At 41.2% G+C, this 57,671-nt stretch carries 34 protein-coding genes (2 of these 34 running past the window's edge); 32 read left to right on the top strand and 2 right to left on the bottom strand.

The window, feature by feature from the left end:
* The 32 genes from rhaT to VXM68_RS02600 all read left to right on the top strand — a co-directional run.
* Positions 1-967, top strand: partial view of an L-rhamnose/proton symporter RhaT gene (gene rhaT, locus VXM68_RS02755; RefSeq protein ID WP_367210382.1) — the 3' portion only. Its footprint begins 110 nt before the window's first position; only the last 967 of its 1,077 coding nucleotides appear in the window; its start codon lies beyond the left edge, outside the window; its stop codon occupies positions 965-967.
* Between the two features lie 18 nt (positions 968-985).
* A complete protein-coding gene (locus VXM68_RS02750) occupies positions 986-3,094 on the top strand; it encodes a bifunctional aldolase/short-chain dehydrogenase (RefSeq protein WP_367210381.1) in 2,109 nt (702 codons plus the stop codon).
* Between the two features lie 84 nt (positions 3,095-3,178).
* Entirely contained in the window at positions 3,179-4,453 is a 1,275-nt protein-coding gene (locus VXM68_RS02745) for a TIM barrel protein (protein ID WP_367210380.1), read from the top strand.
* A gap of 13 nt (positions 4,454-4,466) precedes the next feature.
* Positions 4,467-5,837: an FGGY-family carbohydrate kinase gene (locus VXM68_RS02740; RefSeq protein WP_367210379.1), complete on the top strand. Its 1,371-nt coding sequence runs from the start codon at positions 4,467-4,469 to the stop codon at positions 5,835-5,837.
* Positions 5,838-6,077: 240 nt separating this feature from the next.
* The gene (locus VXM68_RS02735) at positions 6,078-7,382 is read left to right on the top strand and encodes a rhamnogalacturonan acetylesterase (protein ID WP_367210378.1); all 1,305 of its coding nucleotides are present in this window, start codon (positions 6,078-6,080) and stop codon (positions 7,380-7,382) included.
* 136 nt (positions 7,383-7,518) lie between these two features.
* Positions 7,519-8,073 carry a hypothetical protein gene (locus VXM68_RS02730; protein WP_367210377.1) on the top strand — a complete coding sequence of 185 codons (555 nt, stop codon included), beginning with the start codon at positions 7,519-7,521 and terminating at the stop codon, positions 8,071-8,073.
* On the top strand, positions 8,070-10,046 hold the full coding sequence (locus VXM68_RS02725) for an alpha-L-arabinofuranosidase C-terminal domain-containing protein (RefSeq protein WP_367210376.1): 1,977 nt from the start codon (positions 8,070-8,072) through the stop codon (positions 10,044-10,046). Before VXM68_RS02730 ends, VXM68_RS02725 begins: the two co-directional genes overlap by 4 nt.
* Positions 10,047-10,123: 77 nt before the next feature.
* Complete coding sequence (locus tag VXM68_RS02720; RefSeq protein WP_367210375.1) at positions 10,124-11,065, top strand: glycoside hydrolase family 43 protein; 942 nt, start codon at positions 10,124-10,126, stop codon at positions 11,063-11,065.
* A gap of 438 nt (positions 11,066-11,503) precedes the next feature.
* A complete protein-coding gene (locus VXM68_RS02715) occupies positions 11,504-14,293 on the top strand; it encodes a glycoside hydrolase family 2 protein (RefSeq protein ID WP_367210374.1) in 2,790 nt (929 codons plus the stop codon).
* 703 nt (positions 14,294-14,996) lie between these two features.
* Entirely contained in the window at positions 14,997-16,322 is a 1,326-nt protein-coding gene (locus VXM68_RS02710) for a glycoside hydrolase family 28 protein (RefSeq protein ID WP_367210373.1), read from the top strand.
* A gap of 41 nt (positions 16,323-16,363) precedes the next feature.
* A complete protein-coding gene (locus VXM68_RS02705) occupies positions 16,364-18,211 on the top strand; it encodes a rhamnogalacturonan lyase (protein ID WP_367210372.1) in 1,848 nt (615 codons plus the stop codon).
* Positions 18,212-18,269: 58 nt separating this feature from the next.
* Positions 18,270-19,040: a rhamnogalacturonan acetylesterase gene (locus VXM68_RS02700; protein WP_367210371.1), complete on the top strand. Its 771-nt coding sequence runs from the start codon at positions 18,270-18,272 to the stop codon at positions 19,038-19,040.
* Between the two features lie 8 nt (positions 19,041-19,048).
* Positions 19,049-19,828: a rhamnogalacturonan acetylesterase gene (locus tag VXM68_RS02695; RefSeq protein ID WP_367210370.1), complete on the top strand. Its 780-nt coding sequence runs from the start codon at positions 19,049-19,051 to the stop codon at positions 19,826-19,828.
* Position 19,829: 1 nt separating this feature from the next.
* Positions 19,830-20,420 (top strand): sulfatase-like hydrolase/transferase, encoded by a 591-nt coding sequence (locus VXM68_RS02690; RefSeq protein ID WP_367210369.1) that lies wholly within the window; start codon positions 19,830-19,832, stop codon positions 20,418-20,420.
* Between the two features lie 42 nt (positions 20,421-20,462).
* Positions 20,463-20,708: a hypothetical protein gene (locus VXM68_RS02685; RefSeq protein ID WP_367210368.1), complete on the top strand. Its 246-nt coding sequence runs from the start codon at positions 20,463-20,465 to the stop codon at positions 20,706-20,708.
* Between the two features lie 114 nt (positions 20,709-20,822).
* The gene (locus tag VXM68_RS02680) at positions 20,823-21,977 is read left to right on the top strand and encodes a glycoside hydrolase family 88 protein (RefSeq protein ID WP_367210367.1); all 1,155 of its coding nucleotides are present in this window, start codon (positions 20,823-20,825) and stop codon (positions 21,975-21,977) included.
* A 73-nt stretch (positions 21,978-22,050) separates the two neighbouring features.
* Positions 22,051-22,362 (top strand): L-rhamnose mutarotase, encoded by a 312-nt coding sequence (gene rhaM / locus VXM68_RS02675; protein ID WP_367210366.1) that lies wholly within the window; start codon positions 22,051-22,053, stop codon positions 22,360-22,362.
* Positions 22,363-22,374: 12 nt separating this feature from the next.
* Positions 22,375-25,116, top strand: a complete 2,742-nt coding sequence (locus VXM68_RS02670) for a glycosyl hydrolase (RefSeq protein ID WP_367210365.1) — start codon at positions 22,375-22,377, stop codon at positions 25,114-25,116.
* A 341-nt stretch (positions 25,117-25,457) separates the two neighbouring features.
* On the top strand, positions 25,458-28,586 hold the full coding sequence (locus tag VXM68_RS02665; protein WP_367210364.1) for a SusC/RagA family TonB-linked outer membrane protein: 3,129 nt from the start codon (positions 25,458-25,460) through the stop codon (positions 28,584-28,586).
* 27 nt (positions 28,587-28,613) lie between these two features.
* Entirely contained in the window at positions 28,614-30,692 is a 2,079-nt protein-coding gene (locus tag VXM68_RS02660; RefSeq protein ID WP_367210363.1) for a RagB/SusD family nutrient uptake outer membrane protein, read from the top strand.
* A 296-nt stretch (positions 30,693-30,988) separates the two neighbouring features.
* On the top strand, positions 30,989-32,389 hold the full coding sequence (locus tag VXM68_RS02655; RefSeq protein ID WP_367210362.1) for a glycoside hydrolase family 28 protein: 1,401 nt from the start codon (positions 30,989-30,991) through the stop codon (positions 32,387-32,389).
* Positions 32,390-32,497: 108 nt separating this feature from the next.
* Positions 32,498-36,085: a DUF4450 domain-containing protein gene (locus tag VXM68_RS02650; protein ID WP_367210361.1), complete on the top strand. Its 3,588-nt coding sequence runs from the start codon at positions 32,498-32,500 to the stop codon at positions 36,083-36,085.
* 161 nt (positions 36,086-36,246) lie between these two features.
* Positions 36,247-38,271 (top strand): hypothetical protein, encoded by a 2,025-nt coding sequence (locus tag VXM68_RS02645; RefSeq protein ID WP_367210360.1) that lies wholly within the window; start codon positions 36,247-36,249, stop codon positions 38,269-38,271.
* A 208-nt stretch (positions 38,272-38,479) separates the two neighbouring features.
* Complete coding sequence (locus VXM68_RS02640; protein ID WP_367210359.1) at positions 38,480-38,773, top strand: hypothetical protein; 294 nt, start codon at positions 38,480-38,482, stop codon at positions 38,771-38,773.
* A gap of 66 nt (positions 38,774-38,839) precedes the next feature.
* The gene (locus tag VXM68_RS02635; protein ID WP_367210358.1) at positions 38,840-41,038 is read left to right on the top strand and encodes a fasciclin domain-containing protein; all 2,199 of its coding nucleotides are present in this window, start codon (positions 38,840-38,842) and stop codon (positions 41,036-41,038) included.
* A gap of 44 nt (positions 41,039-41,082) precedes the next feature.
* The gene (locus tag VXM68_RS02630; protein ID WP_367210357.1) at positions 41,083-44,322 is read left to right on the top strand and encodes a SusC/RagA family TonB-linked outer membrane protein; all 3,240 of its coding nucleotides are present in this window, start codon (positions 41,083-41,085) and stop codon (positions 44,320-44,322) included.
* Positions 44,323-44,333: 11 nt separating this feature from the next.
* Positions 44,334-45,800 carry a RagB/SusD family nutrient uptake outer membrane protein gene (locus VXM68_RS02625; RefSeq protein WP_367210356.1) on the top strand — a complete coding sequence of 489 codons (1,467 nt, stop codon included), beginning with the start codon at positions 44,334-44,336 and terminating at the stop codon, positions 45,798-45,800.
* A gap of 7 nt (positions 45,801-45,807) precedes the next feature.
* A complete protein-coding gene (locus VXM68_RS02620) occupies positions 45,808-47,421 on the top strand; it encodes a fasciclin domain-containing protein (RefSeq protein ID WP_367210355.1) in 1,614 nt (537 codons plus the stop codon).
* Positions 47,422-47,451: 30 nt separating this feature from the next.
* On the top strand, positions 47,452-49,017 hold the full coding sequence (locus VXM68_RS02615) for a fasciclin domain-containing protein (RefSeq protein ID WP_367210354.1): 1,566 nt from the start codon (positions 47,452-47,454) through the stop codon (positions 49,015-49,017).
* Between the two features lie 4 nt (positions 49,018-49,021).
* Positions 49,022-52,138 carry a SusC/RagA family TonB-linked outer membrane protein gene (locus VXM68_RS02610; RefSeq protein WP_294185442.1) on the top strand — a complete coding sequence of 1,039 codons (3,117 nt, stop codon included), beginning with the start codon at positions 49,022-49,024 and terminating at the stop codon, positions 52,136-52,138.
* A 5-nt stretch (positions 52,139-52,143) separates the two neighbouring features.
* Positions 52,144-53,772: a RagB/SusD family nutrient uptake outer membrane protein gene (locus VXM68_RS02605; protein WP_367210353.1), complete on the top strand. Its 1,629-nt coding sequence runs from the start codon at positions 52,144-52,146 to the stop codon at positions 53,770-53,772.
* 209 nt (positions 53,773-53,981) lie between these two features.
* Positions 53,982-55,019 (top strand): GntR family transcriptional regulator, encoded by a 1,038-nt coding sequence (locus VXM68_RS02600; protein WP_367210352.1) that lies wholly within the window; start codon positions 53,982-53,984, stop codon positions 55,017-55,019.
* 191 nt (positions 55,020-55,210) lie between these two features.
* Here VXM68_RS02600 and VXM68_RS02595 read toward each other — a convergent pair whose 3' ends face one another.
* A complete protein-coding gene (locus VXM68_RS02595) occupies positions 55,211-55,783 on the bottom strand; it encodes a DUF4136 domain-containing protein (RefSeq protein ID WP_367210351.1) in 573 nt (190 codons plus the stop codon).
* A gap of 335 nt (positions 55,784-56,118) precedes the next feature.
* Positions 56,119-57,671, bottom strand: partial view of an NAD+ synthase gene (locus VXM68_RS02590; RefSeq protein ID WP_367210350.1) — the 3' portion only. The gene runs 91 nt beyond the window's last position; 1,553 of the gene's 1,644 nt are visible here — the last part of the coding sequence; the start codon falls outside the window, past its right edge; the stop codon is at positions 56,119-56,121.

The following is a 57,671-nucleotide window of genomic DNA, read 5'->3' as shown; positions in this document are numbered from 1 at the left end:
TCTAGGCGGACTTTTTTCGTGGATTATTGTTCCGCCCATAGCGGCAATGTTGACGATACCCAATTTTATTGAGATTATTAAAAGTGCGAATAACACGATATTAGGTTACACATTTTTGTTTGGTTTGCTTTGGGGCATCGGCGGTTTAACTTATGGTCTTGGTGTACGCTATCTTGGAGTATCTTTGGGTAGCAGTATTATTTTGGGCCTGAGTATGGTGTTTGGTTCTTTAATGCCCAGCATTTATTATTTTTTTAATAAAGCAGAAGGCAAGCATGGCATAGATTATTTTTTTACAACCCAATCCGGTATTTGTATTCTCCTTGGTCTTTTAGTCTGTGTGCTTGGTGTATATCTATGTGGTAAGGCAGGTGTTTCTAAAGAGAAACATATAACCTCCCTATCCACAGCGAGCAAATCCGATTATAATTTTGGTTTAGGAATTGTAGTAGCTATTGTTTCAGGGATACTAAGTGCTTGTTTCAATTTCGGTATTGAAGCCGGAAAACCTATGGCCGATGTGGCAAATACATTATGGAAGTCTGTTAATCCAAACCAAGGCGAATTTCTTTACCAGAATAATGTCACCTACATTGTGATACTTTGGGGCGGGTTTACAACAAACTTCCTATGGTGCCTTTATTTGTTGATTAAAAACAAAACGTTTTCGGACTATACGAAATCAAAAGCACCGATAGGAAAGAATTTCCTTTTATGTGCTTTAGCAGGAACCACCTGGTATTTACAGTTTTTCTTTTACGGTATGGGAGAAAGCCGTCTTGGAAACGGCGCTAGCTCTTGGATCCTACACATGGCCTTTATCATTCTTATTTCCAATGCATGGGGCGTAGTGCTCAAGGAATGGAAAGGTGTCGATCGTTCGACGTATCGTTCAATCATAGGAGGAATTCTAACCATTATCATCTCTATTTGCATTGTAGGGTTTGCGAAGACATTAGAAAATTAATATTTAAATATAGAAGCAGTGAAAACGTACAAACATGTCAATTATTTATGGGACGATGAGAAAGCTCAGGCACTAAGGGGTGATGAAGTAGCTTTGTTATTATATCGTTCAAATATTCTAGGTGCAGATTTAAGAATCACAAATTATGGTGGCGGGAATACATCTTGTAAAGTAGTGGAAAAAGATCCCTTGACGGGAGAAGAAGTAGAGGTGATGTGGATTAAAGGGTCTGGTGGAGATATCGGAACGTTGAAAAAGTCAGGTCTTGCAGCGCTTTATTTACAACGTCTTCGCAATTTGGAAAATGTCTATCGTGGTCTTGAACATGAAGATGAAATGGTTGAGTTATTTAACCATTGTATCTACGATTTAGCATCAAAAGCACCTTCTATCGATACACCTTTACATGGGTTTCTGCCGTTTAAACATATAGATCACCTCCATCCAGACGCTGCAATTGCGATTGCAGCGGCGAAAGATGGAAAGAAAATAACCCAAGAATTGTTTAATGGAACGATAGGATGGGTGGAGTGGCAACGCCCAGGGTTTGACTTAGGTTTGCAGTTGCGTGCATGTTTAGAAGAAAACCCAGGTATCCGCGGTATTATGTTGGGCTCACATGGCTTATTTACTTGGGGAGATACGGCTTATGACTGTTATATCAATTCCTTGGACGTCATCGAAGCTTGTGCGGAATATCTTGAGCAAAACTATGGTAAAAAAGCGCCTGTATTCGGGGGGCAGCAAGTAACTAGTCTCAACAAGGAAGAAAGAAATGCACAAGCAGCCAAGCTCGCTCCTGTTTTAAGAGGTTTTTGTTCCAGTGAGCGCCACATGATCGGGCATTTTACAGATGATGAGCGCGTATTGGAATTTATCAATTCAAATGATTTAGAACGTTTGGCTCCGCTTGGTACCAGCTGTCCGGATCACTTTTTAAGAACGAAAATTCAGCCATTGGTATTGAATTTGGATAAATCACAAGATTTAGACAACGTGGAGGAGTTAAAAGCAAATTTAACGCCCTTATTTGACGAATACCGTGAGATGTACGCGCAATATTATGAAAGCTGCAAACATGAAAATAGCCCGGCAGTGCGGGATAAAAATCCGGTAATTGTTCTCTACCCTGGAGTAGGAATGTTCGCATTTGCGAAAGACAAACAGACAGCACGCGTAGCAGCAGAGTTCTATACCAATGCAATCAATGTTATGAAAGGAGCAGAAGCAGTGAGTGAGTACACCGCTTTGCCCCGTCAGGAAGCATTCGATATTGAATATTGGTTATTGGAAGAAGCCAAGCTTCAGCGTATGCCAAAGCCAAAAGCTCTGTCAGGGAAAATTGCTTTGGTCACTGGAAGTGGGGGTGGTATCGGTAAAGCGATTGCAAAAAAGATGGCACAAGAGGGGGCTGTTATCGTGTTAAATGATATCAACACAGAACGTTTGGAGTCAAGCAAAGCCGAGTTTGTAGCCGAGTTTGGAAAAGATGCAGTCATCGCTACGAGCCTCGACGTAACCAATGCGAATTCGATCAAAGATGCTTTGAAAGATGCTACGCTAGCATTTGGTGGTATTGATATTGTGGTCAACAACGCCGGATTATCGATTTCGAAAACAATCGAAGATCATACGGAGAACGATTGGGACTTGTTATATAATGTACTGGTAAAAGGTCAATTCCTTGTTACTCAAGGAGTGACTTCATTATTAAAAGGCCAAGCAATCGGCGGTGATATCATCAATATCGTCAGTAAAAATGCCTTGGTCAGTGGTCCAAACAATACAGGATACGGAAGTGCAAAAGCGGCACAATTGCATTTAAGCCGTTTATGTGCAGCAGAATTAGGTCCGGCAGGCGTACGCGTGAACGTGGTTAACCCGGACGCCGTTATTTCAGACAGTAATATCTGGGCCGGCGGATGGGCCGAAGGTCGTGCTAAGGCTTATGGTATCACGGTAGCCGAATTGCCAGCCTATTATGCAAAGCGAACTTTATTGAATCAGATCATTCTTCCGGAGGATATTGCGAACGCTTGTTTCGCCTTTGTGGGCGGACTGTTGAGCAAGTCTACTGGAAATGTGTTAAACGTTGACGGAGGCGTTGCAATGGCGTTTGTACGCTAATTTTTATATCTTTAGGTGTCGTGTTTAGAAAGGGAAAAATTAAGGCGACACCTAAAGAATTTTTAGACGATAACCAATAATATTATGATTCTTGATAAACAAATTATAGATCAGCACAATAACCAATTAGCGGAGAAACATACACGAGCTTTTGACTACGTATCGGCAAATATTTCAGACACAGCGGAAATCTTGGACAAACTCCAGAAATTTCAAATTGCCATCCCAAGCTGGGCATTAGGAACAGGTGGTACTCGATTTGGACGGTTTTCCGGAGCGGGTGAGCCCGGAACGTTGGAACAAAAGTTAGAGGATGTAGGCTTATTACACGCGCTCAACAAATCAAGCGGTGCTATTTCCTTACATATACCTTGGGATATCCCTTCGGATGCAGAAAAAATCAAATCATTGGCATCTAAACTCGGCATTGCATTTGACGCGGTGAATTCCAATACATTTCAAGATCAATCAGGTCAGGAGCATAGTTATAAATTTGGTTCATTACATCATGTCGATCCAAGCGTTCGTCAGCAAGCAGTAGATCATAACATCGAAGTTATCAATTATGGTAAAGCGGTCGGTTCTAAAGCCTTAACAGTTTGGTTGGCTGACGGATCATCTTTCCCAGGACAATTGAATTTTAGAGAGGCTTTTCAAAATACCTTATCAAGCCTACAAGAAATATATAAACATCTACCCGAAGACTGGAAACTTTTTGTTGAGTACAAAGCATTTGAACCCCATTTCTACTCCATGACGATTGGCGATTGGGGGCAATCTCTGCTGTTGGCCAATAAGTTAGGTCCCAAAGCATATACACTGGTTGATTTGGGACACCATCTGCCAAATGCAAACATTGAACAAATTGTCTCTTTATTGTTGATGGAAGGCAAATTAGGTGGATTCCATTTTAATGATAGTAAGTATGCAGATGATGACCTGACAGCAGGTAGTATCAAGCCATATCAACTGTTCTTGATCTTTAATGAACTGATCGATGGTATGGATGTGAAAGGTATTGATCATGCCAGCGGATTGGGCTGGATGATTGATGCCTCGCATAATCTGAAAGATCCACTGGTAGACCTTTTACAGTCAGTGGAGGCCATTAAGATTGCTTATGCTCAAGCATTGTTGGTCGATCGAAAGGCATTGAAACAGGCGCAGCAAGCAAACGATATCGTGAAGGCACAGGAAATCCTGCAGGATGCATTCCGTACCGATGTCAGACCGCTTGTTGCAGAAGCAAGACGTAGAAGTGGAGCGGCGCTGAATCCCGTTCAATTATTTAATGAAGAAAATTTACGGGCCAAACTTATCGAAGAACGCGGAAAGAACTCCGTCGCTACCGGTTTGTAACGAGGGAAAAGGAATGAGGGGAAAACCAATACCAGTAGTCGCCATATTCGACGTTGGAAAGACCAACAAAAAGTTATTTCTCTTTAATGAGCAGTATCAGATTGTTTTCGAAAGGTCTGCCCGTTTTTTAGAAACTACTGATGAAGATGGTGATAGTTGCGAAAACCTGGAGAGTTTACGTTTGTCCGTTTTCGATTCCTTGCACGAGGTATTTCGAAAAGGCGAGTTTGAAATTAAAGCGATTAATTTTACGTCCTATGGCGCAAGTTTCGTCTATATTGATAAAGATGGTCGGCCTTTAACGCCACTATATAACTATTTGAAAGAATATCCAAAGAAATTGTTGGATTCTTTTTATGCACAGTATGGCGGAAAAGATACCTTAGCGTTGGAAACCTCGTCTCCGAGTTTGGGAAGTCTAAATTCTGGATTGCAGATCTATCGTATATTTAAATTAAAGCCGGCAATATATAAGGAGGTGAAATGGGCATTGCATCTTCCGCAATACCTGAGTTATTTGATTTCAGGCCAAGCATATTCTGATATGACAAGTATAGGCTGTCATACCGCACTTTGGGATTTTAACCAAAATAATTACCATCAGTGGGTGCTTGATACAGGCATTATTCAAAAAATGGCACCTATTGTGCAGGGTGACCAATTGTTCAGGGCAACATTTCCTGGCAGTGGTTATCTTGTAGGTAGTGGGCTGCATGATAGTTCTTCAGCTCTCATCCCATACTTGTTGAATTTTCATGAACCTTTTGTGTTGATTTCAACGGGTACCTGGTGCATTTCATTCAACCCATTTAACGAACAACCGTTGACTAAAGAAGAGCTGCATGAAGACTGCTTACAATATATGACTTACACCGGTAAACCAGTTAAAGCATCACGCCTATTTGCGGGTTATGAACATGAAGAACAAGTCAAACGTATTGCAAATTTCTTTCAGGTTTCAACGGGCAAGTTCAAGCAAATTGGGCTGCAATGGAATATTATAGAAAAATATCAAGCGTTAGATATATCGGATGAGCTGTCGGCTTTTTCATCCATTGATTTGAGCCATTTTAATGATTATACCGAAGCTTATCATGTTTTTATGATGCATTTGGTAAAAGCACAGATCAAAGCAACCTCTTTGGTGTTACAGAACAACGGTGTTCAACGCATATTCGTTGATGGCGGATTTAGTAAAAATATAATATACATGACGCTATTGGCCCAAGCTTTTCCAAATAGTGAGGTTTTTGGAGCGTCAATGGCACAGGCTACGGCACTAGGAGCTGCCTTGGTCATTCATGAGCATTGGAATACGCAGGCTATGCCAAATGACATGATCGAGTTGCGCTATTTTAGGGCCAAACAGCAAACGCATATATAAAAGGTAGTTTGTGCAAATAAGAATCTAGTTTTTTTTTATTGGTTATCGTGAAAGGTCAGGCACTTTGTTGTCTGGCCTACTTTTTATTTTCTAGCGTATGAACAAATAACCAGTAAGAGTTTCTCGCCACTTTAACAATATTAAAAGGGGATTCCAAACGGGGAGTAAAGTCCTGAACAGATGGCGAGCAGGAAGAACTGGGGAAATTAAATTTGAGATTCCAAATTATAAAATTTAAAGATGAAGAAAGTTGCAACGGTTGTTTTTTTTGTGCTGTTCTGTCAGGTATTGTTCGCCGAACATATTGTGAAGGAATTTAGCTTTGGTGATACTAAAAAACAGCGGGCTGTAATTGCGCTGAAGCAAGCCCTCCCGTATACGGAGGCCAAAGGGTATGGCTTTGAGTTTTTTACAGAAAAAAATGTAAGAATCGATCGAAAGAGTAAACATCTTTTTAGCGATAAACCATTCTACTTTTCTGTGAAAGTTCCTGAAGGGAATTACAAAATTACGATTAGTTACGATGGCTTAAGCGATAAACCCTACCAGAGCACGGTGCGGTCAGAATCGCGTCGGTTACAAATAGAAAATCAGGAAGTAGTGCCAAATAAATGCGTACAGAAAACGTTCATCGTACATCTTAAAGATCCCAAGATTTCATCAGGCGGAAGGGTGGAATTGAAGAAGCCCCGGGAGCAGCAAAAGTTAGACTGGGATGATAAGTTAACTTTGGAGTTTCAGCAAACGAATTGTATTTCGGCTATTCGCATTGAAGCGATGAGCAATGTCACAACGGTCTTTTTAGCAGGAAATTCTACGGTCGTGAATCAAGAAGATGAGCCATGGGCTTCTTGGGGACAGATGATTCCCCGCTTTTTTGATGCAGGCGTTGCTATTGCTAATCATGCCGAATCTGGGTTAGCATTAAGTTCGTTTTTATCCTCAAGAAGATTGGATAAAATTTTATCTGTAGCCAAAAATGGAGATTATCTATTTATCGAATTTGGGCACAATGATCAAAAGCAAAAGGGAGAAGCTGCTGGAGCATATAAAGGTTACAGTGAACGATTGCGTTATTTTGTCAATGAATTTAGAGCAAAGGGTGGTATTCCCGTTATTCTCACTTCGACAGCACGACGTTTATTTGATCAACAGGGAAATTTAGTTCATACTTTAGGAGACTTTCCAGATGCTGCACGTAAAGTTGCGGCAGAACTTCAAGTCCCTTTGATCGACCTTAATAACAAGACCAGTATATTTTATGAAGCATTGGGCGTTGAAGGTTCCAAGAAAGCATTTGTTCACTATCCCGCTTCTACTTTCCCAAATCAGGAAAATGCATTGGCTGATAATACCCATTTTAACCCGTATGGTGCTTATGAGATTGCAAAAATGGTATTAATGGGAATTAAAGAAAATAAGCTTGTTATTTCCGGTAATATGGTAGATTTTAACGGGTTTGATCCATACCACCCCGATGATTTTAAGACTTGGTATTGGCCTCCAAGTTTGATCAATAGTGTTTTAAAGCCGGATGGCAATTAGTTTTGTACTGATCTTCTTTAGCGAGAATTGAATGGGATCATAACATATCGATGACTCTTCATTATTTTGAATATGAAGCTTGTTTTTTATAAATGTAATATTTACATTTATAATTATTTCTGATTAATTATAACCAATGGAACGAGCTATTTTCACATTAAGAGCCTGCTCTTTTTTTCTTGCAAAAGCAATTTGTTTTTTTTGTCTGTTTTGGATTTTCAGTACACCCGCATATGCCTATAGCAGCACGATTTCTGAACCGGATTCAGCCTATCTCTTTGCTTATGCAAAACATAAGAATGCTGGTAGAGAAGGGTTATTATATGCCTGGAGTTTGGACGGAAAACAATGGAACGCTATTGGAACAGAACTTGCATTTGTGAAATCAGATTATGGACGTTGGGGATCAGAAAAACGGATGATAAATCCGGTGTTGTTTCCTCGAAATGGCGGGGGGTGGTCTTGTGCGTGGCAATTAAGTCCTGAAAATAATGGGCCATATGCCTATACTTTTACAACTGATTTTTTTAATTGGGGCAGGCAAGACTATTATGTCGAATTAAATGATTTGGATAAATCAATGGTTTCGCTTGTAAAAAACAGTTTGTTGGACCGTGAGATTATTTCCATTAATGGCGAAAGTTTACGTGGAACGAAGCTGAAAGTTACATGGTCTGTAATTAAGAATTGATTAAACACTATGATCTTGCTCTGCTTAAGCAAAAGCAATGGTCCGAACGAAGTGTTGACGATGATGTACGCTTTGCAGGCTTAAAACCCTTGGATGTTAAGTTAACCCCAAAGATCGGACAAAGCAAGTCCATCAGCGATATGTTGGTAGGTGTATTTTTTGAAGATATTAATTATGCAGCAGACGGAGGTCTCTATGCGGAATTGATTCAAAATAGAGATTTTGAATATAAATTGAGCGATAAACAAGGGCATGACAAAAATTGGAACGAGAAAACAGCTTGGAGTATGGATGGATCGGGACAATTTCATATCGACAGTATCAATCCCATTCATCCCAATAATAAGCATTATGCGAGGTTACAAGGCGCGGGTATACTAAGAAATATAGGCTACGATGGGATTGCTCTGCATAAAAACGAACGCTATGATCTTTCATTTTTTGGACGGGGCACTGCGGGTAAAGGGCGTCAACTAAAAATCCGGATAAGTACACAAGATGGAAAGATCCTTGATGAAAAATCCCTTGTTGTTGACAGCAAAAACTGGAAAAAATATCAATTGGTATTGACAGCCAATGCGACCTGTAAGGATGCCGTATTGGAATTTGTATTTACAGATCGACAACAATTGGATTTGGACCTGATTTCCTTATTCCCTCAAAACACCTTCAAAGGACGTAAAAATGGATTACGTAAAGATTTAGCCGAGGCTATTGCAGCTTTGAATCCACGTTTTGTTCGTTTTCCGGGAGGCTGTTTAGCACATGGCGATGGTATCGACAATATCTACCATTGGTCCAATACTGTAGGACCTTTAGAAAGCCGTGTGCCACAACGCAATATGTGGGGATATCACCAAACTGTTGGTTTAGGATATTATGAGTATTTTCAATTTTGTGAAGATATAGGTGCCTATGCTGTCCCGGTAGTGGCGGCTGGGGTACCCTGTCAAAATTCAGGCGCTCACGGTCATCCATTGGGCGGGCAACAATGTGGTATTCCAATGGAAGATATGGATGACTATATCCAGGAAGTGCTCAATCTGATCGAATGGGCCAATGGGGATAAAAATAGCACCTGGGGAAAGGTACGTGCAGCAGCTGGACATCCAGAACCATTTCATCTCAAATATATTGGCGTGGGTAACGAAGATTTAATATCGAATGTTTTTGAGGAGCGTTTTACGATGATTTACAATGCTATCCGTGAAAAATATCCCGATATACAGGTTATTGGAACGGCGGGGCCATTTTTTGAGGGAACCGACTATGTTGAGGGCTGGAAAATTGCCGATAAATTAAGCGTACCTATTATGGACGAACACTATTACCAGACACCCGGATGGTTTATTCATAATCAAGATTTCTACGATAAATACGATCGGAATAAAGCGCAGGTTTATTTGGGCGAATATGCCGCTCATATCGAAGGACGTGCAAGTACCTTGGAAGTGGCATTAGCCGAAGCCGCATATCTCACTGCATTGGAAAGAAATGGTGATATCGTTAAGATGGCTTCCTATGCACCGCTGTTAGCCAAAGATGGCTATACACAATGGCGCCCCGATCTTATTTATTTCAACAATACCGATGTGAATTTAACGCCATCCTATTATGTACAGCAATTATTCGGTCGTAATAATGGAACGGAATATGTTCCTGTGGAAGCCAGCTATTCTAATACTGCCGTTGAGGTACAGAAGCGCGTGGCATTTTCTATTGTTAAGGATCCTAAAGATCAATCAATCATTATAAAAATGGTCAATGTTTTGCCTGTTGCCGTCAACATGGAATTGGAACTAGCTAAATTCAACCTAGAAACTGAGCCTGCTGTTGTTGCGCAGCTCACAGGAGAGTTGAAGAGTACAACAGCGAAGCCCGAACAAAAGAGCGTGCCAGTGGAAAAGCTTAAAAACCAGCAATTGCCACCTTATTCGTTAACCATCATTCGAATTCCATCGCGTGCAAAATAGCCCAATTCAACTCCTATGAAACCGCTAGTTGTGCAGAAAAGTATATGTTAGTTTTTATTCATCTCTATTTGGCAAAAATGAAAAAACAATTTCTAGTTACCCTATTCGTTCTTTTAACTTACCTGGTTAAGGCGCAATCTCCCGTATACCTTTTTTCGTATTTTGTAGATAATGGCACTGATGGATTACATCTAGCTTATAGTTTGGATGGTTTGAAATGGGAACCATTGAATCAGGGAAAACCTTTCTTAACACCAACAGTAGGAAAAGATAGACTGATGCGCGACCCCAGTATTTGTCAGGGGCCCGATGGGACCTTTCATCTGGTATGGACAACAGGTTGGTGGGACAAAATTATCGGATATTCTTCCTCCAAAGACCTTAAGCAGTGGACCCAACAAAAAGCAATACCAGTCATGGGAGATGAACCAGATGCAAAAAATGCATGGGCTCCCGAACTTTTTTACGACAACGCGACGAAAGAATATTATATCATTTGGGCCACGACAATTCCTGGTCGCCACAAAGAGGTACCGACTAGTGCTAGTGAAAAAGGATTAAACCACCGGATGTATAGCGTTACGACGAAAGATTTTAAAACTTTTTCAAAAACTAAGTTATTTTTTGATCCCGAATTTAGTGTGATCGACGCGGCCATTATACAACAAGCCAATAAGGAATATATGATGGTGCTGAAAAACGAAAACTCTAATCCGCCGGAGAAAAACATCCGAATCACGGCAACAAAGAATTTAGCCAAAGGATTTCCAACTACTGTCTCTAAACCAATCACAGGCGATTATTGGGCGGAGGGGCCTGCTCCGCTGCAAGTAGGGGAGTATATATATGTATATTTCGATAAATACCGCGATCATAAATATGGTGCTGTTCGTAGTAAAGATGGTATCAACTGGGAAGATGTCTCGGATCTGGTGAGCTTTCCTAAAGGCGTTCGTCATGGAACAGCTTTTACGGTAAATCCAACCGTTTTATCCAATCTATTAGCATTGAAAAGATAGTTGAGAATAACAGTTGTCATCTTAATTATAGCGATATTAATAAAAAAGGTTTTCAAACGGGGAGAATGAAAACCTTTAAAATAACCAATTAATCCTAAATATATGATGAAAAATATCATGCTTTGCTATTGGCTTTCCCTTTATTTATCCCATCTCATCTACATCATAACATACGTACAGGCCAATTAAATTGATAAACTACCGATTCAATACAGCAAGTTTACGTAAACCAAATGAACTTGTCATCCTGTGCTGTACTGTTCCAAAAGTATGGGGTTAGATCTGAAACCATTCAGGTAAGTTCAGGACACTGGTGCGTCTTGAATTTTTTATTTTAGGAGTTTGCTAACCCAAATGAATAAACCGATGCTTAAAATTCGAATTGTCTTCTTTGCTTTGCTATACGTTATGATAGTACATAGTGCCTCAGCACAAACGATGAAGCAAATACACTATCTCTCAGGAACGGACAATGTTCATACGGTCAATTGGGACTTCTGGGTAACTGGGGGACGTAAGGCTGGAAAATGGGATAAGATTGCGGTTCCCAGTCATTGGGAACAACAGGGATTTGGGGCTTATAACTATGGTCGGGACTATGTGACTTATGGCAAGAACTTCATTTTTCACGATGAGAAAGGTTTGTACCGGCATCAATTTACTGTTCCAAAAAACTGGAAAGGTAAAAAAATATACCTTGTGTTTGAAGGTTCGATGACCGATACCGAAGTTAAGATCAACGGTAAGCTAGCTGGAGATATCCACCAAGGTGCTTTCTATCAGTTTAAGTACGATGTCACCGACAAGATCAGCTTTGACAAGCCCAATATATTAGAAGCGACTGTATCAAAAATGTCTTCTGACAAATCTGTTAACAATGCGGAGCGCCTTGCAGATTATTGGATTTTAGGCGGTATTTATAGACCTGTATACCTCGAGGCGACACCACAAGAGCATATCAGTTGGATAGCTATCGACGCCAAAGCAGATGGAACTTTTCGAAGCAACGTGCATTTAGAAAGTTTGTCTAAAGCCAAAAATCTACAGGTGGAGATCAAAGATCTGAAGGGCAACGTGATCGCAAATCAGAAGTTCCCGATTATGGCGAAAGATTCGGTAAAATTGATCGAAATGAAAGTGGAAAAGCCGTTGTTGTGGACAGCGGAGACGCCAAACTTGTATCAGGTCACGTACACCCTATGGTATGGGAAGAATAAAGGATATCAATCTCAAGATCGTTTTGGTTTTAGAACGATCGAAGTTCGCGAAGGAGATGGTATCTATGTCAATGGTGTAAAAGTGAAGATGAAAGGTGTCAATCGTCATGTATGGTGGCCCGAAACTGGACGATCTGTAAACGCAGAATTGGATCTGAATGATGTTAAACTGATCAAAGAAATGAACATGAATGCGGTACGCTGTTCGCATTATCCGCCAGATAGATCGTTTTTGGCCTATTGCGATTCATTGGGCTTATATGTTTTGGATGAATTGGCTGGCTGGCAAAAAGCATACAGTACCGTTGTGGGTAAAAAGTTGGTGCGAGAAATGGTTATTCGAGATGCTAACCACCCTTCCATTATACTTTGGAGCAACGGCAATGAAGGCGGGCATAACAAAGAACTTGTTGATGAGTATAAAAAATATGATCTTTCGGCAAGAACGGTAATTCATGCACATCATAGACCTGGGAACGCCATCAATGGAATCGATTGCAACCATTATGAAGACTTTTATTCAACAAAAAAAATTCTGGAAGGGCCAAACATTTACATGCCGACTGAATTTCTCCATGCACAGGACGATGGCGGCGCCGCAGCAGGATTAGCGGATATATGGGAGTTGCACTGGAATGCCAAATTAGGTGCAGGCGGATTTATTTGGGATTTTGCAGATGAAGGTATTGTGCGTACAGATTTCAATAATGCGATTGATGTCAACCGCGTAAATGCCCCCGATGGAATCCTTGGGCCACATCGCGAAAAAGAGGGAAGTTTCTATGCTATTCGGGAAATCTATTCACCTGTGCATATTACGATGAAGAAATTACCTGCCGACTTCAATGGAACTATTCCGGTGGAAAATCGTTATCACTTTACCGACCTAAAAGATTGCAGGTTTGTGGGTAAATTGATTACTTATAAACAACCCTATGCCGAAGAAGCAGGGGTGGACTCGGTGTTGAATCTAAAGATAAATAGCCCTGTATTGGCGCCGACTCAAAAAGGAAACGTGCAGTTGAATTTACCGAGCAATTGGAAACAATATGATGCGCTAATATTGATGGCAATTGACCCACATGGGGAGGAAATTTATACTTGGACATGGCGTATCAAATCCAATCTGGTTCTTACAGCTGAAATTCTACCTTTAAAATCTTCTACCGATGTTGAAGCGAAAGAGGACAGTGTGAATTATATCCTTAAGGCAAATGGAATAACAGCTTTTATCTCCAAAAAAACAGGATTATTGGTTGATCTGGCCAATGATTATAGCATGAAATTAGCTTTTAATAATGGCCCGGTGCTTATTGATGGACAGTCGGAGCTGAAAAGTGCTAAACGTTGGCAAGATGGAAAAAATGAAGTTGTTGAGTTTATGTTTGATGGCAATCTAAGTTTTATCCGTTGGACGATGCGGCCAGACGGCTGGTTGAAACTTGATTATGCTTACGATATGGAAAAAACGGTGCCTTATGCCGGAGTAAGCTTCAACTTTCCTGAAAACTATATTATTGGGGCCAAATGGCTCGGTAATGGCCCTTATCGTGTATGGAAGAATAGGATGCACGGTGTTACCCTAAATACATGGGAAAAAATGTACAATGATGGAAAAGCCGGTATTGGTCCATGGGCATTTCCTGAATTTAAAGGCTACTTCTCCGATGTTAGCTGGGTACAATTCAATACCGTGCAAGGCAAGTTTTTGGTCGCAACAGATCAGGAAGATTTATTTGTGCGACTGTTCGAGTTTTACGGAATTTCCGGCCCTAAAGGATATCCGCAATTGCCGTCTGGAGATATTTCTTTTTTAGATGCTATTCCTCCTATTGGAATAAAACTGGCATTGGGAATTAATGGAAATGCTGCCGTGAATGGACCCGCGGGTGAGCTTAATCAAATGGATAAAAGGATTAACCGGACACTCTATTTTTACTTTGGAACCCCAAAAGGCGAAAAAGAAAATACACAATTTGTGATGCCGAAGGTTAATGTGTTGACAGATTAAAAGAATAATGCATAAAAAAGGTGTACCCCTAATAGTATGTATTCTTTTCAATAATGCTTATTTAGGTTTCTTGACCCCAAAAAGGTTGTACTTTATTCACTTTTATCGCTATTCGTGTAGGAAAAATCATTGGCGTATTTATTTTGAATAGCAGTTGATGTTGTTTTTTTAAGATGTTCATCCTTCAATTGTACGGTCTGAATTGGAAGTTCGGGATTGCCATTGATCTTCTAATTTTACCAAGCAAGACAGTACAAGGTGGTTTGGATATACTTTCTTAAGGATAAGGTATTACCAAATCCATACCATCTCCTAACTGCAAGCGGATTGTTAAAAAGGTGAAAGCATAGTGAATCGACCTTTAAAGGTGGACTCAACGTGGACTCACTGTGCACTCAACGTGGTTGCAGTTAGGAGTTGGTAATAAGTTGGTATGGAGTTGAGGATTCTATAACAAATATATTACGAATGGCGTTGAATCCCTGTTTTTAACCTTATTATACATGAAAACGAGCACTTTCTGACTGTATTGTCTGGTTTGTTCAGGATACTACAGGATGGCTCTTGTTAAAAATGTTGATACTTTTAAAACGAGCTACTTATTAAGCATTCTTAAATACGCTAATCAATTCGAAGTCATTGTCTACATTTTTTAATTAAGCTGTAGACAAGCGTGGAAACAAGACTTAAAATAAAACTAAATATGATGAAAAAATTCTTTCGATTTTTACTCCTGCTTACATCAATTGCGATCTTGTCCAATGCACATGCGCAAGGCAAGTTTCCGGACGGAACAGCAATCTCAAAATGGTTTGAGACTGTAAAATCGACTGAGATCGAAACGCTCGGAAAGAAATTTATCGTCACAGATTTTGGTGTTGCGTCAGATAGCACCATCGTGCAAACTGCCAAAATTCAACAGGTTATTGATAAGGCCTATACCAGCGGTGGAGGTGTAGTCATAGTGCCTAAAGGTGTCTACCTGAGTGGATCCTTATTTTTTAAACCTAATACACATTTACACCTTGAAGAAGGAGCTGTACTGAAAGGAAGCGATGATATTGCGGATTTTGCGCTAGCGGAGACTAGGATGGAAGGGCAAACAGTGAAGTATTTTTTGGCGCTTGTCAATGCAGACCAGGTGGATGGATTTACAATTTCGGGTAAAGGTACACTCGATGGAAACGGGTTACGCTACTGGCGATCCTTCTGGCTTAGGAGACAGTTTAATCCACAATGCACAAATATGGACGAGATGCGTCCACGTTTACTTTATGTGTCCAACAGCAAGGATGTACAGGTTTCCGGCATTCGCTTGATCAATTCACCTTTTTGGACCTCACATTATTATAAATGTGAAAATCTCAAATTGATCGGTTTGCACATTTCGGCACCAAAGGAACCTGTGAAAGCACCTAGTTCAGATGCGATTGATTTGGATGTCTGCCGCAATGTATTGATTAAAGATTGTTACTTATCCGTTAATGATGACGCCATTGCATTAAAAGGTGGTAAAGGGCCAAAGTCTGATAAAGATCCTAACAATGGCCCCAATTCAAATATTATTATTGAGAACTGTTTCTTTGGTTTTTGTCATAGTGCACTGACTTGTGGTAGTGAATCTATTCATAGTTACAATGTGATTTTTAGGAACAATACCTTAGATAAAGCACGTAAGCTACTGCAATTAAAAATGCGCCCCGATACACCTCAGGAATATGAAAACATTCTGATCGAAAATATTAAGGGAAATGTCAATAGTATGTTGTTTATCAAACCTTGGACTCAGTTTTTTGATTTGAAAGGCGAGAAAGATATCAAAATGTCTTATGCAAAAAATATTGTTTTGCGCAATATTGACCTAGATTGCGACATCGTATTTGATGTACTCAACTCGGAGCAATATGTACTGTCAGATTTTACATTTCAAAATCTGCATGTCCGCGCCGCCAAAAATCCCGTGATTCATAAGGAATATGTTAAAAACTTTGTCCTGAATCAGGTGACTGTTAACAGTAAAAAGCAATAATAATATGTACCAGGATATTGCTGTGGCTTAGACCTTGAATTATGAAGACAAAACTTGTTCTTTTGACTGTGGCGCTGATCGGTTCCCTATCCGTCTCAGGTCAACGTAAAATGGAGTTTTTGGATCGGGGGATGGTGGCTGTAAAAACGACGGATAACGCTGTTTTTTTAAGCTGGCGTTTGCTTGGTACTGACGATTTTGATACAGCCTTCGCAATTTATAGAAAGGAAAGGAATGGTCAGCTGAAAAAACTGAACCCTTCACCTTTAGTGAAGGGAACTAACTTCGTGGACGATCATGTCGATTTGGATCAAGATGTTACCTACATTTTGAATATAGTAACCGGAAGTAAAGAAAAAGAAGTTGCTAAATTGACCTTATCGAAAGATCAAAAAGTACAGCAATACTTAAATATTCCCTTACGTACTCCCAAAGGATACACTCCGGGTGATATTTCTGTAGGTGATTTGGATGGAGACGGGAGTTACGAACTGATTGTTCATCAGACGGGTGTTGGACATGACAATGCACACAATGGGATTACTTCGGAACCTATTTTTCAGGCATATAAACTAGATGGTACTTTTCTCTGGGAAATCAATTTGGGTAAAAATATCCGGGAAGGAGTACATTATACCCAATTTATGGTATACGACCTCGATAGTGACGGACGTGCGGAGCTAGTCTGTAAAACGGCCGACGGTACGAAAGATGGACTGGGAAATGTCATTGGTGATGCCCAAGCCGATTGGCGTGATACCGTATTAAATTCGCGGACAGTTGGTCGCATATTGAAAGGACCTGAATATTTAACCGTATTTGATGGATTGACGGGCAAAGCGCTGAGCACGGTAGATTATCAACCAGAACGTGGAGCGCTAAGTTCATGGGGAGATACAAATGCTAATCGAAGCGATCGATTTTTAGCTTGTGTAGCCTATTTGGATGGTGTACATCCAAGTGTCGTGATGACGCGGGGATATTATGAACGGACAGCTCTGGCAGCGTGGGATTTTAAAGATAAAAAATTAGTGAACCGCTGGGTATTTGATAGCAAAGTTCGTAAAGATCCTTATTCCGGACAGGGATATCATAACCTTACGGTCGCGGATGTTGACCAGGATGGCAAAGATGAAATTGTGTTTGGTTCGATGGTTATTGATGATAATGGCAGAGGTCTATACAGTACAGGACTGGGACATGGCGATGCGCTGCATGTTGGCGACTTAGATCCTGATAGACCCGGCCTGGAGATCTTTGGAATCCATGAACTGAAAGGAGGGCGGAAAGGGACCGGCGTGGCTTTGTTGGATGCCAAAACGGGGGCAATATTGTTTAAAAGTGCAATAGACCAAGATATTCCCCGCGGTGTTGCTGCAAATATAGATCCCGATCATAAAGGGGCGTATCTGTGGTGGCTGGGATCTAGAGATATGTACGATACCAAAGGTAATCGTGTAGGGACGGCGCCGAGATCGACCAATTTTTTGATTTGGTGGGATGCTGATTTGAGCCGGGAACTTTTAAACAGTAACTATATTGAAAAATATAAAAATGGGAAAATAGAACGAATCTTTACGGCGATTGGAGCATCATCGATCAATGGAACTAAAAGTACACCTAACCTGAGCGCGGATATCTTTGGCGATTGGCGTGAAGAATTGATCCTCCGTGCAGATGACAACCAAAGCCTACGTATTTATACAACAACGATCCCTACAACGCAAAGGGCGTATACGTTGATGCATGATCCACAGTATCGCTTGAGTATAGCATGGCAGAATGTAGGTTATAATCAACCCCCACATACTGGTTATTACCTTGGTGTAGGTATGGATCGTCCAGTTAGCCCAAATATACAATTGGTAAAGCCTGCCCGCACAAAATAGAAATTTAGAAGTGTACGATTAGAACTGTCTGATTTAAAAGAAATAGATAAGTTAACAAATGAAGCATACAATAAAATGGATAGGGATGGCGCTAACAGCCGTTCTTTTGATATCTTTTGCAAAACAGCAAGATAGACCTACGATTTATCTTATCGGTGATTCGACCGTTAGGAACAGCAATAAGGAATATTGGGGCTGGGGTACCCTGCTTCCTGAATTATTGGATACGACAAGAATCCGTGTAGACAATCATGCGATGGCGGGGCGTAGTACACGAACATTTGTCAAAGAAGGAAGATGGGCAAAAGTTGATTCTTTGTTCAAGCCGGGAGATTTTTTATTGATTCAGTTTGGCCACAACGAAGGCAGTAAGCCCGATACCAGCAAACAAGGCTATCGGGGTGTGCTGCGGGGCATTGGCAAGGACTCCGTTGTGCTGGATTGGGGAAATGGAACGAAGGAGGCCGTGTATACTTACGGTGAAAACCTGCGCCGTTTTGTGATTGAAGCAAAGAAAAAGGGGGTAAGACCAATTTTGTTATCCATGATTCCGCGCAACCAATGGGATAATCAAGGTAAGGTGAAACGGGCCGACAACGACTTTGGCTTGTGGGCTAGGCAGATTGCAGAAGAACAGGGCATTCCTTTTTTGGATCTGAATAGTATTACCGCAGATAAGTATGATCAGCTTGGTGCTGAACGGGTAAAATCCAATTATTTTCCAGGTGACCATACGCATACGAATAAAGCTGGAGCAAGAGAAAATGCATTGTCTGTAATCGAAGGATTTCGGAGAATTAAAAGCCAATTGGTACAATACATTAAATAAAAACGAAGATGAAATTGAAATTGTTGCCTTGGGCTGCGGTCCTTTTCGCTGTAATCAGTATGTCTTTTTTGGAAAAACAGCATAAACCGACCTTATTTATTATTGGTGATTCCACCGTAAAAAACGGACAGGGAAATGGGGCCAATGGACAGTGGGGCTGGGGAAGTTTGATCGGTCAGTATTTTAAATTAGATAAAATCAATGTCAAGAATCGTGCTTTGGGGGGAACAAGTACACGGACATTTTATAACAATCCAAAACTTTGGCAGAGGATACTGGATAGCATACAGCCGGGCGATTTTGTGCTTATGCAATTTGGACATAATGATTCAAGTCCTATTGTGGATACGTTACGTGCTCGTGGAACGATAAAAGGAAATGGCGACGATTACCAAGAAGTGTATAATCCATTGCTGAAACAGCATGAAGTAGTCTATAGCTATGGTTTTTACTTACGTCGATTTGTGAAAAACATTCAAGATAAAGGAGCGGTCGCGATTATCGGTTCACCCATTCCACGCAATGCTTGGGATGGAAATCAAGTTCGTAAATCGGATTATGCAATATGGGCTGAGGAAGCTGCCCGGCAGAGTGGTGCTTTCTTTATCCCATTGCAGGATCTCGTGATTGCCCAGTATGAAACATTGGGAAAAAAGAAAGTAGAAACGGAATTTTTTGATCCTAAAGATGCGACCCATACAATTAAAGCCGGTGCTTTGCTGAATGCTAAACTCGTTGCTGAGCAATTGAAAAAGCAAACCAAAATCGGATTAAAGAAATTTATGTAGTATGAAGAAATTTACCTTTCCTCTGGCGATCTTTTTTCTGTTGACCCTATTTAAAGTGCATGCACAGCAACGGCCCAATATTGTGTTGATTCTGGCCGATGATATGGGCTATGCTGATTTGGGTTGCTTTGGTTCTGAAATTCAGACTCCAAATCTGGATAAAATGGCAAAGGAAGGGATTAAGATGACTAATTTTTATAATGCTTCGCGTTGTTGTCCATCACGTGCTTCTCTATTGACCGGATTGTATCCGCATCAGGCAGGTGTGGGCGATATGATGAACAAGCGTCCTTTTCCTGCCTATCAGGGCTATTTAAATAGAAACTCGGTCACATTGGCCGAACTATTGAAAAGCGCAGGTTATGGAATCGAAGGCGCTGCAGTGAGCAGTACGCCTTTCAAAAAGTTCAAGCATTGGGAGTTTGAGGGTGGCAATGCAAACAGTTTTATCGCTTATGGGCCCAAGTTTCTGCCGCAAGGAAAACAGTTTGATAGGCCAGCCCATTTGATCGATATCATGCCAACCTTAGCACAATGGTCGGGAGCAAACTATCCTAAAAATTATGCCGGTAATACGATTAAACCGATGTAAGGGGCCTCCTTGCTTCCGCTATGGAATGAACAACAGGAGGATATGGATCGGGAAATTTGTTTTGAGCACGAGGGTAACAAAGCTGTGCGCAAAGGAAAATGGAAATTGGTCTCTTCCTATCCTGAAAATAGGTGGTATTTATATGATATAGAAAATGATAGAAGTGAAACAGTAGACTTATCAGCCTCTTTTCCGAAAATATACCGAGAAATGGTTGAGATCTATGAAAACTGGGCGCCAAGGGTTGGTGTGATACCCTACGAGCAGCTCGCTCAAAAACCTTCATGATTTCGCAGACACCAACAGCAATGAAAGCAAAAGAAGGTTCTCTCTAGCCAATAAGATCAGACACTTCCAGAAAAAAAAGGAATTCCCGTTATGAATAATTATATAAAGAAAAACATGAAAATATTTAATACGTATACAGCCACTTTGATGATTGCGTTTTTCCTTTCAGCATGTTCATCGACGAAGAAAGTTGTCGAACAGAAGCAGGAATTAGCCGCTGTAGATGTACTTCAGTCGTTGCAGCTGACCAATCGTTATTTCATGAACAAATGGACAGACACCGGTAAACCGATCTATACCAACCGTTGGCGGCCGAGCAATATCTGGACCCGAGCCGTTTATTACGAAGGGCTCATGGCACTTTATCAGATTGATAAAAATAACGAATACTACAATTATGCTGTGGATTGGGGAAATAAACATGACTGGGGTATGCGCAACGGTTTGGAAACTCGAAATGCCGATGACCAAGCTTGTGGGCAGACCTATCTGGATCTCTATGAAATTGAAGCGAAGCCTGAGCGTATCCAAAAGATTAAAGCTAATATAGATTACATTATCAAATCTGGAAAAGTAGACGATTGGACCTGGATTGATGCCATACAAATGGCCATGCCAATTTATGCTAAACTGGGGGTAATGACGAAGGATCAAACTTACTTTGATTACATGTATAAAATGTATCATCATTCAAAAACGCGAGAAGGTGGAGGCCTCTATAATAAGGCCGATAAACTTTGGTGGCGCGATAAGGATTTTGTTCCTCCTTACAAGGAGCCGAATGGTGAGGATTGCTATTGGTCACGTGGCAATGGATGGGTTGTGGCAGCTTTGGTTAGGGTACTCTCTTTGATTCCGGAGAACGAAGCACATCGTGCCGAGTACATGTCGGATTATAAAGCTATGATGGAAGCACTTGTTCCTATTCAAAGACCGGATGGATTCTGGAATGTCAGTCTACACGATCCGACTAATTTTGGTGGGCGTGAAACTTCAGGCACTGCACTGTTTGTCTATGGTATGGCCTGGGGCATCAATAATGGTTTCCTAGATGCTAAAATATATCGACCTGTTGTAGAAAAGGCGTGGAAAGCAATGACAGCAGAAGCGGTACACCCTTCTGGTTTTTTGGGCTATTTACAAGGAACGGGAAAGGAACCTAAGGATGGTCAGCCGGTCAGTTTTTCAAGTCAACCGGATTTTGAAGATTATGGGCTGGGATGTTTTTTGTTGGGGGGTACAGAGGTTTATAAAATGTTGTCCAGATAAGTACCCGCATCCATCAGGTATTGGCCAGTTAAGAAAATTTGTCGATCATAAAATAGTTGAAGACTGAAAAGAAATGGAGAAAATAGCATTTAAAATGAAATTGAAACCGGGAATGTCTGCGGAATATAAGCGGAGACATGACGCGATCTGGCCAGAATTGATAACCTTATTACGCGAAAATGGGGTGTCTGATTATTCCATTTTTTTGGATGAGGAGACAGACACTCTATTTGCTGTTCAATATTTAGCAGGACATTCGTCACAAGAGTTGGGTAAGGAAGCTATTGTTCAGCAATGGTGGGATTATATGTGCGATATCATGGAAGTACATGCCGATCATTCTCCAGTATCGGTCAGTTTGGAAAAAGTATTTCACATGGATTAGGCCAATTGTAACATGAAGAAAATTTATATATCATTAGTGCTTGCCTGTAATCTGTTGGCTTTCGCTCGAACGATGGCGCAGGATTTATGGCCAGCAGTGACCAAAGAAATGAGGCCTTGGACGCGTTGGTGGTGGCTCGGTTCGGCTGTGGACCGAACTAATATCGAACTCGAATTAACCTTATTTGAAAAAAGTGGTTTTGGTGGAGTTGAGGTAACACCTATTTATGGCGCTAAGGGATTTGAATCCAGCTACCTGAACTTTCTTTCACCACAATGGATGAATATGTTGGGGGTAACGACGGATAAGGCCAATGCCTTGGGCATGGGAGTGGACATCAATTTGGGAACTGGTTGGCCATTTGGGGGGCCTCAAATCAAAGAAAAGGATGCCGCTACCAAATTGATCTTGGATGAATTTGAATTAAAAAAAGGTGAAAAAGTCACCTTTCCCTTAAAGCCAAAGGATCCTAAACAACATTATTTCTTTTTGCAGGCATTACGGGCATTTAGAGCCGACAATAGTGAGATTAATCTGGATGATTATATTTCAAAGACCACTGGAACATGGGAAGCGCCTGCCGATATTCGCCTATTAGCGGTATTTTCTGGTAGAACGGGGCAGAAAGTCAAACGTGCCGCACCGGGGGGAGCGGGGTATACGCTCGATCACCTTGGACAGCAATCTGTCCTATCATATTTCAATAGATTTACCGAAGCTTTTAAAGATAAACCATTGCATGTGCGTGCTTTTTTTAACGATAGCTACGAAGTATATGGGGCAAATTGGACGGATGAGTTTTTGCAATCATTCGAACGGATAAAGGGATATAGGTTACAGGATCATCTCCTGGATTTTGCAGGTAAGGGCAAGAATGAAGCGAAAACAGCAGGCCTTAAATCGGATTATCGTGAAGTTGTGAATGCACTGCTTGCCCAGAATTTCTTGATCCCATTTACGGATTTTGCCCATCGCTATCGTGCGATTTCAAAAAATCAAGCCCATGGATCTCCAGGAAATCTGATTGACTTGTATGCGGATACAGATATTGCGGAGTGTGAAACCTTTGGATCCAGCAGTTTTGATATTCCCGGATTAAGACGGGATACTGCTGATATCCGTAATGTGGATCCAGACCCCATGATGGCGAAATTTGCGACGTCGGCGACAAATGTATACGGTAAAAAATATACTTCTTCGGAAACATTCACCTGGCTGACGGAACATTTTAAAACCTCCTTGTCACAAACGAAACCTGAAGTCGAACAACTATTCCTCGCTGGGGTGAATCATGTATTCTATCACGGGACAACCTATTCGCCGAAAAATGTTCCTTTCCCGGGATGGATGTTCTATGCTTCCGTTAATTTTGTTCCACAAAACTCGTTCTGGGAACACCTTACCGGTTTGAATCAATATATTACGCGTGTGCAATCCATCCTTCAATCCAGCCGGGCCGACAATGAACTGCTGGTATATTGGCCCATTTATGATATTTGGAATAATGCCAAAGGAATGGATAAGGCACTAAAGGTTCATGATGTTGACGAGTGGTTACATCCAACGCAATTTTATAAACAAAGTGTTCAGCTGCAGAAACGGGGGTATAGCTTTGATTTTGCAACTGATAAAATTTTGGAGGGAACTACAGTAAACGGCGGAAAATTACAAACCTCAAAGGATGCGATCCCGTATCAAGCAATTTATATACCTGCCTGTCATTATTTTTCAGAAGTGACCCTGCAGAAAATTCTGGAAATGGCCAACCAAGGCGCAACTGTCATCTTCCAGCAATTACCGAAAGAGGTTCCTGGATATAGCCAATTAGATAAACGGCGCACGCTGTTCAATAAATTAATTGCATCACTAGGGTTCGATAAAGATAAGGCTAATCAGTATACAGCATTTGGAAAAGGAAAAATCTATTTGACTACAGATATTAATTCAGCCCTGGAAACCGAACAGATATTACCTGAACGGATTAATCAAACCGGGCTAAAGTTTTCAAGAAGAGTTGCCGGTAAGGATACCTATTATTATTTAGTCAATCACAGCGGACAGACCGTGGATCGCCATATCGCGCTGAATGTACAAGCGAACTATTATTCTTTATTGGATCCCCAGACTGGGCGGACCTATCAGTTGCCATCATCTGATGGAAAGATACGGGTGCAGATTCCATCGGGTTATTCTTGGATTGTCTTGGCCTCGGAGCAACAAGCCAGCGAACCTTTCCGCTATCAGGATGAGTTACACCAAGTGGCTCAATTGGACCGCGACTGGAAAGTGAAGTTTATTGCCGGAGGACCTGTTTTACCGAAGGCCAAAAAGCTTGATCAGCTCTCTTCGTGGACCGAATGGGGCGATAAAGATGCTGTTAATTTTTCGGGTACAGCAAACTACGAGAAAACATTCTCTATCCATAAAGACTTGTCAAAATCATATCTACTCAAGCTTGGGCGTGTTGCGGAAAGTGCCAGAGTATATATTAACGGAAAGGACGCGGGTGTGTTATGGTCAATTCCTTTTCAACAGGATATTACCCCATTATTGGTGAATGGCGAAAACAAGATTCGTATTGAAGTCGCCAACTTAATGGCAAACCGGATTAGTTATTTGGACCGCAAAAAAGTTACCTGGCGAAATTATCACGAAATTAATTTCGTCAATATCAATTATAAAGATTTTGATGCCAGCAAATGGGCGCCCATGGAAAGTGGGCTGATTGGGCCCGTAACCATTTGGAGTTATTAAATGAAAAACGATACATGTATAGCTTAAATGCTGCTGCTTAGAGATGTGCAATGAATCGCATGGAAACGGGGCTGTCTAAATTTCTTGGACAGCCCCGTTTTATTTAGAAGCCTCTTTCAGTGACAGGATTGAACAGGATGGTTATTACAAATCATCCTGTTACTTTTAACCAACATTATAAGCCTAAGGGGGAAATCTGATTATTTTTTTAATCCAGTCGTCCTATAAAGCAATACGTAAAGATCATCCAACACTTTCATTATCTCGTATAGTGAAAACCGATTTTCACTACCGAAGGTCAAAAAGGGAAAGAATAAAAATAATACCTAAATAATACTTTAATGATAAACTATTTAACAATTAGGTTTGATCATCATGTAAAGAAGTACACTTTTTTGCTACTTATGGCGATGCTGTGCACCTTGAATTTATTTGCTCAAACCGCTCGGACTGGAAAAGTAAACGATGAAAAAGGTTTGCCTATCCAAGGTGTAACTGTACAGGTAAAAGGCAAAACTATGACGGCAAAGACCAATGCCGATGGGTCATTTAACATCAATGCACTGCCATCGGATGTATTGGCCTTCAGAAGCCTTGGTTATGAACCTCAAGAAATTTCTGTGGGTAATAAAAATATCTTCAATATAGTTCTTGCACAAAAGGTCGATGTCATGGACGAAGTCGTGGTGGTTGGTTATGGCACGATGAAAAAGAAAGATGTAACAGGTTCGATAGCGAGTGTGGGCGAAAAAGAACTGAAAGCAATGCCCGTAAAAGATGCATTACAGGCCATGCAAGGTAAGGTTGCAGGGGTTGATATTACATCAAATCAACGGCCGGGAACAACTGGAAGCATAAAAATCAGGGGTGTAAGGTCGTTAAACGCCGATCAAGACCCTTTATATGTAGTTGATGGGATGGTATTACAGGCCGGTGGCATTGAGAATATCAATCCGAGTGATATTGAGACCATTGATGTCTTAAAAGATGCTTCTGCAACCGCTGTGTATGGTTCGCGTGGTGCCAATGGTGTGGTTTTGGTGACGACTAAGCAAGGCAAAAAAGGTCGTTTACAATTAAATTATGCAGGTACAGCGACATTCGAGAAGATGTATGATGTCACAGAATACATGGATGCTGCACAATGGTTGGATTATGCGCGCTTGGCGAAATTTGGAACAACAACACCTAGTTATACAAGTGACTTTTCAAAGTGGGGCTCTGTAGCAGCCTCCTGGGCAAATATCGCGAAAGGTTGGACCAATAATAATACGGTTTGGGATCCAAGCTTAGTAGGTAATTACGATTGGGCTGATGCTGGCCGTAAAAATGCCTTATCTACTGAACATACCTTAAGCGTCTCTGGTGGTGGCGAGAATTCAAAAGGTTATGGTTCATTTGGCTATTTAAAGCAAGATGCCACACAGCCAGGGCAAAAATTTAATCGCTATACTTCAAAAGTAAGTTTTGAAGCGACTCCGACGAAGTGGTTTACTATGGGTGCTTCACTAAATGTATTTTTCTCCGATCAAGATTATGGCTATAACTTTTCTAAATCCGTCACGGGAGCGGGCGATTACTACAACGCTTTACGAGGAATGTTGCCCTGGACAGTACCCTATGACGAGAATGGAAACTACCTGAGAAACCCTGCGGCAGGTGATATCAATATCATTAATCCAATTAATGAATTGGAATACAATACCAATCAACGTCAGACTTTTGGTGCGAATGGTAGTTTCTTTAGCCAATTGGATTTTGGACAGATTTATGAGCCATTAAAAGGTTTAAAATATCGTGTGCAATTTGGGCCGGAGTTTAGATATTATCGTGCGGGCTTGGCCAATGCGGCTGAAGGAATTAATGGTGACGGAAATAACGCAGTAAGGTTTTCGACAACTCGAAATCTTGCTTGGACCTTGGATCATTTGATCTACTACGATCGCGACTTCGGCACAGATCATCACTTGGGGATTACCTTATTACAGAGTTCATCGAAAAAAAATGTCGAAACAAGCGATATGCGTGCGACCGATGTGTATAGTGCAAATGAACTATGGTATAATATTAGTTCCGGAGGTTTTATCGGTAGCTACGGGACAGGCTTATCAGAACGACAAATGGAATCCTATATGGCTCGTGCAAACTATAGCTACAAGGACCGTTATATGTTAACTGCTTTTGTGCGATGGGATGGATCGTCGGTATTGGCTCCAGGGCATCAATGGAGTTCATTCCCCTCTGTAGCTGCTTCTTGGCGTATTGATCAAGAAGATTTTATGAAAAATTCATCTTACATCAATACTTTAAAATTACGCATGGGATTTGGTATCGTAGGAAACGAGGCAATATCTCCTTATCGAACTAAAGGCTTATTAACACAGAACTTTTACAATTGGAGTGCAACGAATTCAACGCCAGGCTATATTGCATCAGACCCTTCTGCAGCGTCTCCCCAATCCATGGCAAACCCTGAGTTGGGTTGGGAACGTACGACGCAATATAATATGGGAATAGATTATGGCTTTTTCAATAACCGCGTTAATGGAGCGCTGGATTTCTATAAGACACGAACCAATGATTTAATTATGTTGATGGAATTAAACCCTGTAACAGGATTTCCAAATACTTGGGCAAATATTGGGAAAACCGGTGGCTGGGGGATTGATTTACAATTGAATACTATCAATATCAAACAGGATAATTTCCAGTGGAATACAACTTTAACTTGGTCCAAAGACAAGAGTAAAATTATCCAATTGCAAAACGGTCGTACGAGTGATATCAGCAACAAATGGTTTGTGGGTCAGGAAATTTCTGTTCCTTACGATCTAGTTTACGATGGTATTTGGAAGACTTCCGAAGCAGAAGAAGCTAAAAAATATGGTGCTAATCCTGGACAAATTCGTGTAAAAGATATTAGTGGTCCGGATGGTGTGCCTGATGGAAAAGTGGACAGAAACTATGATTCACAAATATTAGGTTCTTATCGTCCGAAATGGTCAGCAGGTATTATGAATACATTCACCTATAAAAACTTTGATTTATCTTTCTTTATTTTCTCCCGTTGGGGGCAAATGATTAATGCTGGTGCGGAGACCTTAGGCGGTCGTTTTATGATGCGTAAATTGGATTATTTTATTCCTGGGGTTCATGAAGATGCAGAATATTACCAACCAGGATCAAATGGAGAGGCGGCAGATCCGTGGAGTTCTTCCATGAATTATCGTGATGGCTCATTTGTTAAGTTGCGGAATGTAAGTTTGGGCTATAATTTTTCGAAAACAAAATTAGCGAAGCTGGGGGTAAGTAACTTTAAAATCTATGCACAAATTATGAATCCGGCAATGTTGTATTCAAAAGTGGATTTCTTGGATCCGGATTTAGCAAGTTATAATAATAACACGACACAAGCTGGCTCAGCAATAACAACACGAGGTGCAGTAATTGGTGTAAACATTGGGTTTTAGACCGTAAAAAGATTAAAAAAGATACTCATGAAAAATTATAAAATATTAATTGCTTTAATGCTTGGATCAGCGGGATTGCTGGGATTAAATGCTTGTAGTAAAGATTTTTTAAAAGAAGAGCAGATCACCACACCGACGACTGACTATTTTAAAACACAGGCAGGGTTGGATGATCTGGCGACAGGAGTTTACTCGAAGCTGAAATTTAAATATAATTATACCTGGGGCATGGCTTTGTTTAATTTAGGTGTTGACGAGTTTACGGATGCAAATAACCCCTCTCCGAGCTTCAATAGTTATAGTATGGATCTTAACCCAGCTGAATCAACCTATGGGGGAGCAAATATTCAGCCGGTGTTTGACAATATGTATAGCGGTATTGAATCGGCCAATACCCTGATTCAGAATGTACCACTATATTACGATAAATCCAATGCCAACTATAATACACGTCTAGGCGAGGGGTATTTTATGCGGGGATATTTCTATCTACAATTGATCGTACAGTTTGGTGGTGTACCCTTAAAGTTGACCCCAACGACAAAAGTGGAATCCTATTTTACGCGCGCTTCCGAAGACGCGTGTTTTGCGCAGGCCATTTCTGATCTGGAGCAGGCTTATGCCTTGCTGCCCGCTTCGGCGACAGAATTTGGACGTGTGACCAAATCAGCTGCAGCACATTACGTTGCTAAAGCCAGACTGACTCGGGCGAGTGAGTTATATGCTTCTTGGAATTCAAAATATATCGCAGAAGATTTGGATGCGGTTATCAAATACGGAACGGAAGTCGTGGCGGCACATCCCCTGGTTGATGACTTTGTAAAATTATGGGATTATCAAAAGGCGAATAGTGCCAATGAAAAAGTATCTGAAGTTGTTCTTTCAGCACAGTTTTCGGACGACCAGGCAACCTGGGGACGTTATGGAAATCAGATCCATCTTTACTATCCTGCTGTTTATCAAGATTTAGGTGGAACGAGTCGAGACATATCGGGCGATCGTGAATTCTCCTATGCGCGTACCACAAACTATACCTTAGATGTCTTTGACCGCGTCAATGATTCCCGTTTCTGGAAATCCTTTATTACGATGTATGGCGCCAATAATACCGCGAATGCACCTGTATGGACTGCAACTAATGCATCTCTTGGGCCTACAGGGACTGTTGCAGGTACCAAACGCTTTAAAGGGGGTGAGCTGGGTATAAAATATATTGTAAATAACAATGGCGATACGCGCTACACGGCAGTAGCCAGTGATGCAACAGGGGTGCTTAAAAATGGCGTGATGCAAAATACCCATACCTTTGTACGTTATTTTCAAGGAGAACCGCAAGCCTGGGTGGGAAAACATGGAAATAACGGTTACTATGGTGTACAGTCACGCTATGTGGCGCTTTCAAAGTTTAGAGACGGCTATCGGGTTAGTATCGCCTCAGCCAACGGTACCCGAGATGTGATTATGGCACGTTCGGCAGAAGACGTATTGATGGTGGCCGAAGCGTATATCCGCAAGGGTGAAGGCCAGTATGCCAATGCCATACAGTGGATCAATAAACTACGTAGCCGTGCCGGCTATAAAAATGGTGAAGACCGCGCGAAAAATGTCGATGGCGGACAAGCCTATAAGAATAATTCCTATGCGGTCGGTAAAGGAGGTGGTTTTTCCGCTGAAGGTGCAATCTACTGGGAAGGGAACTCTTATTACGAATCCAATAATGATATGGCTAAAACCACGGCATCTTCGGAAACACAGATGCTGATCAATTCGGTCGCTGATATTTATAACTCAGCAGTAGATGCTCCAATCTACCAAAAATTGGGTGCGGCAAGCAATGCGCAGAAAATGATGGCTTTCCTGTTGAATGAGCGCACGCGTGAATTGTGTGGCGAACTCTACCGCTGGGAAGATCTGGCACGCACCAAAACCTTGGAATCGAGATGGAAGGCTTTCAATGATGGTTATGTACGGGGTAATACAGTATTTAGTCCGAATACGCATTACTATCGACCAATTCCGCAATCTTTCTTGGATGCAACCACCAATGAAAGTGGTGCTGCATTGACACCGGCCGAAAAACAGGCTATGCAGAATCCGGGCTATTAATATTTTTATAATCAAACTCAACCTAACCTTCCCGTTCTGAACGGGAAGGTTTTTTTTGTAAAAATGCATTCGGTTACAGGATAGCGCAGGATAGGTCCCTTTGCTAGTTTTCTTATCTTACAGCTTGATTCGCCTATCACTGCGAGTCTAATTAAACCAAATTGTAAACCACGGGACGGAAGTGTTTAAATGGATAGAAATCCCATTGGCCATTCTGTGTATTTTCACGATCGATGCCAGTGGGCTGTAGGTGCCCGATCATATATTTAAGTATAACCAGAAACAATTATAAGTCAATGAAAAAGATTCTTAGTATGATTCTCGCAATTTTTGCCTGCCTAGCAGGTCAAGCACAACAGACGACCTGGAACAGTGCCCAGCAACCCCTAAAAGAAATTGAACAGCTTAAAAAGATCGTTGTGGCCCCTTCATTTAGAAATAAAGATTATTCCATCGCTGATTTCGGTGCTATTGGAGATGGCAATAAAAAAAATACGGCAGCCTTTCAAAAGGCAATAGAAACCTGCAATAAGCAAGGTGGAGGACGGGTGGTGGTTCCTAAAGGGGTATACTTGACCGGTGCTATTTATCTGAAAAGCAATGTCAATCTTCACATCAGCGAAGGGGCAACAGTCCTTTTTAGCCGAGATAGCGCAGATTACCCAATGGTATTCACCCGTTGGGAAGGGATGGAATGTGTCAATTTTTCCCCATTCATCTATGCGTATAAAGAAGAAAATATTGCCATTACGGGAAAAGGATTACTGGATGGAAATGCCGATAATGATCATTGGTGGTATTGGTGCGGTGCACGCAAATACGGTTGGCATGAAGGCCGCCCTGGCGAACAAAAGCCTGCACGCGCAATGTTGCATCAGCAGATGGCCGAAGAGATCGATCCGCAAAAAAGGGTATTTGGCGACGGACATTTTCTCCGGCCCAATTTTGTACAACCTTATCTATGTAAAAATGTCTGGATTGCCGACGTGAAGTTAATTAATTCTCCGATGTGGAATCTCAATCCTGTTCTATGTGAGAATGTGTTGATTGAAGGCGTGAAAGTGGTGAGTCATGGACCTAATAATGATGGCTGTGATCCCGAAGCAAGTAAAAATGTATGGATCAGGAATTGCTATTTTGATACCGGCGACGATTGTATTGCTATTAAGTCTGGACGAGACGAAGATGGCCGCAATGTTGGTCGACCTGCGGAGAATCATATCATCGAAAATTGTGAAATGAAGGATGGACATGGCGGTGTCGTTATCGGTAGCGAGATTGCCGGCGGAGCTAAAAACATCTATGCGCTGAACAATGTGATGGATAGTCCAAATCTAGATCGTGCCCTTCGGATAAAGACCAGTTCAAGTAGAGGAGGTACTATCGAAAATGTGTTTTTTTATAACACGAAGGTGGGACAGTATAAAGAGGCAGCTGTGCGTTTTAATATGTTTTATGAAAAACCCGGAAAACATATTCCGACGATTCGGAATATCTGGGTCGAAAACCTTCAGGTAAAAGGTGGCGGCAAGTATGCTGTGCTCTCCACGGCTTATGAATCTTCACCTGTCACTGATTTTACAATGGTGAATTGTAAAATTGAAGGTGTAAAAGAAGCCTATAAAGTAGATTACCTAAAACATGTAACACTAAAGAATGTCATTGTTAATGGAAAGGAAATCAAGTCTTTCGATTAGCATAACCTATCCGTCACGGGAAAATTTAAAGTCCATTGGCCATGAAGTAGCATGTTTGTCCTTAAAAAAGAAAGCTCAGCATCGCTAATGCATGAAATAATTATTGATATGATACGAAAGTGTTTGATTTTTTGTTGCTTTTCGATTGCCGTATTTTTACAGGAAACTCTTGCTCAATCCAAGCATTGGCAAGATAATGACCGCACGTTACATTATACCGAAGATCAGGGTGACTTCCTGCTGGTCAATGGGCGATATCGATTTAATCGCGCGCTTTATGGTAATAACCTCGCATCCCGCGTTGAAGCAGGAGATCTACCCGAATTCGCGTTATACATGCCAGGAATGGGCGGGAATCTGCAATTTGTGTTAGGCAACAAGCTCCTGCGAAAAAAAATGATTGATGCCGATCACATAGAGACAAGATATCGACCTGGAGCGATGCACTATCGTATTCAAGATGCTTTATTAGGAAAGGGTTATATTGATATTACTGTCCTGGCGCAGGCCAATACTGAGGGGATGATCGTAAAACTACAACCGAAAAACGTTAAATCTGATGTACAGCTGTATGCTATCTATGGGGGAGCGAGCGGACAAACATTCAGTAGAAATGGCGACATAGGCGCTGATCCTGAATCAGGGTTTTACCTTCTTCCAGCGTATTGTGAGCGTAACCACTATAGACTACACAAAAATAGTTTTGAGCTCAGGTATCAAAGCAGGAAAAATGAGCCGCAGTTTATGCAAGGTAGTTTTTCCGATCTCTCAAAGCTGCGCGTGTCAGATGCTAAGGTTTTGGATGATCTTTCCAATCTGGCGAACCTGGAAAATAGTGGCAGCCCTATTCTTGTGGGAGAATATGATCTGACTGAAAAAACACATTATATTCAAATCGCTAAGGGTAAGCTTTCGGCCACGGAATTTTCTGAAAGCTCCATAGCGAAGATCTTTGAACAAGCAGAACAGAAAAGAGCTTCCTTAGCCGGTCGGGTCAAAATAAATACACCGGATCGCTTTATCAATAATTTGGGTGCAGCATTGTCGGTAGCTGCTGACGGTATTTGGGAATCGCCTACTTTTCTGCATGGTGCTGTGGCATGGCGTATGCGATTGAATGCCTGGCGGGGAGCTTATACAGCAGATGTGTTGGGCTGGCACGATAGGGCGAAAGAACACTTTTCGAGCTACGCCAATTCGCAGGTAATGGAACCAAGCTCTGGCCCCGTAGTGATGGATACCGCATTACACCTCGCACGACATTTGGAGAAAATGGGCACCTCCATGTTTTCCAGTGGCTATATTTCCCGCAATCCCAATAACAAGTCTGTCCCCCATCACTACGATATGAACTTGGTCTTTATCGATCAACTATTGTCACATTTTAATTATACAGGAGATGTTGCTTATATCAAAGAGATGTGGCCCATCCTGACCCGGCATCTCAATTGGGAAAAGCGCAATTTTGATCGTGACAATGATGGCCTGTACGATGCCTATTGTGCGATCTGGGCCAGCGATGGATTGCAATATTCTGGTGGGGCTGTCACGCATACGACCGCTTATATGTATCGTGCGTATCAGATGATGGCCAAGCTCGCAAAGGTTATCGGTGAAGATGCAAATCCCTATCGACAGGAAGCTAAAAAGATTCAACAGGCATTAAAAAACCGACTTTGGCTAAAAGAAAAGGGATATTTCGCAGAATTTCAGGATGCGCTTGGCAATCAGCTTGTACACGAAAATCCGGGTTTATGGACCATTTATCATGCCGCGGATGTGGCTATCCTAGATGATTTTGAAAGCTATCAAAACCTGCAATATGTAAATAATTATTTGCCAAAGATTCCTATTCATGTCAACGGACAAGAGCAACAGCACCTGTATACTTTGCCCACGACGACATGGCAGCCCTATACCTGGTCCACCAATAATGTCGCTCTAGCCGAGAATTTACAAACGGCTCTTGCATACTGGCAGTCCGGACGGCCGGATGATGCGTATCAGCTTTGGAAGAGCAACCTTATAGAAAGCATGTATCATGGCATTAGCCCAGGAAATTTTCATCAACTCTCCCACTACGATGCGTTTCGGGGTGAGTTGTACCGTGATTTTGCCGATCCCATTGGCGTCGCATCGCGAACGTTGGTTGAAGGTTTATTCGGTGTGCATCCCCGTCTATTGGATAATGAATTATTTATTAAGCCTGGTTTTCCAGCGACATGGAATCATGCGCAGATCGAATTGCCGCAATGGAGTTACGCTTATAAAAAAGATAATACCACTATTACATTTCAAATTAACACGCGTTATGCAATGCCAGTAAAACTTACGTTGGAAGTTCCAGTAGATTTTACAGCGGTACGTGCCGTGAAGGTCAACGGAAAGGAAGTCAAGTGGTCGCTAAAATCTTCAGCTATTAATAGGCCATATGTCGTGATTGAATCTGACCCTGACAAAGATTTCGATATTTCAATCATCGGTGATGGTCAACTCGAAAGAATAGAAACCAGAAATGTAGAGCAAGCATTCACCGATCAATGGTCAGTCCCCTTAGCTGCTAATACCCAACTGTTGGAAAGCTTCGATCCTCAAGGTCTTATTGTAAACAGCATAGGGCAGAAATTTTCTTTCGTACAGCAAGAGCGGTTAGGGACCTTTTTTGTGAAGCTTCAGCAGGGAGAGATGATTTGGTGGCAACCCGTTGATATTCGGTTATTACCACCATTGAAAGCAACGATTGTAAAAAAGCATGCAGGTTATGGGTTAATCGTAGAAAATCGTTCCGTTCACCCGCAAGACCTCAAAATTGAGCATAACAGTTTCCAGGCCACCTTAAATTTAAAATCTAATGAAGCAAAAGAACTGCAGCTTCCAAGTCGTATCTTTTCGAAAGGAACAAACAACTTTTATCTGCGTGGGAAGACTTATCTTCAAAAAATTGATTATACCGATTGGACGATTAAGGATAAACCGAGTTTTTTGAAACAAAATTTATCAAATTATTACAATGCCCGTTTGACAGATATATTTCAACAGCAATATCTTTCGCCAAGACCGGAAGGGCCGACTTTGCAGCTGCCTTGGCAGGGGATAGGCAATTGGTGCTATCCATTGACGACGGCGAATATTGATGACAGCGGAATCATGAAAAAAGCCGAGCAGAAGGATCTAACATACCTAGGTATTCTGTTTCAGCTAAAAAATGACTCCAAAAATGTTGTCTTTGTCAGCCAGTGGGATAATTATCCCACAAGCGTCAAAATACCTTTAGCGGGCCAGGCCAGCAAAATGTATCTCTTGGTCGCCGGTTCTACAAATCCGATGCAATCCCAGTTTATCAACGCCAAGATTAAGGTCAATTATACCGATGGAACTTTAGATACGTTAGATCTCATCAATCCTATAAACTGGTGGCCTATCGAACAGGATTACCTCGATGACAACCATGCTTTTGATCTCCCTGATGATCGTATTCCTTATCGAATCAGTTTAAAATCGGGCGAGGTGTATAAAGGAGGCACCTGGAAGCATTACACCGATATCAAAGGATATAGCAGCAGAGCCATTGAAGGCGGAGCGGCTACCTTATTGGATTTACCGTTAAACGTAAAAAAGACGCTCCAATCCGTAGAGCTTATTGCTGTAGCAAACGATGCGGTCATCGGTCTGATAAGTCTCACTTTAATCCAATAGATAAATTAAGAAATATTAAAATGTACGCCGAAATTTCTAGTAGAAATATTATTTTCACTTTCCTTATAAGTGCCTTAAATCCTATGTTGGTGTTAGCTCAGCAAGGGACAAAAATTAATCGAGAAAATGTCGTTAAGAGGCATAACGTCTCGAATCATGCTATGGATACTTTAGCATCGCTAACCGTGGGGAATGGTACCTTTGCCTATACGGTCGATGCTACAGGGATGCAATCTTTTCCGATCTATTACAAAAACGGAGTTTCTTTAGGAACGCAGTCTGAGTGGGGTTGGGATGCCTTTCCAAATACTAAGAACTATAAATTTGAGGAAACCTTACAATCTTACGACTTTAACAACGAAGGCCGGAGTGCAAAATATAGTGTGCAGCTGAAAGAACCAGCGCGTAATGCCGGTGCAGTAAACTATTTTAGAGAAAACAAACATCGCCTACAATTAGGGAACGTGGGTTTGGAGCTGTATCTAAAAAATGGCCAAAGGGCTACGATCAAGGATATTGAAGGCATTCGGCAGGAATTAAATCTCTGGACGGGTATTGTTACCAGTGAATTTCGCATAGAGGGAGAACCCATTGCTGTAAAAACAGCCTCATATCAAGAAAGTGACCGTATTGCTGTACATGTTGTTTCTCCATTAATCGCACAGCAAAGGCTTAAAATATTTATACAGTATCCGTATCCTAGCGGGAAATTTTTGGATGAAGGGACTAATTATGATCAGGCGGATAATCATCAAACAACCATCATCAATCAATCGTCAAATAGTGCATTGATAGATCATCAGTTGCAGGGCACAAGTTATGTTACAAAACTGAATTACTCCCAAGGAACCCTAAAAAATAAGGCTTCGCATTACTTTGTGTACCAACCATCTGCTACGCTAGGCGAGTTTGATTTTTCATTTGCATTTGCGGAAACAAACAACGTTGACAAAGGTGGGTATGGGTTTACGGAAGCTGCTGCCGAAAGTATCGCTGCTTGGAAGTGTTTTTGGGAAAGTGGTGCCGCCGTTGATTTTGCCGGAAGTACAGATCCCAGAGCCAATGAATTAGAAAGAAGAGTGGTGCTTTCTCAATACCTGACAAAGGTACAGTGTGGTGGAAGCAATCCACCCCAAGAAACAGGTCTTACTTTTAATAGTTGGTATGGAAAGCCGCACACGGAAATGCATTGGTGGCATGCGGTACATTTTGCATTATGGGGACGATCAGACATCATGGAAAAAACATTGGACTATTATTTTAGGACTTTTAAAAAAGCCAGGGCACTGGCCGACCGGCAAGGCTATCAAGGCGTTCGATGGATTAAAATGTCTGACAACGATGGCCATGAAAGTCCCTCTTCTGTAGCTGCATTTTTAATTTGGCAACAGCCTCATATCATTTACATGAGCGAATTGGCGTACCGTGACAAAAAAAATCTGGCTGTCTTGCAAAAATACAAGGACTTGGTATTTGCAACGGCTGATTTTATGGCTGACTTTGCCCATTATGATCGAGTAACAGGTCGCTATAATATCGGAAAGGGAGTTATTCCGGCGCAAGAAGTATTCAAAGCTTCCGAAACAATGAACCCGACTTATGAGGTTGCTTATTGGGATTGGGCGCTGCGTATCGCCCAACAATGGAAGGAGCGTCTGGGAGAACCAAGGGTGGCAAAATGGGATGAAGTTATTGACAAATTAGCTCCCTTACCAATGAAAGACAACTGCTACCTGGCCACGGAAACTGCGCCCGATTCTTATACTTACGATCGATGGATGACAGACCATCCTGCGGTACTCGGTGCATTGGGCATGGTTCCTGAATCCGCGAAGCTAAATAAAGATGTGATGAAGAATACGCTGGATGTCGTTTGGAAAAAATGGCATTGGGAAAAGACCTGGGGATGGGATTTTCCGATGACGGCCATGAATGCTGCGCGTCTAAATCTTCCCAACAAAGCGCTGGATGCACTATTTTTGAATGTCCAAACCAATACGTATCTCAAAAATGGTCATAATTACCAAGATGGACGGCTCAGAATCTATCTGCCTGGCAATGGTGGTGTGTTAACAACCGTCGCCATGATGCTTGAAGGTTGGGATGCGTCCACAGGTGATTTTCCTGGATTTCCAAAAGATGGTTCATGGGTTATAAAAAAAGAAGGATTTAAAAAAATGCCTTAATAGATGATATAGAAAATAAGAGCGATGGACAAAGGATAGTTTCACCTTGAAAAGTACCTATAGCCTCTGAGTATCAGTGTGTCTTTTGGACATATAGCAGTACAGTGCAGGATGATGAAACCGGTTGCATTTTGTAATATTGAATCAACCAATATGATACAATTATAAACCCAAAAGCTAACGCAAGTTGGCTTGAATATTCATTATTATGAAAAGAAGGTGTCTATTTTCTTTTGGCGCTTTGGCTATGATATTTATTTCTTGCGCTAAAGAGGGGCTTATTTCAAAGCTGGACTGGATTGAATGGATAGCGCACAGTGCCACAGCAGACGGTTCTGCATTACTAGCTTTCCCTGGAGCAGAGGGCTTCGGCCGTTTTGCGAAAGGCGCAAGAGCAGCAATCACACCAAGCGTCTACTTTGTGACGAATCTGAATGACAGCGGACCGGGCTTTTTTCGAAGCCTATTTGATCCTGCTTGCTCAGAAATAAATATAGTATAGTTCCCGATCATCAAACTCCAATTATAAACCAATGCCAGTATTAACAAATTGGCACATTTAATTTTTATGAAAAGACTATTCATCTATGTTATTAGTGTCTTTTTAGCCTGTACATATTCCTGCTCCAAAAAGGAACTTGTATCGCACTATGAGAGACCAGATTGGCTGAAAGGAAATGTGTGGGAGGTTTTGGACAATCGCAAAGAATTTACTATTTTTTTAAAAGGGGTTGAACGTGCAGGTTTTAAAGAAATATTGAATGGCAAAACAATTGTATCTGTCTTTGCTCCCAGCGACCCCGTGTTCTTAAGCTATTTGAAGGACAGAAATCTGACCTCGATAGAGCAAATCCCAATCCATGAACTAAAAAAAATAATCGGTTACCATCTGATCTATTATTCGTACGATAAAAATAGACTGATGGATTATCAACCGCAGGGGAGTCAAAATCTGCAACCAGCTTTTGCAGGACTGTATTACAAACACCGCAGCAGAAGTCAAGATTCCATCAGCGAAGAAGTGGATATAACCGATGGAATTGTCAAAAAAGTATATCACAAAGATAGGTTTGTTCCAGTTCTTTCTGCGACCCATTTTCAAACTAAAGGAATTGATGCAAAGCAGAATTATGAATATTTTTTTGGAGCAGATAGCTGGTCAGGGACAACTGGTTTTAATGTCTCGAATGCAGGAATTACGGAATATGATATTCCTGCAGATAATGGTTATGTGTATGTGATCGATCAGGTAATTGCGCCCTTACCTACTGTTTATGAACGATTGGATCATAGTACAGCCTACAAGGATTTCTTGGCTGTTTACGACCGTTTTCGAACGTACACGTATGACGAACAGGCGAGTATGAATTATGCAGCTGCAGGAGAGTCCTTATTTTTAGTTCACCATGGTGCTTTACCTGCGATTGCTTCGGAATGGTCCTATAATGGTGAGTCAGGTACTCCAGACTATGCCAATCTTGGCGATCTTTCCTATAAAGCGTTTAATGTATTTGCGCCCAATAACCGAGCATTGTCGACTTTCTTTAATCAATATTTTAAATCATATTATCCGTCGATGAAGGAGGTCGATATGTTGCCTTTGGCAATGATGCTACGTAACCACGTATACGCTGGAAATATAGTCTTTCCTGCTGAGATCGGTAAGAATCCCGATATCAAAACAGTCGATGGAATTCCTATTGTTTTCAATACTCAGTCGGATGTAGGAGATAAAGCGATTGCCTCTAATGGAACATTCTATGGGTTAAATAAAGTGTTAATTCCGGAAGCTTTTAATAGTGTGACTGGCCCCGTGTTAGTCAATCCAAAATTCAAAATTTTCATGTACATGCTCCATAACTCGGGTATGTACAAAACGTTAGCGAGTAGGGATATACGTTACACACTGTTGATTCCATCCGATGAAGAAATTCTCAGTACACTTTATGGCGATAGTTATATCTTCTGGAACGAAGGTAACCCCTTTGTATTTGGAGACGAAGAAGTCCAAATTCAAAATAACGACGGTGTTAAAGTAGCCATGTCGCAACGGCAACAGGAACTTTTTGTTTCGGACCATATTGTATATGATGATATCACAAGTTTATCTGCTGCCAAAGTTTACCGCACCCGGAATCCATACAACTATATCTTCACGAAAAATGGCAACTTATATTCAACAGCGACATACAATAGCAACGAGCCAGTGTCTGTGTTGCCACTTGCAGGCAATTGGTATAATGGGAAAAGTTATGAAGTAGCGCAAACGCTACTGGGTGAAACGCGGACTATTAAGTTTACACTGATTGGCGCTGAAACAAGTAGCAATCCGCTAAATAAATATGCCGAATTTTCGAAGTTATTGGCTAGAGCAGGGATGATAGATGCAGGCAGCTCGCTGTCCTTTCTTTTTGGCAATCGTTTTATTTTGTTCGCCCCGGATAATGCCACAGTTTTGTCGGGCCTAGCTGCGGGCCTGATTCCAACAGAGAAGACAGCCTTGGGAGAATATCTTAAATCTTATTTTGTTTCCGTATCCGACAATTCTATTGGCGATTATCCTTTCCCCGGTTTCGGTGTTCAGGGAACCTGGAATACCACACGAAGAACAGGGTATAACCTTTATCGGCAAATTACCCTAATGGATTACGGGACGGGACTGAGTTTGGAAGATTCAGATGGGACGCCCATTTCAATCGTAGACTATCTGCCACAAGTATTTAATGATGGAGCTGTCTATCATATCAACAAACTTTTAAAGCCATAGGCATGGTTTCATTCGCGTTGATTCATTACCATAAACTAAAATTCATGAAGCTAAATATATTTTTAATCATTACCTGGATTGCTTTTGTACTGCCTGCTTATGGGCAGCGTGCAAAAGTCTTGACCGGTACTGTCCAAAGCGGACCAAACGCGCCTTTGGCAGCGGCTTCCGTCTATATCGAAAACAAAGATAATCGGAGTTTGATGGGCGCTTCAACAGACAATTTAGGTCAATTCACCATTGGAGTTCCCGCCGGTGAAGGCCTAACTATTGTCGCTGCCTGTATAGGTTATAAGACCACAAAAATTCCATTTAACGGGCAGAGCACTGTAATCATCAAGCTCGTTAAAGACGATCGTATGATTGACGAGGTTGTCGTTACAGGAGAGAAGGCCAATACAAAGAATAGCATGGGAATTAACTACCGCAATCAGGTTTCGGCGACAGAACGCTTTGACATGAAAGAGTTGGAAGCACTGCCTTTTGCTTCTATTGAAAGTGGGCTACAAGGTCGGCTGGCGAATGTGGATATCGTGTCTAGCGCAGACCCCGGTGCAAGAAGCGCTATCCGGATTAGAGGGACATCCTCGTTGAATGGTAATTCAGAACCCTTAATCGTTGTTGATGGTGTTCCTTATCCTACCTCCATAGGTAGCGACTTTAATTTTTCCACCGCTAACGACGAAGATTTTGGCGGCCTAGTGAATATATCTCCTAACGATATCGAATCCATCGAAGTGTTAAAAGACGCCGCGGCTACAGCGATTTGGGGCTCTAAAGGCGCAAACGGCGTTTTACTCTTCACCACGAAAAAAGGACGTAAGGGTAAAACCCAATTTGCATTGTCCAGCAAATTGGATGTTAAGCGCGAAGCAGAAACAATCCCCATGTTAAATGGAGGACAATACGTCGCACTGGTACAGGATGCCATTTGGAATTCAGTGAATGATCTGGGCTATACTTCCGCATTACCATACCTCAATTTACTCTATAATACGAACGAAATTAAATATGATCCATCATGGGTCTATTTTAATGAGTATAATCAAAATACCAACTGGCTTGAACAAGTGACCCAAGTGGGACATTTCGAAGATAATTCTCTTTCGATTAGTGGCGGAGGAGATAAAGCCACCTACAGGCTGTCGCTAGGTTTTTTAAATGATGTGGGAACGACAAAAGGAACCAAACTGAATCGCTATAATTCACTGTTGAGTCTCAATTATAAATTCTCTAACAAGTTTAATGTTAATGCCGATATGTCCTATTCAATTAGTGATCGGAAGAATTTTTGGACGGGTGAAGATATCAGTACACCAAGAGGTATGGCCATGACCAAAATGCCCAATATGAGTCCTTATGTCATCGGGGAGGATGGCCAATATACAGATCAATATTTTACACCACGGATTAACTTTCAGGGTTCATTTGGCGAGAACCAAATGTTCAATCCAGTAGCGATGGTGAATGAATCAATCAATATTACTGTCGGCGAGCAGGCAAGGGTCGTCTTTCGAGGGATCTATACTATTATTCCAGCGCTTCAATATATTGGTACAGTTGGATTTGATACCAGGTCAACGAAAAATCGAAAATATCTGCCGCAGGCTGTTACCGGAGTTATCTGGACCGACCCGTTCTTCAATAGGGGATCGGATATGCTGTCAGATGAGTTATACCTAAACACCGAGAATAAATTTATATTCAATAAAAAGATTAAAGAGCATAGCATTGTTGCTACGGGCTTATTGCAGACAAATGAAGCACGAAAGTTTAGCTATGCCAGTGAGACATCAGGCAACGCATCATCATCTTTAAGTGATCCAACCGCCGGCGGCGCCGTCGTGAATATGGGGTCGGGAAATTCTAAAACACGGAATATCGGTGCGATTTCCAGTTTGCATTACGCATATAAGGATCGTTATATCGTCAGTGGTACATACCGTTGGGAGGCCAACTCCAGTCTCTCGGCACAACATCGCTGGAAAGGGTTTCCTTCAATTGGCGCTGCCTGGCATCTCGGTGACGAAGAATTTATTAAAAAATTAGACCTTATTAGTACGGCGAAACTTCGCTTTAGCTGGGGTAAAAGTGGAAATGCCCCTTCGGGCGCTTTCACCTATTTGGGCACGTTTCAGCCGCTCACGCCAGGTTATATTGATATGACTGCTGTGGGACCAGTATCCATTCAATTGGATAATCTTAAATGGGAGACGATAACCCAAACTGATTTTGGTGTCGATCTCTCTTTCTTTAAAAATAGACTTCAATTTACGGGTGAGTTATATAATCGGGTGACCACAGACCTCCTACAAAAGGACGTGACATTACCTTCATCCACTGGTTTTGGTAAAATGCGGTACTACAATTCTGGCAAATTAGCCAATAAAGGCTGGGAATTGATTTTCAATGCTGAGGCAATCCGCTCCAAGGATTTTGGTCTCTCTGTTAATCTGAATGTGTCACGTAATAGAAATGAAGTTATTGTACTTCCCGATAACATGCAATTTGAGAACTACAACTTCGGTAATGGCAAATATGCGCATAAAATTATCGAAGGCAATCCAGTAGGCTCATTTTACGGCTACCATTATCTCGGTGTATATCAGAACGAACAAGATACCTATGCCAAAGACCTGGACGGAAAAGTAATGTACGACCTACAGGGGCAACCTGTCTATATGGTAAATGGCAACAGGCGGGTATTTGCCGGCGATGCCAAATATCAGGATATCGACGGGAATGGTGTGATTAATCAATATGACATTGTTTATTTAGGAAATGCAATGCCCTTATTTACAATGGGGGGCGGGATAAATCTGCGTTACAAAGCTTTTGCGCTAAGTACTTTTTTGCACGGTAGATTTGGTCAAAAAGTAGTCAATCAGGTACGGATCAATACGGAGAATATGTATGGTACAGCGAACCAAAGTACCGCTGTACTTGGAAGGTGGCGCCAAGAGGGAGATGTTACAGATATACCACGGGCGCTATATGGTGAAGGTTACAATTACTTAGGGTCAGACCGCTTTGTGGAGGATGCATCTTTTGTTAGGTTAAAAATGATCTCTCTCAAATATGCACTTCCTAAAAAAGTAATCGAAAGATGGGGATTGACCCGCTGTGAAATATTTACAACGGTTCAGGATGTCTTTACGTGGACTGATTATTCTGGTCAAGATCCAGAAGTCTCCCTCTCAAGTAATATTTATATGCTGAGCCAAGATAATGCAAGTACGCCACGTCCAAGACGCTTTGCCTTGGGGGTAAATGTAAACTTTTAAAAAAGGAAGTGATGAAAATATGCTATAAATTAATGATGCTGTGTCTATTGTTGCCAGCGGCATCTTGTCAGAAATGGCTTGATCTCAAACCACAGAATGAACAGGTCAGTGATGCTTACTGGACCAATAAAGCTGAAGTGGAAGCTGTATTAGGTGCGGCCTATGTAAAATTACAAGGTGCTGTTAAAACAATGTTAGTATGGGGCGAAGGGCGGGGAAATACACTGAGCTTAAGCGGGTATGTTGATGTCGATCTTTTAAGGTTAAAAAGCTTCTCGCTTTTGCCGACAAACAATTATGCAAAATGGGGTGAATTTTATCAGATTATCAATTATGCCAATATGGTGATAAAGTATGCCCCTGCTGTTGTTGAAAAAGATCCAGCGTTTAATCAAGCGACTATGGCATCTTTTTTATCGGAGGCTTATTTTTTGCGAGCACTCAGTTATTTCTACATCGTTAGGAGTTTTGGCGAGGCACCATTGATCCTAGAACCCTATATGGACGATCAGCAAGCATACGAATTGTCAAAATCGTCCAAAGCTCAGCTCTTTGATCAGATTGTGCAGGATCTGACGGTTGCGTCAAACAACGGTAAGGAGATCTGGCCAACGGTTTGGGAAACCAAAGGGCGTTCCACAAAATGGGCTATACAAGCGCTGTTGGCCGATGTCTACCTCTGGCTGGGAAAATATGATGAGGCGATAATCGCCTGTAATACCATATTGCAGTCAGGAAAGTACGGGCTCTTGCAGGGAACAGTCAATAATAAGAATAATTGGTTCAGTATTTTTAATCCCGGAAATTCCAACGAGGGGATTTTTGAAATCCAATTTGATTATACCAAGAATCAAACAAATAAATTGATGGAAATATTTGGCTCCAACTATAATTGGATCATATCCAACTATTGTGTGTCGCTATTTACAGAAAATGCCGAAGATATCCGCGGCGCAGGGGCATCCTACGAAACGGTTGCCTACAAGCTTTGGAAATATTTAGGGGCAGAAGGAAATACAACGATTCCTAGACCCTATAGTGATCAAAATTGGATCATTTATCGGATGGCGGATATTTACCTGATGAAGGCCGAAGCATTGATTATGAAAGGAGAAAGTTACTACCCACAAGCGGTAGAATTGATCACTACGATTCGGTCAAGGGCCTCAATTTCCCGCCCGCTCGAAGCAGGGAGTACCGAGTTGGATATATTGAAAGCATTAATGGATGAGCGTGCACGGGAGTTTGTGGGAGAAGGAAAACGTTGGTTTGATCTATTACGTGTGGCGCAACGAGATCAATATAAATATAAAGAATATTTGATCGAACAAGTATTACTCGGCGTATCAGGAGCCTCAACACCTGTGATTAGATCCCTATTGCTCAATGAGAATGCGCACTATTTGCCAATACATGCCGATGAATTGAAGTATAATAAATTGCTTGTGCAGAACCCGTATTATGAAAACCTAAATTAATGCAAAAATGAAAAAGAATCTTATTCCTCTTTCTAACCTTGTGCTGCTTTTTATTGGATTATTTTCAATCCTACTCTCCTCCTGTAAAGATGATTTCGAAAATAATACCTATTCAGCGTATGAAGATTTACCCATGGCTGCATACCTTAAAAATCAGCCCGAAAAATATGATCTATGGGTCAAAATCCTCGAGAAAGCAGACTTGTACAATACATTGAATATTAATACCATATACACGCTCTTTGCGCCAGTCAACGATGGTGTCGAACGATATCTTAAAAAAGTGAATCTGACTTCGGTTGATCAGATGACAAAAGACGATGCTAACTATTTGGTGCGTTATCATCTTGTTCCAAATGTTTCAATTGACCTCGGTCAGTTTCAAAGTGGGGCAATCTCAGATTTAAATGCTACCGATGATAATCTTTTTGTGGAGTTCAAAGATGGTGGATTGGATCAGATCTATTTGAATGGGCTATCGCGATTTAATGCTTTCGATATTAAGGTAACTAATGGAATTATCCATAGCGTAGACGATGTTTTGGAACCTCTTACAGCGACTATATTGGATCGATTGAAGGATCAAAAATATAGCATATTTCATGATCTGGCCGTCGCAACCGGATATGACGAGCGATTAAATACCGTCTACACAGCAGGCACAGACCCGGATGGAAATCCAATTCAACAGCGATTCAAATATACGGCATTTGCGGTAAGTGATGCTGTTTACCTGAAAGAAGGCATTCATACGCTAGCAGCGCTATTGAATAAACTGGGCGCATCAGGATCAGACCTGAAATCGACGAGCAATCTTGCTAATCGTTATATGGCTTACCACCTATTGGCGCAGCAGCGCTCTTTTGCCGATTTAGGTAAATTCCCTGCTGGCGCGACAAAAATGAATTTGGAAACCATGGCCCAATACGAATTGATAAAAATTAGCGAAGGAGGAGAAGGTTTGGTTATTAATACCGATGAACGTATCGGCAGTGCTATTCATTTTAATGAAATCAATATCCCCTGCAAAAATGGTGTATTGCACGATATTAGCCATTGGATGCCAATTTTCGTTCCAGAGCAGGTCAAGGTTATTTGGGAGTTTACCGACTATCCAGATATAGCCGCCAATGTTACCCAATACAGAAACCCGAGCCTTGGAGCGCAATACAATAAAATCTTTGTGGCCAACGAGCTGACGAGTATTACATGGCGGGCGCAACCAGAGACCAAGTCAAATGTATTGATTTATCGGAACAACAGGAGTGCGGACGGTATTTGGTATACCGGTCCGCTGAATTACGATCATTTACGTGTAGAATTGGGCGAATCGGGATGGATTCAGATGCGAAGCCCCACTATTGTAAAGGGAAAATACAAAGTCAAATTGACGTGGCCTAGTACTAAATATGCTTCAAATACAGGAATTTGTGCCTTTGTATTGGATAATGAAATGCTGTATCCCCGGTTGGTGATGTCCAATACCAGCTCCGACAAAATGATGACGCAGGATTTAGGAACCGTGGAATTTAGGGAAACAACAGACCATACCCTCCGCATACTATCACTGGATGGTAAGTTGCTGACGTTAGATTACATCCAGTTCGACCCGATTAATTGACCCAAATAAATGAGATCTAATTATACACACATGAAAAACGTTGTAGGAATTCTCCTGTTCATGCTTGTTGCAGTAACAGGATGTAAAAAGAATTGGAATGAGCACTACGAGGAACAAGGATCCATATCCCAATTAGATTTGTTAGCTTATCTTAAAACTCAACCACAATACAGCCTATTTGTCTCAAAACTGGAAGAGTATGGGATCGCTGAGGAGCTGACCCGCGATCAAGAATTAACCATATGGGCGGTACCTAATGATCAGATGGCAGCCTTTGAATCATCCACAGAAGATAAAATCTCGATCTTAAAGTATCATATCAATAACCTCAAATATGACAGTGGAAAACTTAAAGATGGTTTAAAATTAATTACTTTAAATGGGAAGTATCTGATGGTTTCACGTAAGGATAATCAGGCATATGTTGGTGACGCCAAACTGATTAAGGCCAATCAATTTTGTAAAAACGGGGTGGTGCATGAAATTGATCTGTTGCTGAAGCCGGACGTTAGCATTTATGATTATCTCCGTGGTCTGGGGAATGACTATTCGATCATTCGAGATAGCGTTCTCGCCATGAATGATACGATTTTTGATTTGTCAAATAGTGTTCCCATAGGGGTAGATCCAACTGGGAACACGTTGTACGACTCCGTATTTACCATTACAAATCCAATATTTGAAAAGGCGAACATCCGCTCTGAGTTTGCAAATGTTACGATGTTCCTTCCTGCTAATCAGGTTATTAAAAATTGTTTTGATGATTTACAGCGTCTCTATAATCAATTTGGAAAGAAATTTTTGAGAGAAGACTCCTTAATCGCCTATACATGGATCAAAGAGGCTATTTTTTATAATGAAATTATAACTGACTATGGCACAAAGGATCTGACGTCCGCCTTTAATCGCTTATGGAAGCCAGGTATACAACTGGTAGATCCGCAATATAAACGCATGAGTAACGGTAGAATCTTTAACGTAACCAAATTAAAAATTCCCAATAATGTCCATATTCAAATGATAAAGCAGTTGTTTCATTATTATGAATATGTACCTGAAAATGAAAAGGCAAACCTGTTTGGCCTCGCCAATGTGACCGCTATAGAACCAAAAGACAGGGATAAGGTAAGTTTTCCTACATTGGGGATCGAGCTTACCTACCGAACCCTTCTCATACGGGGAGATATAGCCGACAATAAGCCTGCATCAATCAATTTTACTCCGATTATGTTAGCGCGGAAGCCAGATGGTTCAACAGGTTATAAAGTCGTGGAAGTTCCACCAGGAGAATATAATCTGTATATGGGATTTTTGGCCAAAAACCATCCATTTGTGAATATCTACGTAGACGATAAGTTAGTGGCAAAGTCTTTAAATGTGGAACCGTCGACGCCGTGGAACTATGATCGCGCGACAAATACCGTAGCTGGAACCAAGTATAATGGTTGGGGAGGACTAGTCGGACCTGTAGTGATCGAGAGCGATAAAATCCGGTCATTTAAAATTAAAGTTGAATTTGCCGGGTTAGGAAAGGGAACTGTAGAAAATATTGAGCCTTACCACTGGGCGTTGATTCCAACAGTAAATAATTATTAACCAAATGAATTTTACAGATCTCATGTATAAGAAAAATAAACATGTGTGGAAGTTGTCAATGGCTTTGTCATTCTCATTATTCTGCATGCATAGTTATGCCCAGCAAAATATTCAGGGAAAGGTCGTGAAATCGTACGATAAAACTCCCATAGAGGGGGCTATTGTAAGTATTTTGAACTCAACACATACCACCAAGACGAAATCGGATGGAACATTTGTTTTCGATAATATACGAGATGAGTCGCCAGTTATTCGGATTTGGAGTCCCGGATTCTTTGAATCACGTATTGAAGTGTTGGGGCGTAACCAAATTGAAATAAAGTTGATTTCGGAGGGACGAGAACATTATGAAAATGTAGTTTCGGGGTCTTTTTCTGCAGCTAATGCGACGTTGTTGACCACGGAACACTATCCTAAGGGCGCAGCCACCGTTGAACAAGTACTAACTGGCCAGATTGTAGGGTTACGCACGACCAACAAAGGTGGGATGCCGTCAGAAGGTGCAGCATTTAATTTTAGGGGAGTGCGCTCGTTTGAAGCAAATAGCAATCCGCTGATTGTCGTCGATAATGCACCGTATTTACCAGACATGGATAATTCTCCGATTATTGGTGGATACTCGAGAAGTATCTTTGCCCCATTTAACCTTCATGATATTAAAAGTATTCAATTCTTGAAGGGAGCCGAAACAGCACGTTACGGTTCGTTAGGCTCAAATGGAGTACTCAAATTAGAAACCTCTGCATCCGATGATATGGAAACGGTTATTGAGTATCGAGGTAATTTTGCAGTAGCGCATCAGTATAGAACGCTGCCTGTGCTGAATGATAGTCAATACAAGAGTTATCTCGGTGCCGTTGGGATGACCAATTACAACGATATGGGCGAGCTGCTGGCGCAATTTCCTTTCCTGAAAGATGATCCGAATTATTATTATAACTACCTGTACAATAATAAAACGGATTGGCAAGATCAGATTTATCGAAATGCTTTTGTAACCGATCATCATTTAAGAATCAAAGGTGGCGATGCGGTTGCAAAATATGATCTCTCGCTTGGCGTGTTGAACCAACAGGGCGTATTGGACAATACAAACAACACCCGATACAGCACGCGTCTGAATTCAACGATTGCTTTAGGACAGAAATTCGACTTGAATGCAATTATGGCATTAACCTATAACACCGGAAGATTCCAGGAACAAGGCATGTTAAAAGCCACCAATCCCATGTTGGCCGCAATGTATAGAGCGCCGATTCTTAGCCCCTATACAAAAGATAAAGACAACAACCTATTGACTGATTTGGACGGTGTTAGACAATTTGGCGTCTCTAATCCCTTAGCTCTTCTACAAACCGGCGATTTTACGTCGGACGTCTACGATGTTTTTGCACAAGCTAATTTGCGCTATAGAGCGACTAAAGATCTTCAATTTAATGCTTTGCTGGGTTACTATACAAATTATAGCCGGCAGACAACCTTTGTACCAGGATTGTCTAGCGGCACCATTCTCCCTTTAGAGAATGGAATTGCTTTAAATACAGCGCGATCGGGCGCTGGGCAGTCAGCTAATATTTCCTGGAATTTTTATGGGAGTTATGCGAAACAGTTAGGCCGCGATCAATTGGATGCTGGTATCGGTATACAGGGCCTGCTGAATAGTCAGGAGTATGATGCCGGTGCGGGTAGGAATACAAGTTCCGATTTTTACCGTACACTGAATTATGTCAGTAACGCAGGACGTAAATTTTGGGGATATGATGAAGACTGGAATTGGATGAACATGTATGGTTTCGTCCGTTACAACTGGCGCAGCTTACTGAAATTAGATGCCAATCTTAGCGTTGACGGTAGCTCCGTTACAGGGGAAAATGCCAAAAGGTTTGGCCTGTTCCCGGCGGCGGACTTATCAATTCTCCTCTCTAATATGTCTTTTCTGAAGGAGAATGAATCGATAAACAACCTCGTGTTAAAATTTGGTTACGCAAAAACCGGTAACAGCCGTTTTTCATCAAAGATTGGACAATCGTACTACAGCAGCCAATTGTATAGACAACTTGCTGGAATTGTAGTGGGTAACATTCCTAGCAATGAAATTAGATGGGAAGATAACCAAAATATGCAGGGTAATTTAATCTTTTCGGGGCTAAATCAACGTTTAAATATGAACGTGGGATATTATTACAACCGTGCCAGTCATCTTTTGAATCGTTTTTCTGTGTCGCCCATAGCGGGAATCGACAGGATATTTTTAAATGGGGGTCAAATTAACAATCGTGGTTTGGAAGTGGATGCTAATTTTGTTTTCGTTGACAAAACAGACTGGTCTTTCACACTGGGCGGTAATTTATCCACATTAAACAGTAGCGTAAAAAAGCTGTTGAGTGTGAATCCAATATTGTTACAGCAGGAAGATGATGTTATTCGCATCCATCAGGTGGATAAAGCACCCTTTTCTTTTTATGGATATCAATCCAATGGCGTTATCGCTAGCGCCAGAGAGGCCGAGCAATTGAATTTATACGATTATAAGAATAGAATGTTTGCTCCAGGCGATGTTTTCTTTGAGGACGTGAATAACGATGGTATTATAGATGCCGAAGATCAGGTCGATCTAGGAAGTAGTTTGCCGAAATTATTTGGGGGCGCATATTTCACCTTACGTTATAAGAAGGTTCAATTGCAGGGTCTCTTGAGTTTTACCAAAGGCAACAAGACTTATAATGCTGTACGTAGAAGTCTCGAGGATCTCGCCGGTTATAATAATCAATCCATTGCGGCACTGCGCCGTTGGCAGACCGATGGCCAACAAACTGATATCCCACAGGTACAATATGGTGATCCCATGGAGAACGCACGCTTTTCTAGCCGATGGATTGAAGATGCTTCTTATATGCGTTTAGAGAACTTGTCTTTGTCTTATCGTTTTGGGAATCATCGACTTAAAATTCTTGCGCATTCGGAATGGTATATCGTTGCTGAAAATTTATTTACATGGAGCAAATATTTGGGACTGGATCCTGTAACGGCATACAGCAATAGCATGGCTTATACCGGTGCAGACTATGGCAAAATCCCTTTACCACGGACCTTTAAATTAGGCGTCAATTTTAAACTCTAGAAAGTATGAAAAGTTATTATATACACTATAGCATAGTCGTCGTGTGCTTGGTTCTTACCAGTTGTTCCAAATATTTTGAAGTGAATACCAACGATGTTTTGACGGAAAAAGATTATGGTCAAGAAACCAATGAACTGTATTCAGGTTATATGGGAGTTGCTGCAAAAATGCAGGCTCTGGCCGATCAAACTGTATTTTTAAGTGACTTACGAACCGATCTACTTGAACCTACGGCTAATGCACCCCAAGATTTGTGGGATTTGTACAACTACAAGGAACAAAAGGGCAATACCTTTGCCAACCCACGCACCTATTATGATCTTATTGTAAATGCCAATGCTTATTTGGAAAAAATTAGGTCTTATCGAAAAGCAAACCCAAAAGCATTGGAGGACGAGCACTATAATGCATTAATATCTGGAACAATTCGTTTTAAAGTATGGACGTATCTGACGCTAGGGAAATTATACGGTAAGGTAGCTTATTTCGATGATTCTAAGATCGATTTAGACAATCTGTCTTCCATTCCCGTAATTTCTTTAAATGAACTGTTGCCTAAACTGGTCTCATTGATGGAAATAGGTGTGGACGGTGTTGATGGAAAGTATGTCGCGAACTGGGGCAATATTTTATTTCCAGGGGTGGCTACTAATCAGCAAGATCTCACTTGGAATATGATTTGTCCATCGCCTGAACCATTATTAATGGAGCTGTATCTGTGGACGAAGCAATATACAAAAGTGGTCGATATAGGTATTCGCTTTATCTACGACAATGGTAGTAATAAGTTTAAAGTCAGTAATGACGATTATAATGGGGAGTGGGTTCAGGTATTTACGAGGGATCCAATAACACGGACAAGAGTATTGATGAATATTGTACCCTATGATTTTGAACGAAACCAGACAAATCGCTTGATGCATTATTTCTCGAATCAAAGTCCTTCCTTATATTATTTAAAGCCGACGGCTGCCGCTATGCGTAGGTACCAAGAACAAATTCGATATGATGGGCATACCTTGGGTGATCAATATCGGGGAGAGAATTACACCTACTTTTTACAGAACGGAGCTTGGGTGATCCGCAAATTTTCGAGAGATCGGGAGAGTGCTTCAGAAATCTATAAAAATAATGTCCATATTGTCATATACCGAGATGCTGATGTACACTTTTTTATGATAGAAGCACTCAATAACTTGGGCATGTTTGATCAGGCGGAGGCATTGTTGAATGATGGTGTAGAGTTGTATCTTTCGCGAAACGCAGGCAATTTAAAATATCCTTTTGACAATGCGGCGATGAATGTTAGCCTTGCCAGAAATTGGGGAATTAGACGTCGGGTCAATCTCGCACCCGTGCACCCTGAAGGTGTCAGCAGAGATGATTTATCAACAACAGAAAAAGTTGATGCTTATAAGAAAGCAATAGATAAATTAGTTGTTGAAGAGACCCTGATGGAAAGTGCGGGCGAAGCAAAGGCTTATTTTGCGATGATGCGCATTGCCGATCGTTGGAACGATCCTACAATTTTAGCCGATATCGTCGCGAAGAAGTACTCCGAAGGCCAAACGAACCAAATTCGCCAATATTTGCTGGATAGAAATCATTGGTTCGTTCAATATCCTTTAAATTAAACTTCAGTTACATTTTAAGCGGCTCAATATATAACGATTTCAATTGTTAAAAAATTCACTGTTAAAATAAGGGGATGTTTATATGATTCGAAGGCAGTAGATTTTTGTCATGAGCTGCATCGTAAAAGATCTTTGAAAACGGTGGTTTTTAAGTTTTTTTTAAAAAGTTATGAACAAATCGTTAATTTTATAATTCTTAAAATCTAACAATGACCAATTCTGTAAATCAATTTTTAAAAACTTTAGAAATTAGTGATTTCTCTGCTACTCCAAAGTATTTGCAATTGGCAAATACCATCACCGATGCCGTAAGAAACGAAATATTGGTCCGAGATGATATGTTGCCTTCCATTAATGAGTTAAGTGCCTATTTAGAAATATCACGTGATACCGTTGAAAAGGCTTACCGATACCTGAAGAAAAATGAGATTATTGCTTCGAACCCCGGTAAGGGCTATTATGTGCATAAAACAGATGTACAATCGAAACTTAAGATTGCAATCTTTCTGAATAAACTCAGTGCGCATAAAAAAATTGTGTATGATTCCTTTGCAAAGGAATTAAGTGACTATGCGAATTTGGATTTGTTTGTTTATAATTCAGATCTATCGTATTTAAATACACTTTTAGGGAGTCTAACGAAAACTTATGACCATTATGTCCTATTTCCACATTTTAAAGAAGGCCGAGATAAGGCCCCTGATATTATCCGGAAAATCCCTTCAGAAAAGCTAATGCTATTGGGCAAATTTATCGAAGATGTACCTGGCGATTTTCCGGCTGTTTATGAGAACTATGAACAGGATATTTACTCCGCCTTAGAGGAAGCTAATGAAGTATTGAGTAAATACAAAAGCATAAAACTGGTCTTTCCGGACTACAGTGATTTTCCAAAGGCTATTATCAAAGGGTTTTATAAATTTTGCCAGCAATATGCTTTTGAACATGAATTAGTCTCTGATATCGATGAAGAGAAGGTAGAGAAGGGAACGTGCTATATTAATATTATCGAAGATGATCTGGTGAAATTATTGAACAAAGTAATACAAAAGAAATTGGTCATCGGGAAAGACGTTGGCGTGATATCCTACAATGAAACACCATTGAAAAAATTTATCCTCAATGGTATTACAACCATATCAACTGATTTTGAAATGATGGGGCGTTTAGCAGCCGAATTGATCATAAAAAAATCCAAAGACCGTGTTGAGGTTCCATTTTATTTGAAAGTTAGATCATCGATTTAGGACTAAGATATAATAATAAGTTCTTCGCATAGCGGGGGAATATACTTAAGGAATGCACAGTCCAAAAGGAATGCACAGTCCAAAATATATGCCGATAGTAACTGTCTTTTTGTAATAGAGGGCGTTGTATATAAAAGAAAAAGACCGGTTAATTAGTGTCAACCAGTCTTTCTTTTGTTTATAAACTTTGTTTATTTTTTTAAGGTCTTTACGGGAAACAGATCAATAACACCTTTTGCAACCTTGCTGATGTTATTAATTGCTTTTTCTGGGTTATCGACATCTCCAGAGCCGCGTGCCTGCCAAATCACAGCATTTGTTTTGCGGTCAATAGCTTCAATAATCAAATGACCGTAACGATAGCGTTCTTTTGCAACTGGGTAATAGGCGCCACCGTAGTAATAGGGTGAAAACCACGGACGATACCATCCCCAGGGTCCCCCCCAGCCGTAGTAACCGCCGCCACCATAGACCAAGCGACTCTTATTATTGACAATCGTGATGTATCGAAATAGTAAATCAGGGTTATCTTTGGAATATTGAAGGCCTTTTGCTTCCAAAGCAGTATTAGCTGCGTCCAGAATATTGGTTTTAGCGATATCATTGTCAAAATAAGACTTTGATAACGAGTCGACCGGAGGCAACCAAGCATACGTCTTAAATGGCGTAAAATCCATCTTTTCTACCCGTGTGGTATTGTATTGATAAGACGAACATGATGCGAGTGCAACGCAAAGCACCAAAAATAATAGAATCTTTTTCATCGTAGTAATTATTATAAGTGTTGATCTCATCGGTGTAAATGAGCTCGTTTCACTCGGTTTGTTATTAACTGTGATGAATCTATCATGAGTGAGTATTTTATCACCGTATTTAGCGACCAACTCATGATGGTTCATGGCCTATATTGAACTTATATTTATTTAACTAATTTGCTTTTATTCCTTATCCGTATACCTTTCAAGTGTAAAAATATTACAGTTGGCGGTCTTTATGGCGATTGTTTCTTTATCCTCCGGTATGCTATTATCCTTTTTGATTTTACAACCTATTACTTTAGACAAAAAACTATAAATATGGTTTAATCGTAATTGTAAAATTAATAAGGATATTTTGCCACTAGTGGAATCTGCCTTCCTGGGCCAAATGCTTTTGGACTGATCCGCAGGATAGGAGGAGTTTGAAAACGTTTGAATTCAGCATTATTAACCAATTTACATATCCTTTCTACTAACGATTGTTCAAAGCCCATTGCTACAACCTCAGATCCTGATTTCTCATTTTCGATGAGTTCAAAGAGGATTTTATCCAATAACTCATATTCCGGTAATGAATCTGAATCTTTTTGGTCTGGTCGAAGTTCTGCGGAAGGCGCTTTTTCAATGGTATTGATTGGAATGATTTCCCGTTCTCGATTGATGTAGCGCGCTAAATCATAGGCTTTGGACTTGTAGACGTCACCTATTACAGATATAGAGCCTGCCATATCACCATAGAGTGTGCCATAACCCACAGCAGCTTCACTTTTGTTGGACGTATTGAGCAGGATGTGACCAAACTTATTAGAAACGGCCATCAAAATTACTGCGCGGGCGCGTGCCTGTATATTTTCCTCAGTCGTATCGGGTTGTAAATTCTCAAAAAGAGGGGCCAGGCTATGCTCGTAGGCATTAGCAATATCTTTGATGGGAACGATACGATGTTTGCAGCCAGTACTGTCGACCAGATCCATGGCATCTTTTATCGAATGGTCGGAAGAATAAACCGATGGCATCAATATGGCGAGTACATTATCGGCCCCGAGAGCCTCGCAGGCCAAGGCAGCAACCAAAGCCGAATCCAGTCCGCCCGATAGGCCTAAGACTGCCTTTCTAAAACCAGATTTTTGAAAATAATCACGAAGACCTAGGATTAATGCATCATGCACCAGCTCCATTTTAGATTTAGGATGCTTCGGAGCGGCTGTGGTGGAGATTATATTTTGTTGATGATAGATTATAAATTGGAGATCCTCTTCAAAGCTTTTTAGTTCAGCGACCGTTGTGCCTTCATTATTCAATGCAATGGAGCGTCCATCAAAGATAATATCCATATGAGCACCAATTTGATTAACATAAATCAGCGGTCTGCCCGACTTTTTGACCTGCTGACTAAGAACGTTAACGCGTTCCTCAAAATGCGTGTAGGAAAAGGGAGAGGCCGCAATGTTGATGAGTAGGTCTGGATTTTCTTTTCTCAGTTCTGCCATGGGATCGCCAACGTACGAATTGCCACCCTCGTCATCGTCCCAAAGATCTTCGCAAATTGTTAGGGCAATCTTTACGCCGCTCAGTTCGATGCAGTTATAAACTCTATTAGGTTCGAAATAGCGATATTCATCAAATACGTCATAATCAGGCAAAAGACCTTTTTTAATAACATCCTTTACGATTCCATGCTCGATAAATACAGCAGAATTGTAGAGTTCTTTGCCCTCAGGATCACCGTTTTTGACGGGTGCTCCAATGATACAGGCAATATCCTGGCAATGTGCGGCGATTTGATGAATAGCTTCATCACATTGCTGTTTGAATGCCTTATTTCTTAACAGGTCCTTGGCGGGATATCCGCCAATTGCGAGTTCGGCGAAGATAATAAGATCGGCAGCTGCTT

Origin of the sequence: Sphingobacterium sp. R2 (genome assembly GCF_040760075.1) — a bacterium.
Classification (GTDB): Bacteria; Bacteroidota; Bacteroidia; order Sphingobacteriales; family Sphingobacteriaceae; genus Sphingobacterium.
This window is presented reverse-complemented; position numbering and strand designations above follow the sequence as displayed.

Excerpts from the sequence above, each read along its gene's own strand:
- VXM68_RS02735 (WP_367210378.1), top strand. The coding sequence starts at position 6,078 with ATGAAGAAAGTTGCAACGGTTGTTTTTTTTGTGCTGTTCTGTCAGGTA.
- VXM68_RS02695 (WP_367210370.1), top strand. The coding sequence starts at position 19,049 with ATGAAATTGAAATTGTTGCCTTGGGCTGCGGTCCTTTTCGCTGTAATC.
- VXM68_RS02715 (WP_367210374.1), top strand. The coding sequence starts at position 11,504 with ATGAAGCAAATACACTATCTCTCAGGAACGGACAATGTTCATACGGTC.
- VXM68_RS02655 (WP_367210362.1), top strand. The coding sequence starts at position 30,989 with ATGAAAAAGATTCTTAGTATGATTCTCGCAATTTTTGCCTGCCTAGCA.
- VXM68_RS02630 (WP_367210357.1), top strand. The coding sequence starts at position 41,083 with ATGAAGCTAAATATATTTTTAATCATTACCTGGATTGCTTTTGTACTG.
- VXM68_RS02595 (WP_367210351.1), bottom strand. The coding sequence starts at position 55,783 with ATGAAAAAGATTCTATTATTTTTGGTGCTTTGCGTTGCACTCGCATCA.
- VXM68_RS02680 (WP_367210367.1), top strand. The coding sequence starts at position 20,823 with ATGAAAATATTTAATACGTATACAGCCACTTTGATGATTGCGTTTTTC.
- VXM68_RS02730 (WP_367210377.1), top strand. The coding sequence starts at position 7,519 with ATGGAACGAGCTATTTTCACATTAAGAGCCTGCTCTTTTTTTCTTGCA.
- VXM68_RS02600 (WP_367210352.1), top strand. The coding sequence starts at position 53,982 with ATGACCAATTCTGTAAATCAATTTTTAAAAACTTTAGAAATTAGTGAT.
- VXM68_RS02615 (WP_367210354.1), top strand. The coding sequence starts at position 47,452 with ATGAAAAACGTTGTAGGAATTCTCCTGTTCATGCTTGTTGCAGTAACA.
- VXM68_RS02640 (WP_367210359.1), top strand. The coding sequence starts at position 38,480 with ATGAAAAGAAGGTGTCTATTTTCTTTTGGCGCTTTGGCTATGATATTT.
- VXM68_RS02620 (WP_367210355.1), top strand. The coding sequence starts at position 45,808 with ATGAAAAAGAATCTTATTCCTCTTTCTAACCTTGTGCTGCTTTTTATT.
- VXM68_RS02670 (WP_367210365.1), top strand. The coding sequence starts at position 22,375 with ATGAAGAAAATTTATATATCATTAGTGCTTGCCTGTAATCTGTTGGCT.
- VXM68_RS02625 (WP_367210356.1), top strand. The coding sequence starts at position 44,334 with ATGAAAATATGCTATAAATTAATGATGCTGTGTCTATTGTTGCCAGCG.
- VXM68_RS02660 (WP_367210363.1), top strand. The coding sequence starts at position 28,614 with ATGAAAAATTATAAAATATTAATTGCTTTAATGCTTGGATCAGCGGGA.
- VXM68_RS02635 (WP_367210358.1), top strand. The coding sequence starts at position 38,840 with ATGAAAAGACTATTCATCTATGTTATTAGTGTCTTTTTAGCCTGTACA.
- VXM68_RS02610 (WP_294185442.1), top strand. The coding sequence starts at position 49,022 with ATGAATTTTACAGATCTCATGTATAAGAAAAATAAACATGTGTGGAAG.
- VXM68_RS02690 (WP_367210369.1), top strand. The coding sequence starts at position 19,830 with ATGAAGAAATTTACCTTTCCTCTGGCGATCTTTTTTCTGTTGACCCTA.
- VXM68_RS02700 (WP_367210371.1), top strand. The coding sequence starts at position 18,270 with ATGAAGCATACAATAAAATGGATAGGGATGGCGCTAACAGCCGTTCTT.
- VXM68_RS02685 (WP_367210368.1), top strand. The coding sequence starts at position 20,463 with ATGGATCGGGAAATTTGTTTTGAGCACGAGGGTAACAAAGCTGTGCGC.
- VXM68_RS02740 (WP_367210379.1), top strand. The coding sequence starts at position 4,467 with ATGAGGGGAAAACCAATACCAGTAGTCGCCATATTCGACGTTGGAAAG.
- VXM68_RS02605 (WP_367210353.1), top strand. The coding sequence starts at position 52,144 with ATGAAAAGTTATTATATACACTATAGCATAGTCGTCGTGTGCTTGGTT.
- rhaM (WP_367210366.1), top strand. The coding sequence starts at position 22,051 with ATGGAGAAAATAGCATTTAAAATGAAATTGAAACCGGGAATGTCTGCG.
- VXM68_RS02665 (WP_367210364.1), top strand. The coding sequence starts at position 25,458 with ATGATAAACTATTTAACAATTAGGTTTGATCATCATGTAAAGAAGTAC.
- VXM68_RS02710 (WP_367210373.1), top strand. The coding sequence starts at position 14,997 with ATGATGAAAAAATTCTTTCGATTTTTACTCCTGCTTACATCAATTGCG.
- VXM68_RS02705 (WP_367210372.1), top strand. The coding sequence starts at position 16,364 with ATGAAGACAAAACTTGTTCTTTTGACTGTGGCGCTGATCGGTTCCCTA.
- VXM68_RS02645 (WP_367210360.1), top strand. The coding sequence starts at position 36,247 with ATGGATACTTTAGCATCGCTAACCGTGGGGAATGGTACCTTTGCCTAT.
- VXM68_RS02720 (WP_367210375.1), top strand. The coding sequence starts at position 10,124 with ATGAAAAAACAATTTCTAGTTACCCTATTCGTTCTTTTAACTTACCTG.
- VXM68_RS02650 (WP_367210361.1), top strand. The coding sequence starts at position 32,498 with ATGATACGAAAGTGTTTGATTTTTTGTTGCTTTTCGATTGCCGTATTT.
- VXM68_RS02745 (WP_367210380.1), top strand. The coding sequence starts at position 3,179 with ATGATTCTTGATAAACAAATTATAGATCAGCACAATAACCAATTAGCG.